Raw genomic sequence first — 57,671 nt, forward strand, 5'->3', positions numbered from 1 at the left:
ACTGGCGAGGACTACAAAGCCATCGCTTTCAAGCAGGAAAAGGATGTGCAGGCGTTAAAAAGAGCGGTTGCAGAAAGAGAAAAGTCCATAGAAAAAATGCTCTCTGCCCGCAGAACATTTGAATGGACTACCACTATATTTTTTATGAGTACCCTCGGGCTGGGATATTGGGTTTACATCAGTAAAAAGAGGCGTTAATCCACTCGAATGAAGGTCTGTGCAGGAAACTCTATACAGTCATTAGTTGAGCTGACTGCCCAGCAATCTTCCTGAAAAGTAAACTGGCGCAAATCACTCGAAAAGGTCAATTTGCCTTTTGGTATCCTGAAAAAGTCAACTATGCCTGGTTTTAAATCTTTTTTAGGAACGTATAATGGATCATCATCCCTACCTCCAAAATGAAATAACCCATCATCATAATAATATTGAAAAATATCTCCATCGAAATTATACCAAGCAGTAGATATCAATCTGTAGCCTAAATCCTCTCCGATTTCAGTTTCTCTTACAGTAGAGGCAACATCAAAAAGACTGTCATTTCTAAACTGGTAAGTATTTACAAACCATACCTCTAAGGAGTCTACATAATTTCGATTTTCCCAAGTACCAAATAAGGCAGATCTTGGTTCTTCAACGTCAGTGCAACTATAAAGTGATATAGCAAAACTAGTTAGAATAAGTAAGGTTAAGTATCTCATAGTAGAAAAATTGGAGTTATAAATCCTTAACGAACTAAAGTCTTTAATCGCTACAAATTTCAAACTAATTCAAAAGTATTTTTCTTAACAGCGAAATTGCTTATGCCAGCCTGGCAATTGGAGTCTTCCCTCCTTTAGTTTTCTCTTCTAATCCCACTAAGATCTCAGCATCCAGTGGAAGATAAATATCCACTCGTGAGCCAAATTTAATAAACCCAAATTCTCCGCCTGCAGCAAGTTCTGAACCTGGCTTTACATACCATTTTATTCTTCTAGCTAGAGCTCCAGCTACCTGTCTTACCATAAGCTTTGTGCCATTTTCATGGGTCACTACCATAGAAGTTCGCTCATTTTCAGTGCTTGATTTTGGATGCCAAGCTACGAGATATTTCCCCGGATGATACTGGAAAAACTCCACAATACCCTTAATCGGAGATCGGGTGATATGCACATTGATTGGAGACATGAAGATCGACACCTGCCTGCGATTCTCTTTCAAATATTCATCTTCAAATGCTTCTTCAATCACTACCACTTTCCCATCAACAGGAGCATAGACCAGGCTTTCATCGGTTGGCAATTGGATGATGGGACTACGGAAAAACTGGAGGATAATTAGATAAAGCACTATACTTCCTAAAACAGCAACATTAGAAAGCACTCTAGCATCTGGCATAAAGTAGATGATCAAATAATTCCCGGCAACTAAAATAATTAGTAGCCAAAATAACAAAACTCGTCCTTCGCGGTGTATGGTCATATGCTTATAAACTAAAAGGCGCGGGGAAATCCCCCACGCCTCAAAGATAAAATATTCTTTTGAGAGAAGGGTATTAGAATCCTCCTCTAAATGTATATGTCTTCGCTACTTTATCGATTGCAACGATATATGCAGCTATTCTCATTGGTACATCGTACTTCTGGGAAGCTTGATAGACCATTTCAAAGGAATCCTTCATGATACGGTCTGAGCGTCTGTTTACACGGTCAGCAGTCCATTTGTATCCCAATCTATTTTGAACCCATTCGAAATAAGAAACAGTCACACCACCGGCATTTGCCAAGATATCAGGTACTGCCATGATGCCCTTTTCATTAATGATTGCATCAGCTTTTGCCGACGTAGGACCATTTGCACCTTCTACGATGAGCTTGGCTTTAATGTCGTTTACATTGTGAATAGTGATCACATCTTCTACAGCAGCAGGAACTAACACGTCCACTTCCAATGTAAGCAAATCACCGGCATCCAGCATTTTCTCCCCGCCTTTGAAGCCTTCCAGGTTATTGTTATTAGAATCGCGATAAGCGATGGCCTCTACAATATTGATCCCATTTTCATTATAAAAAGCACCCGTATGGTCAGAGATTGCTACGATTTTCAACCCTCTTTCTTCCAACAATCTAGCTGCCCATGAACCCACATTTCCAAAGCCTTGAACAGCGCATGTCGCTTGGAATGGATTAATTTTCAATTTTTGCATAGCTGCCAAAGCAGTCACCATCACTCCACGGCCTGTCGCCTCAGTTCTTCCCAATGAACCTCCCAAAACTAGAGGCTTACCAGTTACAACCGAACTTACTGTCATCCCTTTTGCTTTGGAATACTCATCCATTAGCCAAGCCATTTCTCGGGGACCAGTTCCCATATCCGGCGCTGGAATATCCTTGTCCGGACCGAAAACATCAATCATAGCCATGGTATAAGCTCTGACAAGACGTTCGATTTCACCCTTAGACATTTCTCTAGGATTACATCTCACACCGCCTTTGCCTCCACCGTATGGAATGTCCACTACGGCACATTTCCAAGTCATCCAAGCTGCTAAAGCACGCACCTCGTCGATGTGTACATCGGGAGCGAAGCGGATACCGCCTTTTGCTGGGCCAAGAATATTTGAGTGAATTACTCGTATCCCTTCGAAGACCTGAATTTTCCCATTGTCCATGGTGATAGGTAAGGATACGATAACTTGTTTGGCTGGATTTTTCAGAACATTGTACACCTCGTCGGAGAGGCCTAGCTTTTCAGCGGCAATGTTGAATCTTTCCATCATTGACTCCAGAGGATTTTCTTTGTCCTTAATCGGAGCCGGTTCAATGTAAGCCATATTCGGGTTTGATTTAGTTATTCAAATGCGGTGCAATATTAAGCAGATTTTCAATCAAGAGGGCTTCAAATTAGAAGATTTTCAAAAAGGCAGTGATAAATGGGGCCGAAAGTAACAATCCGTCAAAACGATCCATAAATCCCCCATGACCAGGAAGCCCTTTTCCTGAGTCCTTGATCTCTATAGATCGCTTGAAAAGCGACTCAATCAGATCCCCATAGGTGCCTGCAATAATGATAATCCCAGCTATGACTAGCCACTTCCAATCATCAATAACGTGGAAATACCGCGTTAAGATGAAAGCAACTCCTATTGCTGAAAATGCGCCACCCAAAAATCCCTCCCAGGATTTCTTCGGTGAGACACGCTCGAATAACTTAGTCTTACCAAATTTTGTTCCCGCAAAGTATGCTCCCGTATCACTTGCCCAAAGAATCAATAGGCAGCCAATAATGATCTCATAATTATAGGTAGCATCCACTGAGAATACTGCAAGATTTAGCAGTGAAAACGGTACAGCGACATAGAAAAGACCCAAAAAAGTATAGGCTACACCAGTGAAAGGTTTTTTGTCAGTTTTACGATAAAGCTTTATAAAAAAGGTGAGTGAGACAATAGGGAAGATCAGAAAGAAATAGTTACTGGAAAGATGCTCTTGCTCAACCAAAAAGGTTAAACAAAAAATCATCAGGCCTAGAAATGTCCCAAAACTCTTCAACGGCAGCATTCCATCTAGCCCACTGAGTTTATAAAACTCCATTTGGGAAAAACCAAGAATTCCTGCAAACACCAAAAAATAAGTATATTCGGAATAGATGCATCCACCCACTATCACCAATGCTCCAAACAATCCTGTAATGGCTCTTTGACCTAGATTACTGTAATTATTGATACTAAAACGTGATCTCATTCTGGATTAGGTTATTCGCCGGTATCATATTTTCTCGCTGTACATGTACCTCGTAGTTTCCGAAAATCTGATAGACCGTTTCCTTTTTATTCAATACGACAGCTTGTATCTGGTGCTCTTCCAATACTCCTTTCACGATTTCAGCTCTCACTTGCTGAGCACTTTCAAATACCTTGATCCAGTTTTCCATTGGGTTTATTTATTTTCTTAAAGTAATAGATTCCAGCCACAAGAACCAATAATCCTATAATAGCAGCAGGATATGACACCGTGTCTGTTGACTCCATATCAAAATCTATCATTCCTTGATTAGCCGCATATACCATCAATACAGTCACCGTATTATTTAAAATATGGGCTAAGATAGGATACGTAAGACTTCCGGAATAATAATAAAGGTAACCAAACATACCTCCTAAAAATAAACGGGGAAGAAACCCGTAAAATTGAAGGTGAATTGCTGAAAAAATAAAAGCCGTCACCCATACACCGGCGTGACCATTCCCTGTATATAAATGCATCTTTGGCTGGATAAGACCTCTGAAAAACATTTCTTCACCTATTCCAGCTAGAATTCCAATGACTAAAATACCCATTAGTAGCTCTGGTATAGTCTGAAAATCGGTGAGGTATTTAGTCATCTCCATTAACTGGGTCTCCATTTCTTGCATCCAAATCTCGAGGCCAGAAAAAGCCTCCGGAAGAACCAATTGAGAGTTCCAATAGACTAACAGCCCATTGAAAAGCATACCTCCTACTGCGATCAGAAAGACCAACCCCGCACCTTTAGCATTAAATCTCGGTAATTGAATTTCCCAATGCAGGTCCGCATTATCTATAAAATGAGTAATCACATAGGCTGCCAGCCAAAAACCAATTCCAGAACCAATTCCTTGAACAAAAAACATGGCCATGCGCCCATTATTAGCGGCATAATCACCTGTCATAAGCCCCATTATCTCTTCTATTGTGATATTAAATAGAAAAGGCGCAACAGCTAAAGCAATTACTTGAAGCACTACTAATACTCCCAAACCCACTAAAACAATGACTACCAGGGACAAAAGCCAACTCTTCCTCTTGGCAATTTCTGATTCCGTTTCGTATATCTCCATAATTGAGGTAAATTTACGCGCAAATTTAAAATAAGAAGTGGTTAAGATAGGAAACTTGGAGTTAGGGGACTTCCCATTGTTGCTTGCACCAATGGAAGATGTGAGCGATCCACCGTTTAGAGCAGTATGCAAAGAGAACGGTGCAGACCTTATGTACACGGAATTTATCAGCTCGGAAGGATTGATTCGTGATGCTGCAAAGAGTGTGGCCAAGCTGGACATTTTCGATTATGAAAAGCCAATTGGCATTCAAATCTTTGGAAATGAGATCGAATCTATGCGTGAAGCAGCAGCAATCGTAGAAGAAGCAAAACCAGACATTCTAGATATCAATTATGGCTGTCCAGTAAACAAAGTTGCATGCAAAGGCGCTGGAGCGGGGATACTTCTTGATATCGATAAAATGGTCTCCATGACTGCGGAGATCGTAAAAGCTGTAAACATTCCAGTTACAGTGAAAACTAGACTCGGCTGGGATCAAAACACCATCCGTATCGTGGAAGTGGCTGAACGTCTCCAAGATGTAGGAATTCAAGCAATCAGCATTCACGCCCGTACCAGAGCTCAAATGTATAAAGGCGAAGCAGATTGGAGTTATTTGAATCTGGTTAAAGACAACCCGCGTCTTCACATTCCTGTTTTCGGAAATGGGGATATAGACACTCCTGAAAAAGCGCAGGAATACAAAAACAAATACAACGTGGACGGCATGATGATCGGTCGTGCATCTATTGGATACCCCTGGATCTTCAATGAAATCAAGCATTTCTTAGCTACTGGAGAAAAGTTAGCTGCTCCTGGATTGGAGGAAAGGATTGCTGTCGCAAAGAAGCATCTGGATTTCTCAGTAGAATGGAAAGGCCCAAAACTTGGGATTCTCGAAATGAGAAGACATTACACCAACTATTTCCGAGGAATGCCAAACTTCAAACAGTATCGTACTGAAATGGTAACAGCAGAAACTTACGAACATGTGTGCGAAATTCTAAATCAAGTTTCTGACGTCTATGCAGATCACGTTTTTTAGGAGAAAGTTGAAAAGTGGTAAGGTTGAAAGGTTCTCTTCAATCTTACCACTTTTCTATTTTTTGTCTCTTAAACTTTTTACCCTCTGACTCTATTTTTCGAAACAAATATTCTTTGGTTTTGCTTCCTTTGCAATGCAGACAATTCTCTGCCAACGCCAATGTCCACTACCACCAACGATAGCAATCTCAAAAACTGGGGTTTACTTATTCTGTTGTCTCTAATCTGGGGCAGCTCATTTATCTTGATCAAGCGAGGATTGGAAGTTTTCTCCCCAGGAGAGGTTGGAGCTTACAGAATTGTGGCTGCGGCAACTTTCCTCCTGCCACTTTCCATTCCTAGGATTAAAAATCTGGACAAAAGCCAAATCAAAAATCTCATAATTGTGGGATTGGTAGGTAGCTTCATTCCTGCGTTCCTTTTTGCCAAAGCTCAGACTCAACTCAGTAGCTCACTTACGGGCGTTCTGAATGCCCTTACGCCTCTCGCAGTAGTTGTCATAGGAGCTTTATTCTTCAATTCAAAAATTACAAGACGTAATGGAATTGGTCTTGCAATCGCTTTTATCGGTGTATTTATTTTAGTAACTGTGAAGGAAGGTTCTGGATTTGGAGCATTCACCGACATCAACTCCTACGCATTTTTCGTACTCTTGGCCTGTGTCTGCTATGGATTCAATCTGAACATCATCAAGTACAAATTTGTAAAGCTAAAACCGATTGAGATCACTGCAATATCCTTATTGATGGTCTTGCCAATGGCATTAGTTTACTTGATGGCTGGCACACAGTTTTCCTATAAAGTAGTGAATATGGATGGGGCAATCCTAGCGCTGGGATATGTAACTTTACTGGGAGTGATGGGTACTGCTATCGCATTGATTATTTTCAATGTGATGGTAAAAACAGCTACACCAGTCTTCGCTGCTTCTGTGACATATATTATCCCAATTGTGGCAATTTTCTGGGGAGTACTTGATGGAGAAGTATTGCTTCTAGGACACTACATCGGTATCGTAGCTGTAATTATTGGAGTTTGGTTTGGTAATAGAAAGAAAATAATTCAATCCTGACCCTTCGCATCAAAGGCTTTCTTCTCTTTTTTACTCATTTCGGTAGTGACTATCTCTTCAGGATAAGCCACCTCCACTTTTTGCGTTTCAGGAAAATCTGACTGCCCTTCCTTAAAAACGAATTTCATGGGCTCGAGTAAGTACTTCAACTTGCCCTCCTCATCTTTTATAGGTTTCATATTGACTAATCGCACATGCAAACCTGAATTATACTCCTCCCCAGCCGACTCAGCGAGCACGTCTCCAGGAAACACTTCTTGCCCAACTTTCACTTTTTGACTTCCCGGCCGCAAAACCATTATTTTAGTCAATGATCCATCGTCATGAAATAACTCAATGAAATTCTCAGACCTGTCATAGTCCAGATTTTGCTTCTCGTCGTATTGCTCCATGCTAATTGCTGAAACTACTCCTTTTCGTGGCGCAAGAATCTCCGTAGGCAAATCAAATCTAAAGGAAATACCCACGTAGTCTGTATTCTCTTCCTGTGGCTGAAGACGGTTTTCAATATGCGTCATACGAATAGCTGAAGCTAGCGTACCTTCGGGAAGTGGAATGAGATACAACGGCTCAGAACGCGATTTGGCAAAGTAATCTCCCTTGATGAAGGAATAGGTATAACTAATACTTGTACTCTGACCTTCCGTTCTCCGCTTCAACGTGGACACTTTGGATCTGCCAGGCCTAGCGACGACCAAACCAGATGATCCAATAGGAAGCACATTGTTGTGGGCTGTCACATCGACCAAAACAGTATAGGGTAATCTTTCGGTATTAGTCGCATACAACTCAATATCCCCATCGCTATTCCACTCAGTCTCTATGGTAATTTGAGAGAAAGTAGTATGACTGGAAAACAAAACAATGAGGAGGAATACAATTGACCGCATAGAAAGAAAGTTTAAAAACAGCTAGTTGAAACTATTAAAATAATACAGTTCCTAAAATAGTGTTTTTATAAGCATGTCTCAAACTAAAGATAGAAAAGATCGAAGCTTGTTTTGTACACCGCTACCTCACTTCATCCGCTCCCGCCATGCAAATGCCAACTTAGGTAATTGTTGGTAACTGTTGATTCCAGCTTTTACGCCTTGAGTTTTTAGAAACACATCATTCGTTTTTCTGCTTAACTCCAAAGAATAGGCTTTGATCGCTTCACTTGCTTTTCGAAGGGAAATCATATCATTTCGGATTCCAGGATCCAAGGTTTTCACCCAGATTTTATACTCTTCCGGAGCCATTCGGTAGAAATCCGAAATCTGATAATTCAATAATCGGAGCTGACCTGAATAGCCAAGCAGTGGATCATCAGAATTGGTACAAATCACCCAGGCAATAAAGTTGGCCTCACCTTCATCGGTAACACCATAGCTGTGTGCCATCTCGTGGGCTACTGTAAAAGGCTTCTCTAAGGCATGCAAGGTTGGATCGATGTAGCTTTCCCCGGTAAAAGGAAAATAGATGCCCAAGATCCCCATTTTACGCATAAAGCCAGGTGGTGGAAACAGCTTTGTCCGTGGACGACCTGTGAAATTCAAACCCATCATGTCTAGGTTGTCAGCAATGTTTGCCCGCACTAACTTTTCCAAATCTGGATAGGCAAGAATCTCCTCAATAGCCGTAGTATCACGAGTGATCGCATTCCGGTATTGCTGGGCTAGGCGCTGGGTAATGAGCACTTCGGTTTTCAACTCATCCAAATTCATGGCTCGCGGACTGAGGTTGAGTTGCTTTACGATAGGAGTACGTTGGTAATTGAAACCCCAGAGGAATAGGAAAAAGAAAATCAATGCGCCAATTCCATTTGCAAATGCACGCAAGGAATAGAGAACTCTGTTTTTCCAGCCGATTTTTTTGCGAAGCTTATAAAGATAAAAGCCAAGAATCAGCATCACGGACACTATAAACAAATAAACGCTGGGAAAAGGCAGTCTTCCCAGCGTCAAATCAATAACATTCCGGATCCCCGGAAAGAAAATTCTCGAATAAATATCGTCAGTTGCTTCAGGATTTTGAGCTGCCAAATAACGTATCCCCAAAGCAATAACTCCAAGAATCGCCCAAGACCAATCTCTCTTTCCCATAAAAAACCAACTTAAACTCCTTCTGCTACCACTTCCTTCACTTCAGGAAGCATTCTTGTCAGTAGATTTTGAATCCCGGCTTTCAGCGTCACTGTGCTCGAAGGACATCCTGAACATGAGCCTTGCAACTGTACCTTCACCACACCCTCATGGAAGGAATGGAAAACAATCGCACCACCATCTTGCTCTACTGCCGGACGGATGTACTCATCCAGAATTCCTTTGATTTTTTTCACCACTTCAGAATCATTCTCATCGAAAAGCGGATCTTTTTCAAAAGCAACTGGAACTGGCGCTTTGCCTGCTTCCAGGTATTGCTTGATATGATCACGGACGATTCCTTGGATTTCCGCCCATTCTACGGACTCTGACTTAGTCACTGTCACAAAATTGGAAGCGATAAAAACACGCTCTACAGCTGCGAAATTAAACAATTCCAGCGCGAGAGGACTGATCTTCGCACCTTCTGCATCTGGAAAATCAAAACTCACTCCCTCATCTACCAACATAAAGTTGGCTACAAACTTTAGGGAATTCGGATTAGGATTAGCCTCCATGTAGAGGTGAACAGGTCTTGCTTGTGCTTGTAGCATGGTATTCTTGATTTTTGTTTAGAAAACCGATTTGCTGACATTAAGTTCCAGCAAATCGGTTTTTCATTTCAAATGTACTTATTTGAATGGATGTCCAATCATGCACCTCCTCCATGGTCTGTGTCACATAGACCTGTTAAAGTTGGCGCGAAAGTCTGTAGCAATAGACTTGTCGAACTACGAATGGTGAGTTATCAAATTACTTGAAAGGATGACCAGTCGCTGCGTACCAGATACCGCCGTAGAGATGCTTCAGGAAAACATCATCCTCCCAAGCAGAATCCACATGGCCCAATGCTGTGTAGAATACTCTTCCACCTTCGAACTCATGATACCAAGCCATCGGGTGATTATCACCATTTCCTTTAGACACTTTATAAGTGCTTTCGTCAGCTTTGATCAGGACCTTCAAATCAGGATTGATGTCTTTGTATTCATATAATTCGTCAGTCCACATCCAGTTTTTAGGTAGATGCCAAGTGGAAGGATGATTCTGATCCACTACTTCAAGACGTAAGGTTTGCTGAGCTGGGTGGGACAAAAAGTAAGCACCCATCATCTTATTATACCAAGGCCATTGATATTCTGAATCAGCCGCCGCATGCACACCTACTACTCCTTTACCAGCTTGAACGAATTTCTGGAGAGAAGCCTGAGCCTTTTCATCAAATATAGTCCCGGTTGTACTGATCAAAATTAACACATCGTACTTCATCAAACTTTCTTCTTCCAAGACTTTAGGGTCTTCAGAAGTATACACGCTGAATACCTGCTTTTCTCCCATTTTCTTCATTGCAACTACTGCATTGGGAATAGATTGATGGCGAAAACCAGCTGTTTTGGTGTAAACCAATGCTTTGAATTGCTGAGCAGATGCTAGGACAGCAATACTGAAAACCAGCGATAGTGTGAGAAATGTACGTTTTAGGGTCATAGGATTTGAGTTGTTGGGTTATTTAATTTTGTTAATTGAACATTGAATTTATTACTTGAGCTTTGATTATTGCTAATAATATTCTTGCCTTTTTTTTAAAAAAAGCTACTTCGAAGATGTCTAACACTTAAAACAATGCTACATCGGTCATCCGTCTTCCAGCCAAAATTTTACTTGATCATTTCGAATTTCTCTCCAGCCTCTTTTCTGGAAAAGGCATTAAAGTGCCACCATTCAGAGCCGATACCAGTGAAGCCATTTTCTGTCATCACCTTACGAAGAATATTTCGGTTTGCGATCTGAGCAGCTGATAGTTTTCCTTCCGCTAGCATTTGATCTTCACGATCAGGATAAGCTGGATAGCCAAAGTAATCATAGCCAGTGCCCATATCCAAGGTTGAGTCAGCTTTCGTGTCGAAAATCGTTAAATCCACCGCAACGCCAAAGTTATGAAGACTCCCTTTTTTGGGATCAGCTACATACAAGGGCTTCAAACTGTCAGGTTTGTCTAAATTGTCCCACAGGATCTGTTGCACTGAAGATGGACGCACACCATCATATACAAGCAAGGTATAGTCAGGATATTCAGCTTTAAGCATTTCCTGCGCTTTTCTCAATTGCTCAGCGACTTCTGGCTGAAGAAAGGCTTTCGTCAAATCTCCGTAGACATCCTGCTCAAAGAAATTATCGGCGCTGGAGTATTTCAACTCAACTTTTACCTCAGGAATAACCTCCTGTACATCCACCAAACCTTGCTCCAGTAACTGCTTTTCTAATTCTGGAATCTGGACGTCCACTTTTTGATCATCCTCCTTTAGCACTCGTGCCAATTCATCAACAAACTCCACCTCTTCATCGATCACATTCACTTCACTGGGAGAGCAACTCCAGGAGATCAAAGCAATTAACATAAGTTGGATAAAGAATCTCATTGGTTCTATTTATTTCTAGTGACAATAGTGGCTGAAGCCTGAGCTGTCGGAAGCACCACCACATCGGCAATTGTCACATGCGGAGGTCTAGATACAGCAAATTCAATAATATCTGCAATATCCTGAGCGACCAGAGGTTCTATTCCCTGATAAACAGTGTCTGCTTTATTCTCATCCCCTTTGAATCTCACCAAGGAAAACTCTGTTTCAACTAAACCTGGGTGAATTGCGACCACTCGGATTCCTAATTGATTCAGATCAATCCTCATCCCTTTGGTGATGGCATCCACGGCATGCTTGCTTCCGCAATAAACGCTTCCATTGGGATAAACTTCCTTTCCAGCGATAGACCCTATATTGATGATCATTCCCGATTTTCTTTCTGTCATGCTAGGGATAATTGCTCTGGAGACATACAGCAATCCTTTCACATTGATATCCATCATCGCATCCCAATCGTCCAAACTTGCGGACTGTACAGGATCTATTCCATGTGCATTTCCTGCATTGTTGATCAGCACATCGATAGCTCTCCACTTTTCAGGAAGGTTGTCAAGAATTTCCTTTACTTTTTCCCTATCCCGTACATCGAAAACCAAAGGCAAAAAATCAACTCCGGAAGGCAATTCTGATTTCAATTCTTCCAGGCGATTCCCTCGTCTTCCTGTCGCAATGATGTTAAAGCCAATTTTCGCGAGGGTGATAGCAGCGGCTTTGCCGATCCCGGAAGTCGCTCCTGTGACTAAGGCAATTTTGTTTTTCATGAAGGCAAGATAAAAAATAATCAATGGACAACTCTCAATGATCAATGTCCAATTTTAAATGGTTCACCTCAAATAGGCATTGCCAAATCTTACAATTTTTCAATATTCAAATGTCACAATCCCTCTTATTGAAAATTCAAATAAAGTGTAATTGACTTTCTTTTGATAGATTCAATTGCATTTCGAAGTTCAGGACGCGTGTTTTCAGCCTGATAGGCATTCATCAGCCCATGCGAAAAACGAATCTCCGGCGCGAATTTGAAGTATTTGAAATAGATCTCAAACCCCATCCCTGCCTCTATAGAAAAGTCTTGGCCAGTCATCACGATATCGTCCACATTGGCTTCGTCCTGACCTTTGGTGCGAAACTGGTAGCTCGCACCACCTAGCCAATACATCCTCGTGTTATTCCATCTGACCGATCTATATTTAAACAAAAGTGGCAGTTCGACCATTGTCGCTTCTGAGCTATATTCTATGACTTTCCCAAGATTTTCTTCACTAAGTACCACATCTCCTCCGATTAATTCAGTATCGATCTGGTCATTGAAATAGGTCACTGCAGTTTTGTATTCATAGAAGCCAACTTTCGGGGTAAACATCAATGAAACCTGATCATGAAATCTTAAAATCCCTATAAATCCAAGGGAGAACCCTGGGGAAAATTTAGTTTGAATACTTCTAACTCCTGACATAGGATCGGTAGAAGAGGCATTCATAAATTCATCTGTATACTTGATTTGAAGCGTGCTATTATGAGCTGCCAAAAAGAATCCGTAAGAAAGTGGCCTGTTGTCTGAGCTCGAAGCCGAAGTCAAGCCAAACATACCCTGCCCAAACGTTGGAATCGCCGCGAAGAAAAAAACAAAACCCAGTAGGACTACTTTGTGCCTACGTAGATTGAGCTTATTCCAAATGTGAGTGGTTTGCATAGGTTACTTGTGAATCCAACGTTATTCATAATTCTCAGGAAATCCATTCCGTCCGGAAAGGCCTGTACTGACTCAGGAAGATAAGTATAAGCAGAATTGTCTTTGGATACAATCTTGCCAATCTGTGGAAGGATAGCTTTGGAATAAAATGCGTAAGCCTGCTTCATCGGTGCTTTGGTGGGCTTGCTGAATTCCAGAATCACCACTTTGCCTCCCGGCTTCAGCACACGATACATATCTGCAAGACCTTTCTCCAGGTTCTCAAAGTTCCTAACACCAAATGAAACGATGACTGCATCAAACTTATTATCCTCAAAAAGTAGTCCTTCGGAATCACCAAGCTGTAGCTCAATTTTATCCTCTAGCCCTTTTTTCTTCATTTTCTTGCGTCCTTCCTGGAGCATACCTTCGGAAATATCCACTCCGATGATCTTATCAGGATTCAAAGAAAGCGCTTCAATTGCAAAATCTCCAGTCCCAGTAGCAATATCCAAGATCAACTTGGGCTGATCATCTTTCAGATATTTAATTGCTTTTTTTCTCCAAGTAATATCAATTCCCATGCTGAGCACGTGATTGAGCAAATCATATTTGCCAGAAATGTTATTGAACATTTCTGCTACCTGATCTTTCTTGGAATCTTGCTTGTCTTTATAAGGTACTACGGCCATTGGAATTCTATCTTTGAAAGGACAATAATAGGCAAGAAACACGAGGAATGGAAAATTGTTAGACTTCCCTTTCATCCTGCCCTTTTCGGATATTGTCGTACTTTTGCACTCAAATACTTGCAGATGATCCAGAAAGCCACCTTTGTAATCAGTAATTCGAACCCCGGAAATTGTCCAAAGCCTGACCGCGCTGAGATTGCTTTTATCGGAAGATCCAATGTGGGCAAAAGCTCACTGATCAATATGCTCGTCAACCAAAAAGGACTAGCAAAAACCTCACAAAAACCAGGTAAAACCCAGCTCATCAACCACTTCATGATCAATGACAAGTGGTACCTTGTCGATCTTCCAGGCTATGGCTTCGCCAAAGTAAACTTGAAAGTAAAGCAAGGCTGGGAAAGCATGATTACGACGTATTTGACTAAGCGTGAAAATCTTTGTGGCGTTTTTGTCCTAATAGATAGCCGCCTTGAACCTCAGCAAATAGATTTGGAATTTTTGCTTTGGTGCGGGACTCAGGAAGTGCCAACTGCTTTGGTTTTCACTAAAGCAGATAAGCAATCCAAGTCAAAAACTGATCAAAACATCCAGAAGTTTTTGAAGAAAACCAGAGAGATGTTTGGAGAGAATCCAGACTACTTCGTCACCAGTGCAGAAGCTAGCACGGGAAAAGAAGAATTGACGAAGTTTATGGAAGAACTAGTAACAGAATATGAAGCTAGGTGAATCATTTAATTGATAATCCTATATTTGCAGCCTCGAAAAAATAAACCAAATGAATTTTAAAGATCTTGCCACCGTAGCCGGTAAACCCGGTTTGTTCAAAGTTTTGAAGCCTTCACGCACAGGAGTGATCCTGGAAAGTATGGATGCGAAGAAAACTAAACTCGTTGCCGGCATGTCCCAGCGTGTATCTATTCTAAGCGATATTTCTATTTATACCTTGACAGAAGAGGGCGCTGAGCCGCTAGAATCTGTGATGCAGAAGATAGAAGCTGAATTCCAAGGCGATCTTGGTTTGGATGCAAATCCTGATGATGCTGAGCTAAGAGCATTTATGAAGCATATTCTTCCGGAAGTAGATGAAGCGAGAGTATATACTTCTGATATCAAGAAATTGATCACTTGGTACAAATTACTCCGAACACAAGCACCGGAAGTTTTGGTAAAAGCAGAGGAAACGGTTGAAAAAGCTCCTGAAGTGGAGGAAAAAGCTAAAGAGGAAAAACCTAAGGCTAAGGCTAACCAAAAATCTAAAGAATAATATTACAGCCCCGATTCACCTCGGGGCTTTTTTGGCACTATCATGAGCGAATCCTTATCCCAAGAAACCTTTTTATTACTTCGCAAAGATTTTGACCTTCCAGAGAAAGCTGAGGCATTAGATGAGGAAAAAGCCATTAGCTTACTATCTAAGGTGATTTCATACATGCTCGACCGGGAATTTGAGCGATTACTCCAGATATGCTATCGGATAGATCTGGGAGAAGAAAAGCTCAAAAGAATTCTTCATGAATCCGAACCTGACCAAGTTGCTCTTGATTTAGCACAGGCTCTTTGGCTCCGGCAAAAACAAAAAGTACAGATCAGAAAAAGGTATTCAGCAAATGAATAACCACCACAAAACAAATTAAACAGAGATTTCAGTCTATTTTCCCTATTTTAGATTTTCAAAACCATACTATTTTTCCCATGAAAACTCTTCACAAACTCTCTTTTCTACTTTCCCTTGTCTGCATCGTTTTCTTTAGCGCTTGTCACGAAGATGAGGACAAAGATCCGGTTAAGTCAGATGCCGAAATCATCGGATCTGGTATCGCATGGAAATTCAGCGCAGCTACAGCAAATGGTATAAGCGTAGCCTCTTTGATAGATGCCTGCCACCTTGACAATCTTATCACTTTTAATTATGAAACCCCCATTAGTATAGGAGTAGTGGATTCAGGACCTACAAAATGTGAGGATTCGCAGCCTCAAACAGTAGATTTCACTTGGGAGTATAATGAAACTACCAAAGTGTTAACAGTGGATACAGACCTCATAGAAGTTCCTGGAGCAGAAGGAAACTTAACTGTGGAAAGTGTAATACCTACTCAACTCGTTCTTTCTCAGAATGTAGCCTTACCTAGCTTTGGCACTCAGAAAGTTCTGGTCACACTAGTTCATTGATAAAATCCGCTTTCAAATCTCACTTAGGAACTAGCTCGGGCACTTTAAACGATCCACCAGCTAGTTCCTATTTTTATATCCTCTCAAAACACTCCCAAAATGGCAAATCCTATCTGGATCATGACTTCTGCTTTTGATCAACTCAACTTAGATCAGACGATAGAAAAAGCAACAGAAATCGGCGTACAAGGCCTTGACTTATGCGTTTTCAGAAAAGATGGAACACGTGATGATTTCGTCGCTACTCACTTAGACTATGAGAATTTTGGACCTGAAGAAGCCAATAAACTGATTGAAAGATTCAATGGAGCGAAACTTCGCCTTTCTATTGGAGCTTTTGATAATCTGATCGGTGGAGATCCCGCAGAGCGAATTAAGAACCAAAACCATCTCTTGAGACTAATCCGAATGGCTTATCTGCTTGGCGGGGATGAGAACGACGTGAAAGTTGGAACCTTCGTCGGTTATAATCACGAACTCGGAAATCAAGATGGTGGGTTTGAGAAAAATCTAATGGAATATCAGCGAATCTTTGGCCCGATAATCCGCTATGCAAATAGCCTTGGAGTTACAGTTCTATATGAAAACTGCCCCATGGAAGGATGGAGAAGTTCAGGACATTTCGGCACATTCAATAACTTGACGGGGGTTTTGGCTGCACGGAAAATCATGTATGATTTAATCCCCGAGTCCAATCACGGTGAAATCTACGATCCCTCTCACGACGTTTGGCAGCATACCGATCCTGTAGAAGTGATCAAAAAAACCGACATGAATCGCCTGAAGAGAATTCACGTGAAATCCACCCGAAATAACCCGGATCCATTCTGGGGGAATATGTATCCCATGCAGGAAGTTCGAGCAGAATGGGCAGAAAAAGCTGGCATTCCTTCCAGCACGAATCCTTGGGATAGACACCACTACGAAGCTACCCTACCAGGGTTTGGATTAGGCGATTCTATGGATTGGAGAGCTTTTGTAAATATTCTAAAGGAACGTCAGTTCTCTGGCCCTTTTGAAATTGAAAATGAAGCAGTTCTCTCCAAACAAACTGGGAATATGGGAGCAATCGTCCAAGGCTGTAAAGCTGCTGTTCAAAACCTCGCTCCTTTGCTTTATGAATTGGGAGAAAATGGCTGGCAATATCCTGAGTCAGCATACAAACCTCTTTCAGAGGTGAATAGAGCCGACGTTCCCTTGATGACAATGGAGAAATTATAAAGATTAAAGTCTGAATTTTGAAATTAAAAATTTGAAAAACTTCTAGTAATCAATAGTTTACACTGTTAACGTAAACTAATATCTTTTACAAAAAGAGACTGTCCAATGGGTAAAATTCACGATGGAACCGTTCCATAGGAACGAATGGTTGGTAGCAAAAAAATGCATTGCGGTTGTTCGTTCCATAGGAACGATTGGTGACAATCTATTTACCAGACATTCCTACGGCACGAGACAAACATTTTGGATTCAATACAGCTACGTACCAATTCTCGAGATGGGAGAAATAATATCTGTATCTGCTCATCTATCAATCTATCCCAAAAGCAAATTTATTTGGCTTCCAATTTTCTTTTGGATTGCCCCGCTAGGGGCTTACTATGGGTAGAAAAAAAATTAATAATAGGATTTTGCTGTGCCTCTAGGTACTGCGCTATGAAATTCAAATGCTGTCAACACCTTTCTAGAGCCGTACCTAAAGGCACGTCAGGTTGACCTTCAAATTCTAGTTCTACCCACAGTTTGGTCCCTAACGGGACAGCGTTAATTTAATTAAGAAAAAATCTAACGATGTAATCTTCGTGCCTTCTTTGTGATCTTCGTGGTTGAAAAAATTTACTTACTCGCTTCATAACCCGTATCTGCTTTCAGATCAAATCCCTCTGCGGCCTGTACCGCTAGCACATCACAGCGCTCATTCTCGATGTTTCCAGCGTGACCTTTTACCCAGATGAATTTAGGTTTGTATTTCAGGTGAAGTGGAATATAGCGTAACCAGAGATCCGGGTTTTTCTTGTCCTTGAAGCCTTTTTTCTGCCATCCCCAAAGCCAACCTTTTTCTATAGCATCCACCACATATTTGCTGTCTGAATAAATCTGAACAGGAAATTCAGTGGTGTTGATAGCCTGTAAGGCACGGATAACAGCCAGCAACTCCATGCGGTTATTAGTCGTCAATCGAAAGCCTTCAGATAGCTCTTTGCGGTGTTTTCCGAATTTCAGGACGGCGCCATAGCCTCCCGGACCAGGATTTCCTTTGGCAGCGCCATCAGTGTAAATGGTAATCATGTCGCAAAGAAAGGCAAAATGAAGGAGAGAAAAAGATTAAATCCCAGAATCCACGCCGATTGGGAAGGCATTCGTCTTGAAAATCTTCACAGCGATAGAAAGCAAAATAATTCCAAAAATCCTTCTCAGGACATCCAGACCGGTCTTACCGATTTTGCGCTCCAGCCAACCTGTACTTTTCAAAACGATATAAACCAAGATCAGATTAAGAAGAATTCCTATCCCAATATTTATCTGTGCAAATTCAGCTTTGAGAGTCAAAATAGTAGTCAAGGTACCTGCTCCAGCAATTAGAGGAAAAGCAATAGGCACGATGGAAGCACTGTCTTTGGCATCAGGATCAGACTTGAACAACTCAATCCCCAAGATCATCTCAGCACCAATCGCAAAAATGATCAGTGCGCCAGCTATCGCAAAATCCTCCACCCCAATTCCAAAAAGCCCCAAAATTGACTTTCCTGCAAGCAAGAACAAAATCATCAAAACCCCTGCAGCAAGCGTTGCTTTTTCGGATTGAATATGGCCAACTTTCTGGCGGAGATTGACGATGATCGGGATAGAACCGAGGATATCAATCACCGAGAAAAGGATCAAAGACACCGATAAAATTTCCTTCAAATCAAACATGCCGCGAAAGTAGGGAATTTATGTTTGTGGATGTAGAAATTTGGATTTAAGAAATAATGAAACTTCTTGGTCATTTCGACGACTGAAAGGAGGAGAAATCTTATTCGGTGTTAATCTAGAGATTTCTCCTCGTCGTCCCTCCTCGTTCGAAATGACCTAATAATATACATAAAAAAGGTCCAAGCATAAGGACTTAAACCAGTTTGGCATTAAAACACCGCGTACTCTGCGCAAAACTCGGTGTTCTCCGCGGTTAATACCTCCCCAAAAACCCAATCAATTTATCCATTTCTGCATTGGTGATCGCAGGGAAATTGGCGATTCGGAAACTGGTTGGCTTATGCGGACCATAACCAGAACCCAGCTGCATTCCTTCTTTTTCCGCATCCTTTTTCACTGCTGAAATCAATTCCTCAGGACCAGTTACCGCTAATACCGTAATACTTCTTGTCTCTGCATTATCCACTAGCATTCGAAGGGACTTAGATTGAGCCACGGCATTTTCCAATTTTTTCATACGCTCGCGAAGATTCGCATCGATGTGCTGGATTTCTTCCAGGTCTTTCAAAACTCGGTTAAGCAAGTAGATCCCCAATACATTTGGTGTGTAGTGCGTCTGATAGCCCGCTGCATTTTCAAGTATGAAGCTTAGGGAATTATATCGTCCATTCTCACCCTTGCTTTCGCACTTTTCTATGGCTTTTGGAGAAAGAATCAAAATCCCCAAACCTGCTGGAAGTCCAAAACATTTTTGCACTGAACCATACCAAATATCCGCCAAAGTGAAGTCAAACTCGATTCCTGCTATAGAAGATGTAGTATCAACAGCGATCATTTTCTCAGGATATTTCTCCTTGATCTCTTCGATTACAGACATCGGAACCTGCGTCGCATTGGCAGTCTCATTTTGCGTCAGCGCGATCAGATCAAAATCTTCAGAAATCTCCAAGTTTGCTACATCGAGCGCTTGATTTGCTTCGATTTTTAGTCCGTCAGTTGCCGGATTGATATGCTTCGCAAAGCCAATCCACTTTTTCCCGAAAGAGCCAGAATAAATATGAAAACTCGCTTGCTGCACGATAGACTGGGTAATAATCTCCCAGTTTTCGGTAGCGCTAGAGGTAAATAGCAATTTGTAATCATCCGGCATGTGCAGCTTTTCGCGCATCAATTGTTCAGTTGCCTGATACAAGTTCATGAAAGCGCTACTACGGTGATTGGCACTCAGAATTCCTTCATTGTAGGCATCTTGCAGATAAGTAGGAAGGGCATCATAAACTTTAGATGGCCCGGGAGCAAATGTAAGCATAGGTAAATAGGTTATTGAAAATAGAGAATTCCTAGGGCGTATCCTTTCAGGCCAAGACCTGAAATCATACCGACACAGGATTTGGAAATAATGCTTTTGTGGCGGAATTCCTCTCGCTTATAAATATTCGAAATGTGTATTTCCAGCGTTGGCGTGGTTACTCCAGCAATGGCATCTGAAATAGCTACCGAAGTATGCGTATAGCCTCCTGCATTCAGCAAGATTGCATCAAAGGAAAACCCGACTTCGTGGATCTTATTGATCAATTCACCTTCCACATTACTTTGATAATAATGCAGTTCAACATCCTGAAAAGCTTTTTTCAAACCCTCAAAATATTCTTCGAAAGAAGTGCTTCCATAGACTTCCGGCTCTCTTTTACCCAGGAGGTTAAGATTTGGGCCGTTAATAATCATTATTTTCAAAACAAAATTCGGTTTGATAGTTGATGAGCCAAAGTTAAAAGGATTTTCAGGTTATAAAGTGGTAAAGTAGTAAAGTTGTAAGGTTTGAAAGTACGAAACCTTCTAACTTTATCACCTTACTACCTTCCAACCTGCATGCACAAAATCTGGCAAAATCACATCAAGCAATTCCGTCACTACCTCAAGCTGGAGCGGTCTTTAAGTGAAAATTCTATTGAAGCTTATACCCGGGATGTAGAGAAATTGGCGGCATATTCTGAGGTGACTTTTCCTGAAAAAAGCCCACTCTCATTGGAATTGGAGCACTTAAGGAGGTTTGTAAATGATCTAGCCAAACTGGAAATATCAGATTATACACACGCTAGAATTATTTCGGGGATCAAAGCTTTCTACAAATACCTGATGTATGAGGATAGAATCACCGAAGACCCTGCGCAACTTCTAGAAGCTCCGAAGCTTGGCCGAAAGCTACCAGACACGTTGAGTTATCAGGAGATTGTCCAGCTTTTAGAAGCAATTCCTCTTGGTGAACCGGAGGGGCATCGCAATCGCGCAATGTTGGAAATGTTGTATAGCTCAGGACTTCGGGTTTCTGAATTGACAGAACTGAAAAAAGGACAGGTTTTCGAAGATGTTGGATTTCTGAGAGTGACAGGAAAAGGTAACAAAGAGCGCTTGGTTCCCATCGGGAAAGATGCTTTGAAATATCTGAATATTTATAAAAATGAAGTTCGGGTGCATCAAGTTATAGCCAAAGGTCATGAGGAATTTGTATTCCTAAATCGCCGAGGAAAAAAGCTATCCCGGGTGATGATTTTTTTAATTATCAAAAAGACCGCTGAGCAAGCCGGAATTGAAAAGAACATTTCTCCCCATACGTTCCGCCATTCCTTCGCAACGCATCTGATAGAAGGCGGTGCTGACCTACGTGCCGTACAGGAGATGCTCGGCCATGAAAGTATCACGACGACGGAAATTTACACGCATTTGGACCGTGATTACTTAAGGCAAGTGCTGACAGATTTCCATCCGAGAAAATAGTTTTGTGTACTAAGTACAAGGTACCAAGTAACTTGGCAGGAATGAAAATTACATTATTTCATGCGGCTCCTCATTTAATTAAAGTATTCAACTAAATTACCTACATGATTAACCTTCTTTACAACTTATTTCCAGTTCTAAATAATCTCACTAAGCGTCAGAAATTAATGTTTCGCCTTTTGCTGCTAAGTGTGAGCATGATATTTTTCGGAGCTTATTTTAAAATTAACGATAAACCGAATACTGATTTAATTCTAGGCTCAGCAATGCTTATTCATGTCATTTCAATCGTTGGATTGGTAAGCAAATGGGCGAAGTATCGTACCCTAAGTGAGTCTTAAAGTAGTGTCTAACTTCATTACGAAAAATGGTTGCCTGCTGCTATTTACCCTTATTGTTTTTTCTGCCTGCACATCCACTAAAATCTATCCTAGAATCAAGTGCCATGTTCATCTAGACAAAAACGACGGAATATTACTCCTTCCACTCAATTGGCAAGAGAGCTTCAGAAAGCTATCTGTCGGAGAACAAAATAAGTTGGAAGAAATGATCGTGGAAATCTTTCAAGAGGAAGGATTTACCAAGGTGGCCATCTATGATCAGATGGATTATGAGCTTCTCAATGCAGGAATCAAGGATGTGGATGATCCCGTACAGCGCGCTAATATTGACTTGGAATTGGGCATTCCCTATCTGTTGGGGCTTAGTTTGGGAGAATTGGCTTGGACTGGCCAGTGGTCGAAGACTGATCCAACTCTCTTAGATTCTCCTAGCTATTGGGAGAGTAATACCGATATCAAAAGCATGCTCAGAGTCGCGCTGATGGAAACAGCAACTGGGAATGTTATTTCTGATTACGCAGTGGAAACCACCATAAGTGAATTCCCAATTCCCATTGGTGAAGGGCAAACGCTGGATTTGAATTTCGGGACTTTATATAAAGCTGTGTCAGTCTCGACCCGAAAAGGGATCAAAAATCTGATGAAGGACTGTGGAAGTTAATTTGTTGAGTATTGACACGAGAGACGTAAGTAGCTAGATTAAGTAAATCGGAATTGAGAAGCCTTTTACAAGATTCATCTAACCTCTTTTGACTTAATTTCCTTTCTCCAAATCTCCTTCCTTTGACCTACTGATCAAACCACCAATGAGGTGTTTCGCCGCTACTACTTGGGAATTCGCTGCACCTAAGACAAGTTTTCGGGTAATCATCGTACGGTCGTGTAGGAGAATAAGTACACACTTCCGGCTCAAAGAAAGGCACATCAGCACGTGTAGTATAAATTCTTGTTTGAGCTACACGTGCCACTTCAAAATATCCTAAAACCACCTCTTCCTCATCATCCAAATTTGAGATATTACCATAGATCGGCGCTGGAGGTGAATCGAAAACTGAACCCGAATTATTGACCAGTTCTCGCACTTTTCTCCAATACTCATAGGCTGATTTGCTGATACTCACCTGCCGAACGTTGAAGTAATGCCTGCTGAGAAAAGACTCATCAATCACCCGTTCTGCAACCACCTGCAAAGAGCTGGAAACGGAATCCCCAATTAGATCTCCGTTTAGTAAGGTGATACGTTCAGGATCTGGAAAACCAAAAACGTAGCAATCGGGCGGTGGCTGATTAAAGGGATTGGGAAAGAATGTCAAGTCCCAATAGTACGCTTCATCTACATCCCATCTTAGGTAATATCCTTTATTTTGCTCAGGCAAGGTCACCTTGGTATTAATGGAAATAAAGGAAGTTTCGGGGTTATTTTTAAAAACTCCACGATCAAAAGTATAGCCTAGTTCATCCTCCCCCACCACCTCTGGCATCTTTTCAGGTTCAGAAGTGTATTTTGCCCCACTCACTGTAATTTCCAAATGATAATAAATCCCTTCTTCGATTACCACCGTTGAATCAAGTCTGTATTTACCTGGTTCTTCCATCTGGTAATCCCATTTATCCCCAAATTCATTTACCAATATTACCCAGCCAGAAACTGGTCGTGGAAGATCGTTCATGACATAATACTGACCGGAAAGTAACGGTTTACGATCTGCAGAAGTAGTCTCAGAAAGAAAGACGTATTTGTCCTCGTTGAGATTCGAGATTTGGCCAGACACAATCAGCTTGGACTCACCCTTATTTAGCGGAAAATCAATTTTCTCCACACATGCGGACAATATGATCACTAGAAGCAGCAACCCTTTGCTCAGCCACATGGCCGTCGAAAACGACCAATTACTTCTGAAACCTGTATATTGTTGCCTGATCACTGCGAACTGCTTACTCATTTTCACCTCCTCCAAAATCTATCGTATATGAAATTGAAGGGAAGATTGCCCCCAATATTGCCAGTCGATATGGTCTTAATTGCTGAGAATCCCCATCTTTTTTCCAGAACACCGAATAAGCATTTCTTCGCCCTAGCAGGTTGTAAATACTGAAATTCAAGCTGTCTCCTTTCTTAGAAAACACTTTATCAACCGTATAAGAAATATCCACCCGGAAATAATCCGGAATTCTATATTCGTTTCTTCCACTGTATTCTGGGACAATCAAACCGCCCAATACATAGCTCGCATTGACCGCATTCACTGGACGGCCGGTGCTATAATTCACACTTAAGTTGAACAGTCCTCGTGGATACATCTTGCGGCTCAAGATGAAATTTACCTCATGTGGCTTGTCATAATTGGAGGGAAACCAATCTCCCTGATTGATTTGCTCATCTGAAAAAGCACTGGTAGTCCTGAAAAATGACCTAGAGTAGGTATAAGCTAGCCAACCTGTAAAAAGTCCTAGATTTTTCTTTGCCAATAGCTCTACTCCATAGGCTTTCCCCTCCCCGAAAACCAATTCTGTCTCCAAATGTGGATTTCCGAAAATCTCTGCAAAATCCCGGTATTCCACCTGATTTTCGGTCATCCGATAAAAGCCATCAATGGAAAACTCCCATTTGTTATCCTTGGAATTTTTGAAATACCCCAAAGAAAAGCTGTCAGACCTCTGAGGTGGAATATAGGTTGTGCTCAGCTGCCATAGATCAATTGGAGTCGGACCAAACGTATTAGAAACGGACTGAATGTACTGGTAAAGCCTAGAATAACTCAGCTTCACCGATGAATGTTGGGTGATGTTTTGGCGAAAAGAAAACCTAGGTTCAATCCCCGAGTAGCGCTGAATACTGCCTTTTCCAACTGGTGTACGTTCGATGATGTTTTCCTCAGTAATCGGTGCCTGAGACTGGTATTGATAGAGGGTATCGGGGCCAAATTGATTATACCCGGAATAGCGAATTCCTGCTACCAAACCTGTTTTCTCAGTGATTTCCCATTCCAGCGAAGCAAAAGCTGCTAGTTCCAAACCTTTCTCTTTTCCTATTTGTGATTCCTCTGCAGATGATTCCTCATTATATGGTGAAAGTCGCTCCGCTTTTCCTTTATAATAAATCCCCTCAAGTCCAGCCGTCACAGAAAAATCAGAATTTGCCCAAACTCCAGAAACTTTTCCCTGCTGATAATTCATCCCATTATCCACTCGAGCGGCATCTATTCCTTCCGGGTCAAAAAATGCATTATTAAAATTCCCATCGGTGAATAAGGCAGAAATTGATAAATTTTCGGTAAGTATTCCTTTGTACTTAACTGAACTCACCCGATTTGCCCAGTCATAACCAAATTCATTGGAAAATTTGAAGTAATCACTGGTGATCAAGGTATTTGCTTCGATTTTATGACCAGTCTTGATTTCCCAACTCAACCCTGTGTAGAGATCATAAAAGTTAAGTTTGCTGTTTTTGATATCGAAATCCCGAGCTTGTCTCAGCAGCCAATTTGTATTGGATACCCGAGCTCCGAGTATCAACGAAACTTTGTCTTTGACAAGTGGACCTTCAAGTAAGAGCTTCGCATTAGAGGTGCCCACTCCTAGCTTTCCTCCCCAATTTTCCCTGTCTCCTTCGCGCATCTGTATATCCAGCGCTGAGCCTGCTCGACCACCGAAATTGGCGGGAAGATTCCCTTTGTACAAGGTGAAATTCTCTGTGACATCTGTATTAAAAGCAGAAAGAAAACCCAAGGCATGATTGGAACTTAACACTAAGGCCTCATTCATCACTAATAAATTCTGGTCTGTTTTGGCACCACGGACATTGATTCCGGAAGTTCCCTCCCCAACTGAGCTCACTCCTGGGAGCAGCTGAAGTCCTTTGAAGATATCCGCTTCTCCCAAGAAAGCTGGAATTGCCTGAAGCTCCTGTGCTGTCAATTTTGTCACGCCAGTAATAGGGTTTCGGACATTGCGATCCGGCTCGTCAGACATCACCACCACACCTTCGAGTTCGTAGCTTTTGTCCTGCATTTCCAGATTCACCACACCATTTGCATAGCTAGTCACTTGAATGAAAATAGGAATTTTAGACAAATGCCTAAACGTAACTTTATGATTTCCGGGAGCTACTTTGACAAGGTAAGTACCAAAACGGTCTGAGGTGATTCCAGTGAATATTCCGTCCAGCGAAACTCCCACTCCTTCTACGGGATCTCCAGAAAGTTTATCGATCAATCTTCCTGTCAGGACATAGGTCTTTGGTTGATTCCCTTCATTTTTTCCAAAAAAATAAGCCACTGAATCTGTCTGAGCCAAAGAAGCACTTGCAGTCAAGTAAACTATGAAAAGGAAAAATCCCGAAAATCTCCACATACTCACCTAATATAAGAATGCTGCTATAAATAGTCTGATTTCAATGATAAACGGCTCAATTTGAATTTGGTAACGTTTGATATTTGGGAAAAGATTTAGGTTAGATATAATCAACAGTCTCTTCGACTATAGTTTTTTAACCTGAGGTGGCCATCTGCTGCTGGAAAATGAGCCTAATGATTTTTTCGGGAGCCGCCCCCTCCGGCTCTCCCTCTCTTTAAAGGCAATTGTCAACATTTCGTGTAATCACAAATTATAAATTCTCTTATCTTCAGACCTATGAAGCAAGTGTTCAGTTTACTATTCTTGCTATTGGCGGGTTTATTCCCAAGTGAATCTCAGAAAAAGCATAGATCTTTTATTGAAGGCTTTTCTTCCTCAAAGTCCAAGTATTTCGACTACGGTTCTACAGGAATAGCAGTGGACTTCAAATATGAAATGGGAATCTCATCTCCCTCAGAACCAGAAACCACGATCCTTTCTTTTAAGCTACACCCAGACGAACAAGCTGGCCCCGGCAAAGGTCTTGAGATCATTTCTAAGAATTTCACCCATTTTGGAAGCTACTCTGCAAGGTTAAAAGTACCAGATGTCAGTGATAAGCAACCGAATGTGGGAGCTGTTGTCGGGTATTTCACTTATCACGAAGACAAAGATTTAGGTCTGAGTGAGATTGACTTTGAATGGCTGATTGCTGATCCAAGAATCATCTACGTTGGGACTTGGACCGGTGAGCATGGCAAGCTTCAGCGCATCGGAAGAATCATCAATCTGGCTGAGGGAAAAATCATCGAGACGATCTCAAAGGTGAATTATGACGGGACTCCAACTCCACTAACCGGTTTGCAAAATATGCCAGAAAGTATCCAAGCCATTGAAGATTACGATGCTTCGGCTAAGTTCTATACCTATGGATTTGATTGGGAAAGTGATAAAGTGCGCTGGTGGATGCTCCATCCTGAGACTGCCGATACCGTCGTGCTATGGGACTATCAAGGTTCCCAACTTGGAATTCCCCAGCATGCTTCCAAGTATCGAATGAACTTCTGGCACACACAAGATTGGGCTGTCGAAGGTAAAGCAAACTCACTGGAGAAGCCTGAATTCCCCTTTGAGCTAGAAGTGGACTGGATGGGGTATAAAAAATAATGAAGTGCGTACCTCTGGAAGGGATTGAAAAACTTCATTCTGAAAAATTATCAGTTAATTTTTATAAAGTTCTGTCAGTCAGCACTCCCCAATTCATATTTTTTAATTACTTTTTAGTTCTAACTAATCTACCATCTTATGACTAAGGCGCTTTTACTCGGAATTCTATCAGCTTTTTTACTCTCTCCCCAGCTTTTTGGCCAATCAAAAACAGAACTAATTACCGTAAATGGAGACCAAATACGGACTAAAACTTCTGGTTTGGAGCAGCGAAAAGCACATCAACCCATCGTAATTCTCGAAGCAGGAAGTGGCGAAAGTCTGGAAATATGGAATGCCGTTTTTGAACAAATCGCTGATTTTTCACCTGTTCTTTCCTACGATCGACTTGGACTTGGAAAGTCTTCAGCATCTGAAGAAAATCCTACCGTAGATACTCGAGTCAAAGATCTCGAAGCACTTTTGGCAGAAATGAAAATCCAGCCTCCTTATATTCTCGCTGGCAACAACTGGGGAAATCTTCTGATCCGGGAATTTGCGGAAGATCATCCAAGAGAAGTCGAAGGAATGATCTATGTGGATCCTGTGTTGGATACAGAAAACTCAGAGCAGCTAAGCGCATACTTGAGTGAGAATGGCTTGGATGGTGAGAAGTTAGTATCAGACTACAGGAATTTTCAAAACCTGAGCATGGCAAACCGATCTAAAGGAAATACGCAAGAAGCTGAACTGTTTTTGGCGATGCTGGAGGAAAATAAGCTAATCTGGTCTTCGCAGGCTGTTCCAAAGGTCAGCTCATTAGTGATTCTAGGCAGTAGGTTTAATGCATTTCCAATGATGGGCTCGCTTTCAGAGAATTCTGGTGAATTTTTCAATTTATTGATTGAGTCCAAAAAGGAATTTCTAGACGAATACACACCTCTTCACCCTGAATATTCTGTACTTCTCTCTTCAGGATCAATGAATTCACTGCTTCTCCAAGAGCCTACACAAATCGCCCAATCAGTTCGCCAAGTGCTCTATGCTGATCCAAATGGGAAAATCGTGAATGCAGCACACAGGCTTAGCCCAGAAGATTTTGATACGTTTATTACAGATCTTTTCACCTATATGCCTGGCTCGTTACTTACTGAAGAGGATATCAACATGATGGGATATAGCCTCATGCGATTTGATAAGTACAAGCAAGCTTTATCACTTTTCCAGAAAAATCTTGAAAACCATCCGAATTCAGCTAATGTATATGACTCGCTTGGCGATGGTCTGATGGCGCTGGGAAGAGTAGAAGATGCTGTTCCACTTTTCCAAAAAGCAGTCGAAATGGGTGCAGAACCACGGCATCGTGATTTTGAGCTTTTCAAAAAGAATTTGATAAAAGGAGAAGCAATGTTAGCTGAGGGTAACTAACATCTAATAACTACCAACTAACTTAAAAAGCTTCCCCTATTCTAAAATAAATCCCCCAGTCATCTTTGCCTACAGCCGCATCCAATCCTATGTTGAATTTGACGGTTTTGAAGGCTCTGTAGCGGTAGCCAACTCCAAGTCCAGGGTACATTTTCCAGTTGAAAGACTCCGTATCGGAACCGTAAATCGTAGCAAGTCCAGCGAATCCAACTACGCCCATTTTCTCTCCAAAATTATAGCGGTATTCTCCTTGAATTGCCATTTGACCATCACCTCTATATTTCCCCTCAGAATAACCTCGGATATCCTTCCCCCCTAGTGTCACCTGCTGCTCGAAAGCGATATCACCTAAGCCAAAAGTGCCTGAAAATCTCGCTGCAAGCACATCTTTGCCATTTTTCATCGGGAAATAGCGATTGTACTCCGTCAGGATTTTATTTGCAGACACATCATTACCAAACCATTCCGGATAAGCGATATACCTCAATTTGCTGTTTACTCCCGTCATAGGATAGTAGACAGCATCTCGGGTATCCAGCATAAGATTGAGCTCTAGCCCATTCGTCTGAGTAGTTGATTCGGGCTGCACATCATCCTCATACGTAGTATGGTAGTTGGCATAGGTGTATGACACACCTGCGAAAAGTTTTTTGGCAATCTTTCGCTGAGCTCCAACGCTCACTAGCGTAGTATTTGTCCCGTAATCATAAAATCCAGGAGCGTCCAAATCATCCATGTAAAACTGGGAATTATGATCTCCAGTGACTGCAAACATTTTTATTCTCCATGTATCCTCAGCCAAATACCAGCGGTTAAAAATCGAGATAAAATAGGAGCCATTGGTGGTATAAACTGCTGCTAATCCAGAAAGTGATTTGGGAGAAATAGTATCAGCCTGATTCAATCGATACATCGCCATGGGAATTGCCCCAATCATAAACTTTAGATTTCGATTATAACTGATGTAAGGCATCACGTTAAAATCCACCTTTTTCTGTACAGTAGAGTCTTGCTTTTCTATTTTGTTATTTTCTTGATCTTGTGCAAACACAAGGGTGGAGCATAACAGTAGTATTATAAAAAGTAATTGTTTTTTCATCTAAAAGTCGGCTTGATGTCACTCTGGCCAAGTTAATATGTTTTTAATCAAAACCCCATTTCAAGAGAGGTGACTTACCTAGACACTATCTTCACTTGATAATCCCGCATATCCTTGAGTTTTCCTTCGGCAACCAGTATTTTTTGACTAACCAACTCTTTCAATCGCCAGTTGAGAAAGGAATCATTTACGGCAAAATCTATTTCAACTAAAACCCTACCAATAATCTGTGCAGGCTTCTGGAATTCTTCTTTGCACAGGGTCAAAATATGCTTATCAAAATAGGACTCTTCAGCATAACTGATCTTTTGCTCTTCATCTGTAATCCTTAAACCACCTTCCTCCCCACTTACGCTTTCCCACAGATTTACCCACTTTTTTAGTTCTGCTTCTTTTAAGAGATAAAAGGTTTTTTCTACATTTTCAACATTCTCAGGATTTACTTCAACTAGGGTTTTTGCCTTGAAAAAATGACCTTTCATGGCCTTTAGCTCAAGATTAGAAAAATCAGTCAAGTAAATTTTCAGCGTTGTATTTGATAAACTATGCAAGAGCCTAGCAGTGCCTAAAACGTCAATGGTAGTGATCCCACACCAAATATGTAATTCCTTTAGTTCCCCGGCATTATTGATTATCTCCTCAATTTTATTGTAATCTTCATTTACGTAGGAAGAATAGTTATCCAACTCATAAGTAGTTTCACGATATATGGAAGCTAGCCATTCTACTCTTTGTTTTCTGCCAATTTCTGATTCCAAAGCGTCGATTGGACCAATAACCAAGTCGTCATTGAGGCTAATAATATTCTCATCAATTAAGGAGGAATCTGGAGTAAGAGTCAAACTCCTTCTACAAAAATCGCTAAAAACAATATGCATGATAGAGGTTGGTTTTTCGTAAAAGCTTAGTTGACAATATTAGGAAATCATCTTTAGAATGCATTCAAATTTGATTATTTACTAATTCACATATTTCACCCTGATGATTTTTTATTAGCCATTCTAATTTTTTATCCAACGCACATCCCTTTTTTGGTCGTTGCTGCAAGTATGATATCGAAAATGAATCCTTATTGAAATTCTGTTCTTCAATCTCAAAACTCAACTCTATAACTCAAAATGGGAATTAGCGGAGCTTGATACGAGATTTCGATCTCGTTGCTCATCGGCTCGAAATAGCTACCATAGACATTCTGGCGATTAGTAGCATTTTGAATATCCAGTGCCCAAGTCCGGGTGGACTTAGCTTTGTTTTTCTTAAGGCTCAGTCTCAAGTCTGTTCGGAAATAGGACGGGTTTTGAGAGGAATAGGCCAAATTATCATCATAAACCCCCTCGCCTTTTTCAATGGATTCTTCCAAATTGAGTGGCGTGGTGCGCAGTCCACCGGAATAAATCGCGCGGACATTCAGTCCAAGCACCCGCTCCTTTTTAAGTTTAAATTCCTTACCCGCAGTGAACGTCACATTGAAATTGCCATTGTAGGCGGTGTTTCTCCAGACATCCTCATTCGTTTTATACGTTGAGCTGTAGACAGAAGTAGACAGAAGAAAATACAAATCGTTATGGGTAAACTGCTCGAGGGTCAACTCCACGCCATAGTTTCTTCCAAAACCCTCGTTTACCAGCGGATCTGTGGCAAAAGTCCATTGCTGATTGATTATGGAATAGGTCTCATCAGTTCCGCTTTTGATAGGAATATTGAAAAGATGCTGATAATAAGTTTCTACTTTCATTCGCAAGTAAGGTGTCAAGGAGCGATCATAGCCCAGCACAAAATGATGTGATTTGCTCAGTCCTAGATCTTTGTTTGGAAGGATAATTTGGCCATTAACCTCTTGCTCCACAAAGTATGTCCCAAGTGGCTGTACCTGCGAATGCAATCCATACCCAAAGGTCAATCGCTGCTTTTCGTCCAAAGCATAAGAAGCACTCAATCTAGGCTCAACTGAACTGGAGTTGTTCAATAAAAGCTGCAAATAATGAAGACCTAAATTAACGGTCAATCGCTCATTGGCACGATAATTCAATTGGGAAAAAGCCTGAACACTCTGGGTATTTCCTTTTGAATTGATGTTGGTTTCCAAACTTTGGGTTTCTTCCTCATAATTATCTTCCCGTAGATTGTAATAAAGCTGATTCACATAAAACCCGCTTCGCAAACTCGCTTTTGCAGAAAACTTAGTATTCAAAACAGAGCTCAATGTGATTTTTGAATTGCTGTAGTTTTCATAAAAACGATCCTGAAACTGCAGATTATCATCCAGCCTATGCTCTGTAGTACCCAAAGCTTTCCTGAAGCGAGAACCGTGGTTTGCAAGAAGTTTGCCTCATTCAAGATGTAGGAATGCTTGATTCCTACTGCTCCTGTGTTCGAAAAGAAAGTACTGCCATAGCGATCACCTTCAGATTGCCATTCCAGTGAATCAGTCAAGGCATCACCATCCTGATCACTTAGCCCTCCGAAACCAAACAATGTTATGGTACTTTTTGGTCCAGTTGGCAAATAAACATTGAAAGATAAATCCTGGAAATTGGTAACAAAGTCGCCCAGCGGAAGCCCTATCTTTGAAAGCAGAGAAAGCGTAGAATATCTATAATTAATCAGATAAGAACCTTTGTAGTTTTTGGCAATTGGACCTTCTGCTGCCACATCTAATCCCAGAAACCCTGCCTGTAGTGTGAATTCCTGATTTTCATTATTCCCTTTGCGCAAGCTCAGATCAAACACACCTGAAAGCGCATTCCCATATTCTGCTGGAAAAGCACCAGTCAGGAAATCTGAATTAGCTAAAAGCTGAGAACTCAAAATAGACACCCCACCACCTGAAGTGCCTGGGTTGACAAAGTGATTGGGATTTGGAATTTCTATGCCTTCCATTCTCCAAAGCAAACCGTTGGGACTATTTCCACGGATAGAAATATTATTATTGCCATCATCTGTGCTAGTAACTCCTGAGAAGGATGCCGCCATTCGACCAGGATCATTCACTGCAGCGGCAAACTTCCTCGCCTCTTCCACGGAAAATGTCCGTCCACTCACCTGAATCATATCATTTATTGTTCGGTCTTTATCAGTTGCGGTAACAACAAATTCATCGATCTGGGTGATATCTTCTTCCAAAGGAATTGTCAGGACGACTTCCTTCCCGGAATTGAGTTGGACTTTAGGAAAGATAATTTCTTTAAATCCCATAAAACTCACCTTGAGCGAATAGCTCCCTAGCGGTAGAGCAGTAATTTTGAAATCCCCAGCCACATCCGTGGTAATTCCGATCACTGGATCCGAACCCATAATCATCACCGTTGCGCCGGGCATTGGAGCTTTTGTGATTTGATCGATCACCGTGCCACGAATAGTTTGAGTGAGCTGCTGAGCTTGAAGGGGATTTATTCCCACGAAAAATAATACCCAAAGAATCTTTGTAAACGAATTCATACTAATTGGTTTAGTTTGATTCTATGACAAGGGCTCAGAGATTTACCCTTAGTGAGGTCAGGAGTTTTCTTGAAATAGCTGTTTTCTCTCGCAAGGGAGCGGCAAAGGATTAACCTATGTTACCCTTTGGTTAGTACATGGGCTTTTTTAGCAATCTTCAATGAAACTCACTTGCGGAGGCAACAGAGGCGCGATCTTCTAGATTCAGGGTCCGACTTCAATACCAAATCAAAAATGAAAGTGGGACATCTCCATTTCATTAAATACCCCACTCCCTTTTCCACACCAATTTCCATTTTTAAAATCTTTACTTTTGCGCCCTTGTAAGTAAACTATCATGAAAGAGGAATCAGAATCTGTAACCCCGGTGAAAATCACCCCAGAACAAATCGCTCAAGCCATTGCAGTGCTCGAAGGGTTGAATGCGGATACTGACCAGATTTTTAATATTCCAGCGGAAACTAGACTTGCGCTCTTAATGGCTGCAGGACGATTTTCCAGACCAAGCAAAGAGGAACTTGCTGAGCGAAAAAAAGGAGCAAAAAAGATTCAAAGAAAGAAAACTGCAGACAAAGACAAATCTGCCAGAAAGACCACTGGCATCCGTTCTGCCCGGGAAGCTTCGATATTCATAGCACCAACAATGTTGGATTTAACTGGTAAGGAAGCAGAAGAAGCTATTATTCTTGAATCACCTCGTGAATGCTATGTCTGCAAAGAATCCTTTGACAGATTGCATCATTTCTATGATACCATGTGCCCAAGTTGCGGGGATTTAAATTATGCCAAGCGTTTTCAAACGGCAGATCTGAAAGGACAAGTTGCTCTAGTTACAGGATCTCGATTGAAAATCGGCTACCACATTACACTGATGATGCTGAGAGCGGGAGCAACTGTCATTGCCACAACTCGATTTCCAGTAGACTCAGCTTTGCGTTTTGCCAAAGAACCTGATTTTAATGAATGGGGAGACAGGCTTCACATTCATGGCTTGGATTTGAGACATATTCCTAGTGTGGAGATTTTTTGTAATTACATCGAGCAAAAATATGATCGCTTGGATGTGCTGATCAACAATGCCGCTCAGACCGTGCGCCGACCATCAGGCTTTTACCAGCATTTGATGGAGAACGAGTCTTTGGCTTGGACAGATCTCTCTACAGCTTCGCAAAAGTTACTTTCCGATCATCATGCCTGCTTGCAGGAGATTCGTATTCTCAGTCAGGAATTTGCTGATGGAGAAAACAAAAACCTTCCAGTTTCCTGGCATGGAAAACAACTAGGAATTGGCTTAACTTCCTCTGCTCAGCTGACGCAAATCCCGTATTGCATCGATGATTCCTTGAGTTCCGAGGAGATTTTCCCAATTGGAAAACTCGATGCTGATCTTCAGCAGGTAGACTTGCGAAAGACAAACAGCTGGCGTCTAAAACTAGGAGAAATCCACACCAACGAAATGCTAGAAGTGCAACTCGTGAATTCAGTGGCGCCATTTGTCCTTTGCAACCGCCTGGTAAACATCATGAAGAAGGATAATACAGGAAACAAACACATCATCAATGTCTCGGCTATGGAAGGAAAATTCCACCAATTCCACAAGGAAGCTAGACATCCACACACCAATATGGCAAAGGCGGCCTTGAATATGATGACACTAACTTCTGCCGCTGAGCTACCGAAATTTGGGATCTACACCAACGCCGTAGACACTGGTTGGGTAACAGATGAGGATCCGGCAGAATTGGCGAAGCGAAAGCAGGATTTACATGACTTCCAGCCTCCGTTGGACATCGTCGATGGTGCGGCAAGAGTGATGGATCCTTTATTTGACGGGATCAATACAGGAAAGCATTGGAACGGGAAGTTTTTGAAAGATTATAAGCCGACAAGTTGGTAGTTAACTCTCGAGGCGGCACGGCCTTAGAGTGGTAAACCTTTGAGGTTTTTTGAACCTCGAAGTTTTATTGCTGTGAGTCCTCCCGACAAGACCCAGAGGCACATTTTTTTTAAATGAAAAATTAACCTTGGTCCACCTAGAAGAGCACAGTGGACATATTATTTAGCTAAGGAAAAAAGGGCTGAAAGCCCTAAACAACCTAGCCCAGCCTATAGGGCTGGGTAATGTTAAAAATTAGCTATTTCCACAAGCTCTGAAAGAGCGAAATAGCACTTAACTAAAACCATACGGTCCAGCTTCTGGAGAAGCAGGACAACGGATACCTCAATCCATCTGCCTCACCACTTCTTTGATGATCTCCGCCATCACGGGCTCTGCAATCGAAGCAGCAGCAAGTACTTCGGCGAGTGTGATTTTCTTGATTTTTCCCTCTACTCCTAGATCTGTAATCGCAGAAATTCCAAAAACTTCAATTCCAGCCTGTCGAGCTACGATCACCTCGGGCACCGTACTCATTCCCACCGCATCTGCGCCCAATCCTCTGAGGTATTTGTATTCAGCGGGCGTTTCCAAGTTTGGACCTTGCACTCCGACATACACACCCGTGTGAACCCGAAATTTATTTGCTTTGGCAAAACCCAATGCAATAGCAGTCAAATTCTGTGAATAGGCATCACTCATATCCGGAAATCTTGGGCCAAATTCATCATAATGCTTTCCACGAAGTGGGCTCTCCGGAAACAAATCAATGTGATCTCGAATCAGCATTACATCCCCTACTTCCTGCTCTGGATTAAGGCCTCCACTGGCATTTGAGACTAAAAGTGTTTTTATCCCTAGCTTTTTCATCACCCTCACTGGAAAAGTAACCTCCTGCATGGAATAGCCTTCATAGTAATGAAAACGCCCTTTCATTGCCATTACTTTTTTCCCAGAAAGCTCTCCAAAAATCAATTTCCCTGAATGGCTTTCTACAGTAGATAGTGGGAAATTAGGGATATCAGCATAGTCGATTTCTTTTTCCACGTTAATTTGATCACCCAAATGTCCAAGTCCTGTTCCTAGAATTATTGCAATAGATACTTCCTGAGAATACTGTGATTGGATAAAAGATGCTGCTTCGGATATTTGATTTAGGTAGTTCATATGGTATATTTTGCCAGCCCTAAATATAGAAATTACGGCTCAGCTTCGAACTTTTGCAGGGGCAAGAGTGTATTGCTTTCATAAAAAACATGCAATGATCAAGATAATCGTAGGAACCAACCGCAAGAATTCTGTTTCAAAAACCATCGCTGAGCTATATCAAGCTATTTTAAAAGAAAGAGGAGAGCATTCGGAAATTCTTGAACTGGAAAACTTACCTGGAGATTTTATTGAGAATGCATTGTACGAAAACAACGGGAAGCATGACTTGTATAATGAATTCCACGATCAGCTAGTGGGTGGGAAAAAGTTTGTGTTCATCGTCCCTGAGTACAACGGTTCTTTCCCGGGAATCCTAAAAACCTTCATCGACGGGATGACCTATCCTAATACATTTAGGAATAAAAAGTGTGCTTTGGTGGGTATTTCATCTGGAATAGGCGGCGGTGGCATCGCAATGAGCCACCTTACCGACATCTTCCATTATCTGGGAATGCATGTCCTTGCTCTCAAGCCGAAACTGGCTAAAATAGAGCAAAATATGTCAGATAACCTGCTCACCAACAGGTTGTACATGGACTTGCTGCAAACCCAGGCAGACATGCTGCTTGAATTTTAGGACTTAGTCCACATTATCGTGCAGGAATCTATTATTTCCTAGAATCTCATTGTCATCGCTCAAGTTGTACTTACTGATGCTTGGCTCTGAGCTATGCTGAGGCTCATTCAATACTACATTTTTACGCTGATAAGCAGGCACTTCCATTTTCTCCTTCAATTCTTCCGGAGTTGGGTTGAATGCACGGTTACCTTTTAGCTTTTCAAAACGCTCGTGAGCTCTCTGAATCGCCTTCTGCTTCATCTGCTCATAGTAATCATTTGCAAAAGCTGGAGTAGCAGGCTCCTCTTTCTTAGGCTCTTCTACAGTATTTTTCTCGTCTTCTTCTTCGAAAAGATCATGGACGATTTTCTCCTGCGCAGGCTTTGGAGCTTCAGCTTTCACTTCCTCCTTTTTCATAAAAGAAAATAAGCTTTCTTTCTTTGGAGCTAGCTTAGGCGCTTCAACTGGCTCTTCTCTCTTTGGAGTTTCAGCAACTGGCTTCACTTCCGGCGCTGGAGTTGGTGTAGGAGCAGGAGTTTTTGGCATAGAGAATACAAAAGTAGATCCGTTAGCAACTGGCTCTTCCTTAACTTTCTCAGATTTTCCTGAATCTAAATTGATTACTGTTTTCTCTTCTTCGATTTCTTCTACCTGAGTTTTTGCAACTGGAGCAGGAGCAGGAGATGGTGCAGCAATAGCCTTAGCAGTTTCTTCTCTTTTCGTACCAGCCAATCTGTCCATTTGGAAACCTGTAGCAATTACAGTCACACGGATAGCTTTGCCCAATTCCGGATCAATACCTTGACCGAAGATCACCTCAGCATTGTCGCCAGCTTTCTCCTGGATGTATTCAGTGATTTCGCTCAATTCGTCCATTGACAATTCCTCGTCCTCACCGGACATGATAGAAAGCAAGATTTTCTCAGCTCCTTTGATGTCCACGTTGTTCAACAATGGAGAAGAAATGGCAGCACCGGCAGCTCGGATGGCACGTCCTTCACCTTCCTCAGTAGAAGATCCCATTACGGCAGCACCAGCGTCTTTCATTACTGTCTTCACATCTTCAAAATCCACGTTGACATCCTGATGAACAGTGATGATCTCAGCGATTGATCTTGCAGCGGTAGAAAGTATATCATCTGCTTTGCTGAAAGCAGTTCTGATGGCAAGATTACCATAGATCTCTCTCAGTTTATCATTCAAAATAACCAATACAGTATCGCAATTCTCGCGAAGCGCTTCGATACCTGACTGAGCTACATTCATTTTCTTCTTTCCTTCGAACATGAATGGAGCGGTAACAATACCCACGGTCAGGATATTCAATTCTTTTGCAATTCTAGCTACTACAGGAGCTGCACCAGTTCCGGTACCTCCACCCATTCCAGCTGTGATAAATACCATTTTGGTATTGTCAGCCAATAGTTCTCTGATCTCATCCTCTGATTCTATTGCTGCATTTTTTCCTTGCTCAGGATTTGCGCCAGCACCTAGACCTTCGGTCAAATTGGCACCTAATTGCAATCTAAGCGGAACCGGGCTAGACTTAAGCGCCTGAGCATCGGTATTGACTACCACAAACTCTACGTCCTTAATCCCAAGACCAAACATGTGGTTTACGGCATTAGAACCGCCTCCTCCTACACCGATTACTTTTATAATCGATTTCGGGTTTTTGTGTAAATCAAATCTGTAATCTTTCATGTTATCTGACATATTTATGATTATTGGTGAAATTTTCTATGGTTGTGTTTTAGTGGTTAGATAAAGTGGGGAAATTGGCAGCAGCACCGACAACCTCCCCCAGTCATAAGCCCTAGTAGTTATTATCGTCGCCGATATCATCACTCAAAATCCCTTTCAGTCTTCCGGCGATTTTATCGAATATATCTTTTGGATTGATGTCCATGTTCTTCGCTTTCTTCATTGGTTTCCCATTGGCAGTGCGGTTGGTGTACCCCTGATCTCTATCATCGAGTGCTTTGAAGCCTGCCAGTACAAGACCTACTGAAGTCGCATACATCGGACTCTTTACTTCCTCGATCACTGACTTACCCAAATGCTCGTTTGGATAGCCGATCCTCGTATCTAGCCCCGTCATGTATTCAAATAGCTGAGAAATGAATTGCATCTGCGATCCACCACCTGTCAGGACAATTCCTCCAGCCAGTTTTTTGTAATGACCACTTTGCATGATTTCGTTCTGAACGATCTCGATGATCTCTTCCATTCTTGCCTGAATGATAGAAGCTAGGTTTCTAATAGAGATTTCCTTTGGAGCTCTATTTCTCAAGCCGGGAATCGACACGATCTCATTTGGATTTGCCTCTTCTGTGATGGCTTTGCCAAATTTGGTCTTCAGTAGTTCAGCCTGATTTTGCATCACCATGCAGCCTTCTTTAATGTCCTTCGTAATGATATTTCCTCCTAAAGGAATCACAGCTGTATGACGGATAATATTTTCGTAGAAAATGGCGATGTCTGTGGTTCCGCCTCCTATATCTACCAGGCAAACGCCTGCTTCTTTCTCATCATCACTCAATACAGAAAGTGAACTCGCCAATGGCTCCAGAATCAGTTGCTTGGAAACTAAATCTGCGCGGCGGACACATCTGTTAATATTATTGATAGCGGTGGTCTGAGCTGTGATAATATGGAAATCAGCTTCTAGACGGGTACCAGACATCCCAACAGGATCTTTGATACCTCCTTCGTAATCCACTGTGTAATCCTGTGGCATCACGTGAATAATTGTATTTCCCGGAGGAATAAGGATGTTTTCCATCTCACTGGAAAGTCTTCTAACGTCTTCTATAGTGATCTCATCATCCGTCGGTTGACGCATTATGCTACCACTCTGAATCTTGCTTTGAATATGTTGACCTGCAATCCCAACAATGACATCTGCGATGTCCACATTTGCCATTTCTGACGCTTCTTCTACCGCTTTTTCTATAGCATGGACAGTCTTGTCAATATTGGTCACTACACCACGATCAACTCCGTCAGAAACGGCTTTGCCCATGCCTAAAACCTCGAGTTTGCCATACTCATTCTTGCGACCTACGATGACACAGATCTTGGTTGTCCCAATGTCCAGTCCTACTATTAATTCTTTGTTTTCCATATCCAAGCTATTATTCACAGACGATTTGATCCTTAAACTTCACGCTTACACGGTTGTAAGCATTCCACCCCTTGCGAGGCAATATTTCCTTATAAAAGACCGAAATCCGGTCAAACTTATTCTCTATATCATGTGCATCACCGAACTCGATGATTTGCCTTCCCACTTGCTGGAAAAGACGAATGTTATCCTTAGAATTCACTTCTAATTCTGTGATCTGTGCATTCCAAAATTCATCTTCAGTGATGAAAGTGATCAAGTCCATCAACTCAGGCATATCCGCATTGATTTCGCCTTTATCCATCAATCTCTCTGCATAGTCACCTTCCAAAATCAAGACACGACTAGTATATGAAGTCGAAGTAGGAATGACTTTCCCTTCAGTGGTGATGTAGCCATCTGCTCCCATCGGCTGTGCAATTCTGGCAATCGGCTGATGCTGGCTGATCTTCAAATTCAAAATCCCTTTTTGACCCAACATCGCTTCCACAGACTTGACAAATGGATGTCCCAGCAGTCTAGTTTCGATGGCTTTCATCGGTACTTCTTCTAGCATCAATCCTGCTTTCAAGTCTGGAAATGCTTCTTTGAGAATCTTTGCGATCTCAGCATCTTCCACGAAATAGACTCCGCTCACGCCTTCGATATCAATCTCTGTCCCTTGGAACGTCTTATATAGTGTCTGCTTTTCCACAAACCCTATAAAGCCCACCAGCACCAAACTGAGCACCACAAAAGCCACTATTTTCTTTAGGTTAGCCTTTTTCATAATGCATATCGATTAAGCCCTTCTTTCATCCATGATGCAATAACTGGCACCAAACGATCTATGTCGCCAGCACCCAGTGTCACCAGAACTTCTGGAGAAGTCTGATCCAAATGACTCATCAAATCCTCTTTGGACACCAATTCCTTATGCTCCGTATTGATCCCATCCAGCAACATCGCTGAAGTCACTCCTTCGATTGGTAATTCTCTCGCAGGATAGATATCCAATAAAATCACTGAGTCTGCAAGTGATAAACTCTCAGAGAAGCCTGCGGCAAAATCTCTCGTGCGGGAGAATAAATGTGGCTGGAAAATCACCGTCAATTTTTTCGCAGGGAACATTGCCCGCACAGAACTTAAACATGCTCTGATCTCCTCAGGATGATGTGCATAGTCATCAATGAAAACCTGATTCCCTTCATTCACATGAATTTCAAATCTTCTTTTCACTCCTTTGAAAGAGCTTAGTCCTTTTCGGATTTGCTCCTCTGAAATCTGATGATCCAATGCAATCGCTATTGCTGCCAAGGCATTTTCTACATTGTGAAAACCAGGAATAAATAACTCCAAGCCTTTGATCTCCTGCTTGCCATCCACATAGTCAAACACAAAGGATCCTGGTCTCGCTTGAATATTTTCTGCGCTTATCCCTGAAGATCTTAACCCATATTCTCGGGTAGCAACTTTTGGAAGTTTGCCTTCTCCAAGTCTTTGCCCAGCCTGCTGCTGTATGTAAAGTCTCCCTTTTTTATCCACCAGATTGACAAACTCAAGGAATCCATCCAAGATATGCTGCTCGTCTCCGTAGATATCCAAATGATCTGGATCGGCGCTAGTAAGCACAATCTCGTTTGGATGAAGTCGCAGAAATGAGCGGTCAAACTCATCAGCCTCCACTACTACCAAAGTTGGGCCCTTAGATTTCTTCCCTCCCAAAATCAGATTGCTTTGATAGTTCTGAGTTATTCCGCCAAGAAATGCCACTACAGGTTTCTTTGCCGATTTCAGCATGTGAGCAATCATGGAAGAAGTGGTCGTCTTACCATGCGTTCCCGCTACTGCAATCGAATAATAAGCCCTAGTCACCATACCAAGTACTTCCGATCTCTTCTTCAATTGGAAGCCCCTATCCCTGAAAAAATGCAACTGAGCACTTTCCTTAGGTATTGCCGGAGTCCAAATGATCAGAGATTTCTCAGGATTGTCTGTGATAACAGCTGGAATAGTCTCTAATTTATCATCGAAAGAAATCTGCATTCCTTCAGCGATCAATTCATCCGTAAGTGGCGAAGGCGTACGGTCATAGCCGGACACAGCATGTCCTTCATGGCGGAACCAGCGAGCCAAAGCACTCATGCCTATGCCGCCTATACCGAGCAAATGGACGCTATTTATTCCTTCGAAACTCATGCAATCAATTGTTCTACTTCTTCCACAATGGCAATCGCCGCATTCGGCTTAGCCAGATTCTTAATATTTTTTCCTAATACCTCAGACAGCGCGCTGTCCTTCATTAGTTTGGTTACTTCTTGTTCCAAAGCGCCTACGGCTTCTGAGTCATTCAGCAGCAAAGCAGCATTGTGGCTTACATAAGCCATGGCATTTTTAGTCTGATGATCCTCAGCCACATTTGGAGACGGGATGAAAATCACCGGCTTGCCTACGAGCGAAAGCTCAGAAACAGACAATGCGCCAGCTCTAGACACAATCACATCCGCAGCAGCATAAGCCAAATCCATCTCGCGGATAAATTCCTTCAGGTGAATAGTTGCCAGTCCAGAATCGGCCAGCTTCGTTTTCATTTCCTGGAAATAGAATTTGCCACATTGCCAAAGCACCTGATAGCCTTCTTCTTCCAGTTTTTGCATATCTGCTAACACTGCATTATTTAGCGTTCTTGCTCCAAGTGACCCTCCCAATACGAGAAGTGTTTTCTTGGCAGGGTCTAACCCGAAATGAGCAAGCGCTTTTTCTCTTTTTCCTGATAGATCAAGAATGTCCTTGCGAACAGGGTTTCCTGTGTAGGCAATTCTGTCAGCTGGGAAAAAGCGATCCATTTCAGGATAAGCGACACAGATCTTTTTGGCTCGTTTAGCCAAAATTTTATTAGTCAAACCAGCATAGGAGTTTTGCTCCTGTACCAGCGTTGGAATACCCTTTCTTTGCGCAGCGTATAGCACAGGCCCGCTTGCATAGCCACCTACTCCCACCACCGCATCAGGATTAAAATCGGTAATGATTTTGGAAGCCTGGGTCAGGCTTTTCAACAGTTTGAAAGGAAACTTCAGGTTTTCCAGAGACAAACTTCTTTGTAACCCAGCCACTGGAAGGCCTTTGATTTTGTACCCAGCTTCAGGGACTTTCTGCATTTCCATTTTACCCAAAGCACCCACAAATAAGATCTCGCTGGCAGGATATTTTTCCTTCCAGGCATGTGCAATAGCGATAGCCGGATAGATATGCCCTCCGGTACCTCCACCACTGATCAAAATGCGATATGTGCGTTGTGCGTTAATAATTATGCGGTTTTAAGTCTTGTTCTATTTCCAATCGTGGAGCTACTTGCCTGTGATTCATCCTGATGATCCCCACGACTTACTGAGAGAATAATTCCCAGAGAAATCCCCGTAAACACGAGAGATGTTCCTCCCATACTCAACAGCGGCAGTGGAAGTCCGGTGATAGGCCCTAAGCCAACGGCTACGGCCATATTCACTAATGCCTGAATAACCAATGCGAAACTCAATCCCGCAGATAGTAATCCACCAAATGCTTTATTTGAATTTGCCACGATCCGCATGCCTCTATAAAGAAGCGCGAGGTACAGGAAGAGCACGGAGAATCCTCCGATCAATCCATACTCCTCGATGATAATAGCGTAGATAAAATCTGAATACGGATGCGGAAGCGAATTTCTTTGCTCAGAATTCCCTGGGCCTTTTCCGCCGATTCCTCCAGTAGCGATTGCGATATAAGATTGCTCAGCTTGGAATGGAACTTCCTCTTCGTTGAAGAATGCGGTAACTCTGGAAACTAAAGTAGATCCACGCTGACCGGTAAATCCTGCAACTGTCAATCCCAGAAGCCCTACAAACAAAACAATCGTCAGATACTTAAGAGGAACACGACCGATGAACATAATCAGCAGACATGTAATCAACAACAAAATCGCTGTAGAGAAATTGGCCATGGCGATAAGTCCGCAAATCAGACCTACTGCGATAATAATCGGAACGAAAGTGCTTTTAAAGTCTTTAATGTTCTTTTGTCTTTTGGCAAGCATCAACGCTATAGCAGCTATCAGTGAAAGCTTTGCCAAATCGGATGGCTGGAAAGCTTGGTTGATCACAGGAATTGTAATCCAGCGATTAGCTTCATTGATGTTGGAGCCGAACATATAGGTCACCAAAAGCAATGGAATGGAAATAACCACACCCAGCTTCGCATACATCGCATACCTCTTATAAGGTATTTTATGCGCAAACCACATCACTACCAACGACACAAAAATCAACATGGAATGTCTGATCAAGTAGATCTCAGTATTTCCACCAGCATATTTGTACGCCAAAGAACCCGTAGCGGAATACACTACCAGAATACTGAAAAGCGACAATAGAATGACAATGCCCCAAATGATTGGGTCGCCTTTGAAATTTCTATCTATCCATGCTTTAAACTCACTCATGCGATGGCTTTCGGTTTAAGGTTCTCTACTGCGGCACGGAATTGCATTCCGCGATCTTCATAATTTTTGAACAAGTCGAAGCTTGCACAGGCTGGCGATAGCAAAACTATATCTCCAGATTCCCCAAGTTCTTTTCCCCAAGAAACCGCCTCCTTTATATTTTGTGTCTCTCGAATGTCCGTTATAGACGATCCAAAAGCTGATTTCAATTTCTCATTGTCTTTGCCCAAGCAAATCAGGCTTTTCACCTTTTCAGTCAATGGAGAAAGAACCGTGTAGTCATTTCCCTTGTCCACGCCTCCGGCGATCCAGATCAATGGGTTGTCGTAGCTCGCCAGCGCATAAGCCGTAGCTTCCACATTGGTGCCTTTACTATCATTGATGAATTTCACTCCGTCTACTTCTTTGATCAACTCCATTCGGTGAGGCGCATTTTTGAACGTCTGGAATCCCAGCATCAAATCCACATCCTTTACACCCGCGATCAAAGCTGCAGAACCAGCGCAAAGGGCATTCAAAAGATTGTGCTTCCCTTTGAGAGAAAGTGAATCCACCGGTACAACTACCGATTGCTCTGCTACCGCAAAAGTCAAATTCTCTGCATCTGTCCAGGCTCCCTCTTTTTGAAGTTCAAAAGCAGAAACCCAAAGGGTAGAAGCTTTTACTTCATTGCTTTTCAAACCTTCTAAAGTCAAAGCATCTTCTGCAAAAAGAATAGCCTGATTGGTAGAAGTCATATTTTTAAAGATTCCAAACTTGGAATCTATGTAATTCTCAATCTTGTACTCGTAGCGATCCAAATGATCTGGCGTGATGTTGCAAAGAATCGCAACTGAAGGTTTGAAGTTGACAAATCCATCTATCTGGAAACTGCTGCACTCGATCACCCACCATTCATGTTCTTCTTCGAGTAACTGCGCAGCCCAGCTTTTCCCTACATTTCCAGCCAAGCCCACATCCAATCCAGCTTCCTTCATCAAGTGATAAGTCAGCAAAGTCGTGGTAGTCTTCCCATTGGTTCCAGTGATCGCAATCACTTTTCCGGTACTGTAGCCAAAAGCAAATTCTAACTCATCGATAATCGGAATGCCTGCCAAAGATGCCTTTGCAGCCATTTCTGTCTTTGGAGAAATGCCTGGACTTTTGATGATAAGATCTGCACTGAGGATTTCCTCCTCCGAATGCTTTCCTTCTTCAAAAGCAATTCCCAACCGCTCCATTTCAGCCTTTCGCGCCAGAGAAATCTGTCCTGCATCGGAAACGAAAACGGCATAGCCTTTCTGTCTGGCAAGCATAGCTGCTCCCAATCCGCTTTCTCCCGCGCCCAGAACGACTAGTTTTTGCATTTCTATTATCTAAGTTTCAATGTTGCCAAAGTGATTACCGCCAAAAGAATCCCCACAATCCAGAATCGGGTTACGATTTTGGCCTCTGGGATATTTTTCTTTTGGTAATGATGGTGTAGCGGAGACATCAAGAAGATTCTTCTGCCTTCACCGTATTTTTTTCGAGTGTATTTGAAGTAACCCACTTGGAGCATCACACTTGCATTTTCAATTACGAAGACTCCGCACATCACTGGAATCAGCAATTCCTTGCGAAGGGTCAACGCCAAAACAGCAATTACTCCACCTAACATCAAGCTGCCAGTGTCGCCCATAAAAACCTGAGCCGGATAGGCATTGTACCACAAGAATCCCACGCAGGCTCCGATAAAGGCCGAAGCAAAAATCACCAGCTCACCTGAATTGGGGATGTACATGATATTGAGGTAGGATGAGAAAATCGCATTACCACTTAGGTAGGCGAAAATCGCAATTGTCAATCCGATAATTGCAGAGGTTCCTGCTGCCAATCCATCGATACCATCTGTGATATTAGCACCGTTGGAAACCGCGGTAATGATGAAAGTCACGACGAAAATGTACAGAATCGGAGTCATTGCCTCACCCATAAAGCCAAGCAAAGTCTCGTAATTCAGCTCATTGTTTTTGGTAAAAGGAATAGTGGTTTTAGCCACTTTCACATCTCTGTACGTTGGCGTTTCTACCACACCTTCTTCTATGGAAACCGGATTGGTAAACTCACGGATTACTACGCTTTCATTGAAATAAAGTGTGGAACCCACGATAATCCCGATGCCAATCTGACCGATGATCTTAAATCTACCGGCGAGACCTTCTTTGTTTTTCTTGAAAACCTTGATGTAATCATCTACAAAGCCAATTGCTCCCAACCAGACCGTAGTGATCAGCAAAAGAATGATGTAGATGTTATTCAGATCTGCGAAAAGCAAAGTCGGAATCAATATCGCAGCCATGATCATCAAGCCCCCCATCGTCGGCGTGCCTTTTTTCTGCTTTTCGCCTTCTAAACCTAGATCTCTTACTGTCTCCCCGATCTGCTTATTTCTGATCCAAGCAATGATTTTGTGACCAAAAGAGATGGTGATGATCAATGAAAATAGCGCAGCCATTCCAGCTCGGAATGAGATAAATCTAAACACCCCTGTTCCAGGGATATCAAGCACTTTGTCCAAATAATCAAAAAGTGGATATAACATCTCAGCTCTGTGTCAATTGTTGTAAAAACTCGGTTACTACTTCGGTATCATCGAAGTGATGCTTCACTCCTTTGATTTCCTGATAATCCTCATGGCCTTTGCCGGCGATAAGAATGATATCTCCTTTTTGTGAAAGCATACAAGCCGTCTTAATTGCCTCTCTGCGATCCACAATGGTTAATGTTTTTCTGATTTCAGACGGACCTACCCCAGCCTGCATATCTTTTAGTATTTCTTCCGGCACTTCAAATCGAGGGTTGTCAGAAGTAAGAATTGCTTTATCACTTTCCTGAACAGCAATTTTTGCCATGATGGGACGCTTAGTTTTGTCACGATTGCCTCCACAGCCCACTACTGTGATCAGTTGTTCTCCACCCGTTCTAGCACCGTTGATTGTTTTAAGGACATTATCCAAAGCATCTGGCGTATGCGCATAATCTACGATGGCAGTGATTCCAGCAATGGAAATTCTATCGAAACGCCCTTTAGCTCCGCGGATCCCTGAAAGCTCACGAAGAACTTCGTCCTCCTCTTCGCCCAGAAGGACAGTGACTCCCAAAACCGCCAGAAGATTGTAGGCATTGAATGCCCCGATCATCCTGAACCAGATCAACTTACCGTTGATGTCTAGCTCCAGTCCTTCGAGTGTATTGGAAATGATTTTGGCCTTAAAATCAGCAGGAGATTTAAGTGCGAAATACTGATGAGAAGCTTTGCAATTTTGAAGCATCACAGATCCTCGTTTATCATCACCATTTACCAGTGCAAAAGCACCTTTTGGAAGCTCATCAAACAACTTCTTTTTTGCCTTGATGTACTCGTCAAACGTGCCATGATAATCCAAATGGTCATGGCTGATATTTGTGAAAACTGCTCCGGCTAATTTCAAACCAGCTATTCGCTCTTGCACAATGGCATGCGAACTCGCTTCCATAAAGCAATGCGTACAGCCTTCCTCCACCATTTTGCGAAGCAAAGCTTGCACACTCACCGCGTCTGGCGTAGTATGAGTCGCGTGGATTACAGTTTCATTAATCTTATTTTCTACTGTGGAAAGCAAGCCGGTGCTGTAGCCCATCCGCATGAAAAGCTGATGCAAAAGAGTGGCTGTGGTGGTCTTTCCATTTGTACCTGTGATCGCCACTACCTTGATACTCTCAGAAGGATTGTCAAAATAGTTACTTGCCATGACACCAAGCGCGCGGGCAGAATTCACCACTTCCACGTAGCTTATTCCTTCTACTAGTTTCTCTGGCAATTGCTCACAAACGATGCTCTGAGCTCCAAGCCCTATAGCTTTCTCTATGAATTCATGGCCGTCTACCTGAGTACCTTTGATCGCTACGAAAGCACTTCCCTCAGTCACCTGACGGCTGTCAAAGACAATATCCTTCACTCCCAACTCCATGTCTCCGGTAGTAGAGGTAAGTGATACTTTATATAATATGTCTTTTAGTACTTTCATTTATCCTAATACCAGATTTATTGTTGCGTTCTTTCTTAATTCGGTCCCAGCGGAAATAGACTGCGTTTTTACTCTGCCTTTCCCAGTGTAGTTGACTTTCATTCCTTTATTCTCAAGGATGAAAAGCGCATCTCGAAGCGGAAGTCCTGACACATCAGGTACAGTCGACTTGTCCGTATCATTGACACTCATCTGTACACTTGCATCCTGAGCGACTGTCTTCACCCATTCCTCAGGATTAGCAGCAGATGCCTTCAATCCGAGTTCTTGGAAAATGCCTTGAAGCTCTTCCGCTTTACCTGCTTTCACATATGGCAATTGCGCTCCATCAATTTCAGCTCTTAAAATCTGTTGTTGATTTTCAGGATTCAGCTCTATATCAAGTGCGTAAATTTTGTCTGCTATTTCTTTGAAAACCGGAGCTGAGACATCCCCTCCGTATGCAGCAAAGCCTTTTGGACTGTCGATCACGACAACCATTGAATACTTTGGGTTGTCAGCAGGGAAATAGCCTGCGAAACTTGTGTAGTAAATTCTAGAATACTGCCCGTTAATCAGCTTCTGAGCGGTACCTGTTTTACCTGCGATCTTGTAATCAGCATTGGCAATATTTCTCGCTGTTCCTTTCTCCACAACTCCTTCCAAAAGACCTTGAAGAAGTTTGATGTTTTTCTCAGAAGCGATCTGTTTCCTGATGACTTCTGGCTGATATTGCTCTTCGATGATATTGCCTTTAGAAACCGACTGAACGATATATGGCTTCATCATTTTGCCTCCATTAGCCACGGCATTATATAATGCAAGCGTATGAAGTGGATTCAGTTTTACTTCATAGCCAATAGAAATCCATGGAAGTGAGGTCCCATACCAGTCCTTTGCTCCAGGCGTTTTGAAAAAAGGTTTCCCCTCTCCGATCAATTGAAACCCTAAAGGCTCCTTTAATCCTACCTTATCTAAATAAGCCATGAATTTGGAAGGACTGGATCCGAAATGTTCATCTACCAATTTCGAAATCCCAACATTGGAAGATTTCTCAAAAGCTTCACGAATTGTCAAGGTTCCATAGCCACCATTTTTTGCATCACGCATTGTTTGGTTATAGAATTTGTGGGCGCCGTTTCCAGTTTCCACAGTTTCATCCAGCGTGATTTTATTTTCTTCCAAAAGCGCCAACATGGAAAGCAACTTGAACGTAGAACCTGGCTCTGTATTTCCCTGATCTCCTATGGCGTAATTGTAGTTTTCACCATAACCATTTCCACTTGTATTACGCTGCAAATTGGTTATTGCCTTGATCTTTCCAGTCTTTACTTCCATCACGATCACTGATCCAAATTCCGCATCTCGATCTGTCAACTGACGTCTCAAGGCAGTTTCTGCCACATCCTGAATATTCACATCAAGCGTAGTAGTGACATCGTAGCCATTCTCAGGCTTCACATCTTCGGCATCAAAAACCGGCTTCCAACTTCCTCCGGCTAAGCGCTGGAAAAGCGCTTTTCCATCCTGACCTTGCAGGTAATTATTGAAGCTGTATTCGATTCCAGCACCATATTCGTCTTCATTCAAAAAGCCAACTGTTCGGCTGGCAAGGGAATTAAACGGTCTATATCTTTTTTCTACTTTCTCGAAAATAACTCCACCTCCCAGTCTTCCTTCTCTGAAAATTGGCCAGTTAGACATTTCCTGCATGCCTTGATACCCGATCTGCTTTCTGTTCAAAACCAAATAGCGCTTGTTGTCCAACCTGGCATCATTGATCATTCTTTTGTAAGAAGACGCTGATTTATCCTTGTAAAAGCCGGAAAGCATCTTGGCCAAGGAATCAATCCCAGCTTTATACCGATCAGACTTTGCGATAGTCGGATCTAATGCCACTCTATAAAAAGGAAGGCTAGTTGCAAGCAGACTTCCATCAGCAGCATAGATATTACCGCGAGTTGCGGGCACTTCCCGGTATTGGAAATTGATCGTTTCAGCTTTTTCACGCCATACGTCTCCCTCCGCCATCTGAAGTTTGGCGACTTTGTACGGAATGGCAGCTGAGCACAACGCTATCAGGATAAACACCACCCGCACTCGGATCAATATGGATCGCTTAAAATTCACTTTTCTACCTCGATTTTTATCGGTGGTTGATTCAATTCAAATATTCCTTGCTCAGCTACTCGCTTCGCTACTTCGGACTGCATGCTGCTCAGCATGTATTCTGCTTCCAGCGTAGTCACATCAGCACGAAGATCTTCTACTTCCTGCTGCGCTTTTTCTATTTTCCGCACCATGTTTTCCGCGCGGTGATTGCTCCAGATGTAGATCAAAGCCAATAAAGCCACAAATCCAACCGGCGGAACCAATTGGACAGGCACTCCTTCTCCCAACACACCAGTGACATCCAGCTTCTCCTCTATCCATGTGAAAATGGATTTGCGAGGACCACCTTTTGGTTTGTTGCCTGACTTCAATTTCTTTCTGAATGTATTATTGCTCATACCTCCGTCTTCTTCGCTATTCTGAGTTTTGCACTTCTTGCTCTTGGGTTTGACGCTATTTCTTCAGCATCCGCCACTACTGCTCCTCTGCTTACTGGCTCCAGAGGCCGAATTAGATTTCCATAGAAATCCTTCTCCACCTCACCTTGAAATTTGCCTTTGATCATCAGATTTTTCACCAGACGATCTTCCAGACTGTGATAGCTCATCACTACCAATCGCCCTTCCGGCTTAAGCACTTCTACCGCCTCGAGCAGCATATCTTCCAAAGCACCCATTTCGTCATTAACTTCTATTCTCAGGGCCTGAAAGACCTGAGCATAGTATTTAAAGTCTTTGCCCTTTGGGGCATATCGTTTCAAAAAGGCCGTAAACCCCTCTGTAGTTTCGAATGGCTGAGAAGCTCTTTCGGAGACAATTGCTTGCGCCAAGGTCTTTGCGTTTTTCACCTCTCCATACATTCCAAGAATCTTATGAAGCTTTCCCTCGTCGTAGGTGTTGAGAACCTCTTTGGCAGAAACATCAGCTGACTGATTCATTCGCATATCCAGACTACCACTGAATCTGGTAGAAAAACCTCTGCTAGGCTCATCGATCTGATGGGATGAAATGCCAAGGTCCGCCAATACTCCATCCACCTTCTTCACGCCATGAAGTCTCAGGTATTTTTTCAAATCCCGGAAATTCGCAGCGATAAAGGTGAAGTTGTCAGACGCAGGAATATTTGCCTCAGCATCCACATCCTGATCGAAGGCATAGAGATGGCCCTTGTCCAGATGCTTCAAAATCTCACGGGAATGCCCACCTCCACCAAAAGTCACGTCTACATAAATCCCATTGGGATCAATAGACAAGCCTTCAGTGCATTGGGCTAGCATCACTGGTATATGGTAAATAGACTCCGTCATGAGATTAAGAGAGATGCTTTTCCATCAGGCTGGACAAGTCCGCCGGATCTTTGATAATATTATTTAGGTAGTTTTCAGAATTCCAGATCTCTATTCGAGTACCGTTCCCCGCCACCATTATTTCTTTCTCAAGTCCAGCATAGAGCTGGAAATGCTTTGGAATCAACAACCTGCCCGCGCTATCCAATTCTACGTCAGTAACAGAATTGAAAAAAGACCTCTGCAGCAAGCGCTGTTCAGGATTATTGATATTCAGAGACTTTATTTGATTCTCCAGTTTTTTATATTCCACCATGGTATAGAGTGCCAAACACCTATCTTCAGCCATTCGAAGCATAAGCGCACTCCCATTTGCCTCCGGAATTGCCGCCTTGATCTTGGCCGGCAAAACCAGACGCCCTTTGGGATCTAGCTTGCAATCGTATTGACTGTTGAACATAAATTCTTGAACTCTTTAGAATGATGAGTATGTAGTAAAGACAAAAGTAACAAAATGCTCACCACTTTCTACCACTTTACTCCACAAATTCCCACTTTGACTTAAAAGTAGGGATTTCTTTATTCCATCCCAATTATTAATTGAAAAATTCAAGGATTTTTTTGGAGGTATTGTATTGATTAGAAAGCCGTTAGAGATTCCCCAAAATGGGGCAAAAACAAGCATATTGAAGGTTTTTCTACAGCCAGAAAGAATATGATTGCAAGGGGAAGGAGAAGAGTAAAAGAAAAGTGGGGCAATTTCCCATCAAGTAGACCATTGATATTGTGGAGGTGGGGAAAAATCCCACAAACACCAACCTTGAGTACAAAAAAAGTCAAAAGCAAAAAAGACCTGTCCATCGGGCAGGTCTTTTTCAAAGCATCAACACACAATTATCTTTTCAGATAAAATCGTCAGGATAGGAAGCTTATTTATTATCCTCTTTTTTCTTTAATTCTTGCTCCACTTTTTTCTGGTATTCTTCAATTTTGGCTGCATTCTCTTTTTGCCAAACTTCCATTTTGCGCTGGTATTCTTCCATTTTCGGTTGCATCTCCTTTTCCCACGCTTTCATCTTCGCCTCATACTCCTTCATTTTTGGCTCGTTAGCTTTTTGCCAGGCATCCATCTTTGCCTCAAACTCTTTCATCTTCGGCTCATTCGCTTTTTGCCATTCAGCCATCTTCTTTTCAAACTCTTTTAATTTAGGCTCATAAGCTTTCTGCCATTCCGCCATTTTTTGCTCATACACCTCCATTTTTGGCTCAAAATTCTTCTGCCATTCAGCCATTTTAGCCTCGTATTCTTCCATCTTAGGCTTCATCGCAACCTCCCAATTCTCCATTTTTTTGGAATATTCCTCTGCTCTCATCTCCATCTCTTTTTGCCATTTCTGCTTCTCCGCCTTAGTCATATTTATCGTGTCTTTTGGAGAAAAGGAGCTCCATTCCACATCAAATGCTGGGGGAGAAATCATAAAGTCCATAGCTGGCATAGTTCCCATATCAAAGTTCATCGCTGGCATCTCCCCCATATCGAAGTCCATCATGGGAGCCATGGCAAATTCCATTACCGGCGTAGGAGCCATCACAAAATCCATCACCGGAGCCATAGCCTGAGCAGGGAATTCGGGCATCGGGGAAAGATCCATACCAGCTACATCTTCCAGAATCAAGGTCTTGCCTTTATTTGTATAGGTGTAAGTAGTTTTATTACCACTTTTCAAAATGATGGTATCGCCTTTGGCTATAATTGTATCACCTTTTATGTGGATACGTTGCGGATTGGCAGAATTCAATTCAATCACTTCATTTTTAGCATTGATCCACTCAGCTTTTCCATCAATGACCACAACTTTAGTGGCTTCATTATCAACAATTGCATTCACTGCGACAGTGACATCTGAATTGACATCCAACTTCACATCAGAATCCTTAGAAACTTCAATAACTGGATTCACATTAACCGATATCGGTTTTGTTTTCTCAACAGAGACAGAAACGTCCTGCTGTGCTGTCGCCATAAGGCCCGCGCTTAATAAGAGTGTAAGTAACATAGGGATAGAAATAATAGGGTTTTGAGGATAAGTCTGAGCCGGATGACCCAGGATTCTTTTGATTCTTTGAAGGGTAGGATTCCTTCTTTTTCCCGCTGCCAAGGCAAGCTCAGGAGGATTTTGCTTCGCAAAATTCAATACTTCTGCCAGACTGTAGGCCAGCTCTTTGGGAGTGACACCAACCTGTACAGCCAAATCATCGGCAGCATTTTCACGCAACTCTTTCACCGTCTGATTCATCCACCAATAGCATGGGTGATAGAAGAAAAGCACTTCGAGAGCCGATTGAATTAGATTGATGAAGTAATCGTTCCGCTTCACATGGGCCAATTCATGGGCTATAATTGCCTCTAGCTGAACTGGGGTGAGCTGGAAAATTAATCCTGAAGGAATCAGTATAATAGGTTTGAGGAAGCCAAAAGTAATAGGCGATACTCCATAGGAAGTCAAGCGTATCTCTACGTTTTTAGAGACATTCATTTCACCCATTAGCCGGTAAAGCATTTTCTCTAACTGGAAATCCTGAGGTTCTGAAGAGGATCTTCTCAGCGTGCGAACTTCTGACAAACTATTGAATAGTCGGAAAAGAAAGAGCAATGCACCAACAAACCAGAAATTTACCAATAGCGGAAGCTGAAGTTCTATCCAATTGACTGACATCGCAATGACAGATTCAATACCAAGCGAAGAAGAGGCTTGCATTGCCTGAGGAGCGGCGGCGATAAACGCTATTCGATCAAATAAAGGGGTGGGCGTAAAGCTGGAAACCTCATAAATAAACGTTCCTAAAGCAACTAGAACAGTCAACCCCATTGCTGCCAAACCCAAATTGTATTTGAAAGCAGGACTATTCTTTCTAAACAGTTTTAAAAGTAACCAAAGGCCTGCACCTATAAGGACAAGTTGCCAAAGCGAATGCACGAGAGTCCAGCCCATGGCATACAGCAAACTTTCGGGAATCCAGTCGTTCAAAAGATCCATTATTTTTTATTTTCTAGTTGGTCTAAAAATGCTCGAATTTCATCTAATTCCTCCTTTGACGGGTTCTCTTCACCCAGTGCCTGGAGCACCAATTTCTGAGCAGAACCACCAAATGCTGTGGTCACCAAGTTTTTCAGCAAAGACTTCTGTGTGTCTTTTTGATTAGTCGCAGGACTGTATACATGTGTTCGCTGCGACTCGTTCCTACTCACCATCTGCTTGGCATGCATATTTTGCATAGTCTTCAGCGTGGTGGTGTATCCAGTATCCTTTGTCTCAGCTAATCGCTCGTGGACTTGACGCACACTGGCCTGCTTCATTTCCCATAACAGGGAAAGTATTTCTAATTCTGATTCTGTTGGCTTACTCATGGCTCATTATACGATAAATTTCGTACCAAAGATATACGATGAAAATCGTAAGAACAAAACATCTACGAATATAATCGTATTAAAAAATGTTAACAATCTATTTTTCAGGATTTTAAAGCAATTCATAAGCAATAAAATAAGACTTACACATCGAACGAGTATCACTCATTTTCCCATCCTACATATAAAACCACTGTCCATTTCTGAAGTTTGGTAAGGTTTTATTGTCCGTTATAGCACAAAATGGCATCCACAGAAACCATTACCCAAAAGCCTGAACTTTATTGCCTTGACATTAGTTGTATAGACACCGAATTTTTGAAAACAAACCAACAATTACCATGAACAACGATCAACCTCTACTCAAACCTATCACGCTTGCAGGCGGACTAGCATTAAAAAACCGAGTTTGGATGGCTCCGATGACCAGAAGTCGTGCAGACAATCCTTCAAATAAACCATTTGAAATTCACGAGAAATATTACACCCAACGAGCTTCTGCAGGATTGATCATCACTGAAGGTTCACAAGTTTCCAAGCAAGCTGTTGGCTACATTAATACTCCAGGAATATATTCTGATGTGCAAGTAGAAGGCTGGAAAGGAGTAACTAAAGCTGTACACGACGAGGGTGGAAAAATATTCATCCAAATCTGGCACGTAGGCAGAATATCACATCCTGATTTCCACAATGGGGAATTGCCATTGGCGCCCTCAGCCATCAATCCACACGAAAAGTCATTTACCCCAGAAGGTTTTAAAGAAACAGTGACTCCCAAGGAAATGACACGGGCAGAAATCAAGCAGACTATCCAAGATTTCAAAAATGCAGGTAAAAATGCAATGGAAGCTGGATTTGATGGAATAGAAATCCATAGTTCCAACGGTTATTTACTTCACCAATTCTTCAATGCAACCAGCAATACAAGAAGAGATGAATATGGAGGATCTATAGAAAACAGGGCCAAGATACTTTTCGAGATCATCGACGCACTGAAAGAAGTAATGCCTGAGCAAAAAATCGGCTTACGATTAAATCCTTCTTTAGACGGTGTATTTGGCATGACAGCAGATGAGGAGACTATCCCTACATTTGAATTCATAGTCAAGAAGTTGAATGACTATGACTTGGCTTATCTCCACCTCTCTGAGCCGTTTTCTGATGTTTCTGACAAACCTTATTTAGTAAAGCATATAGCTAAGCACTTCCGCCCGTTATATAGAGGTACTCTTGTAATCAATGCTGGCTTTGATCAGGAAAAAGGAAATAAAGTGATCGAAAGTGGAGACGCTGATGCAGTTGCTTACGGCACATTATACATTTCAAATCCGGATTTAGTGAACCGCTTTGAGACAGGTACCGATCTAGCTCAGCCAGACAAAGATACGTTTTATACACCTGGTGAAAAAGGTTATACCGATTACCCTACGATGAAGGAATCCTAAGTTGTGTAATCACCCTAAAGGCCGGAATATCCGGCCTTTTCTTTATTTTTAAGCCATGTGTCTAGTAGCTTTTTCCTGGAAAACCCATCCAAAATATCCATTAATCATCAGCGCAAACCGAGATGAGTTCTTTGAGCGACCCTCAGATGCCTTGCATGTCTGGGAAGCTGGCTTTTACGCAGGAAAAGATTTAAGAAGTGGTGGCACCTGGATGGGATTTCATCCTAATGGGCGCTGGTCATTGCTTACGAATTATCGGGATTTTAATAACCCACGAAATGCCAAGATCAGCCGGGGAAAGCTAGTTCAAGCTTGGCTGGAAAGTACGATCGCACCAGAAGAATATTTGGAAGGAATTCAAAAATACCAGGACCAATATGATGGATTTAACCTGCTTGTGAGCGATGGGAAAAAGCTACTCTACTTCAGTAATTATTCTCCCCAGGTTCAAGAAGTAAAACCTGGTATCTATGGTTTGAGCAATGCGCTGCTCGATGATCCATGGCCAAAAGTAGAACTGGCAAAAGCGCAACTAATTCGCTTAACAAAATCTGCTTTTTTAACAAATGATGTCCTCAATATTCTAAAATCGAGAGAGACATTTCCACCAGAAAAACTACCAAACACTGGCGTGCCAATCGAGATGGAAACTTCTCTGTCCGCACAATTAATCCGAATGCCGGGGAATTATGGAACG

The 57,671-nt window shown here is 42.1% G+C and carries 57 protein-coding genes (2 of these 57 running past the window's edge); 17 read left to right on the forward strand and 40 right to left on the reverse strand.

All coding sequences use genetic code 11. From position 1 onward, the window contains the following. Positions 1 to 198 carry the 3' portion of a Clp protease ClpB gene (locus AACZ87_RS13375; RefSeq protein ID WP_339867882.1) on the forward strand. 276 nt of this gene lie to the left of the window's left edge, so the window shows 198 of its 474 coding nt (coding positions 277-474); the start codon falls outside the window, past its left edge; the stop codon is at positions 196 to 198. Here AACZ87_RS13375 and AACZ87_RS13380 read toward each other — a convergent pair. From AACZ87_RS13380 to AACZ87_RS13405, 6 genes are all read right to left on the reverse strand, one after another. After that, positions 195 to 698: a hypothetical protein gene (locus tag AACZ87_RS13380; protein ID WP_339867884.1), complete on the reverse strand. Its 504-nt coding sequence runs from the start codon at positions 696 to 698 to the stop codon at positions 195 to 197. The genes AACZ87_RS13375 and AACZ87_RS13380 overlap by 4 nt on opposite strands. Positions 699 to 798: 100 nt before the next feature. Continuing rightward, positions 799 to 1,458, reverse strand: coding sequence for a phosphatidylserine decarboxylase family protein (locus AACZ87_RS13385; protein WP_339867885.1), 660 nt, complete (start codon positions 1,456 to 1,458; stop codon positions 799 to 801). 73 nt (positions 1,459 to 1,531) lie between these two features. Next, positions 1,532 to 2,809 carry a Glu/Leu/Phe/Val dehydrogenase gene (locus AACZ87_RS13390; RefSeq protein WP_283414714.1) on the reverse strand — a complete coding sequence of 426 codons (1,278 nt, stop codon included), beginning with the start codon at positions 2,807 to 2,809 and terminating at the stop codon, positions 1,532 to 1,534. Positions 2,810 to 2,879: 70 nt separating this feature from the next. Further along, on the reverse strand, positions 2,880 to 3,719 hold the full coding sequence (locus tag AACZ87_RS13395) for a phosphatidate cytidylyltransferase (protein WP_339867886.1): 840 nt from the start codon (positions 3,717 to 3,719) through the stop codon (positions 2,880 to 2,882). Then, complete coding sequence (locus tag AACZ87_RS13400; RefSeq protein ID WP_339867887.1) at positions 3,703 to 3,909, reverse strand: DUF2007 domain-containing protein; 207 nt, start codon at positions 3,907 to 3,909, stop codon at positions 3,703 to 3,705. The genes AACZ87_RS13395 and AACZ87_RS13400 overlap by 17 nt, the downstream gene beginning before the upstream one ends. After that, entirely contained in the window at positions 3,884 to 4,834 is a 951-nt protein-coding gene (locus AACZ87_RS13405) for a CPBP family intramembrane glutamic endopeptidase (protein ID WP_339867888.1), read from the reverse strand. Before AACZ87_RS13405 ends, AACZ87_RS13400 begins: the two co-directional genes overlap by 26 nt. A gap of 37 nt (positions 4,835 to 4,871) precedes the next feature. On the opposite strand from AACZ87_RS13405, the gene dusB reads away from it, so the two are divergent. Both dusB and AACZ87_RS13415 read left to right on the forward strand, forming a co-directional pair. Beyond that, entirely contained in the window at positions 4,872 to 5,861 is a 990-nt protein-coding gene (gene dusB / locus AACZ87_RS13410; RefSeq protein ID WP_339867890.1) for a tRNA dihydrouridine synthase DusB, read from the forward strand. 159 nt (positions 5,862 to 6,020) lie between these two features. Next, positions 6,021 to 6,932, forward strand: coding sequence for a DMT family transporter (locus tag AACZ87_RS13415; protein WP_339867891.1), 912 nt, complete (start codon positions 6,021 to 6,023; stop codon positions 6,930 to 6,932). Here AACZ87_RS13415 and AACZ87_RS13420 read toward each other — a convergent pair. From AACZ87_RS13420 to ubiE, 8 genes are all read right to left on the reverse strand, one after another. Next, positions 6,923 to 7,822 carry a M23 family metallopeptidase gene (locus AACZ87_RS13420; protein ID WP_339867892.1) on the reverse strand — a complete coding sequence of 300 codons (900 nt, stop codon included), beginning with the start codon at positions 7,820 to 7,822 and terminating at the stop codon, positions 6,923 to 6,925. The genes AACZ87_RS13415 and AACZ87_RS13420 overlap by 10 nt on opposite strands. A gap of 126 nt (positions 7,823 to 7,948) precedes the next feature. After that, complete coding sequence (locus AACZ87_RS13425) at positions 7,949 to 9,016, reverse strand: DUF3810 domain-containing protein (RefSeq protein WP_339867893.1); 1,068 nt, start codon at positions 9,014 to 9,016, stop codon at positions 7,949 to 7,951. 11 nt (positions 9,017 to 9,027) lie between these two features. Next, positions 9,028 to 9,609: a NifU family protein gene (locus tag AACZ87_RS13430; protein ID WP_339867894.1), complete on the reverse strand. Its 582-nt coding sequence runs from the start codon at positions 9,607 to 9,609 to the stop codon at positions 9,028 to 9,030. A gap of 199 nt (positions 9,610 to 9,808) precedes the next feature. Beyond that, complete coding sequence (locus AACZ87_RS13435) at positions 9,809 to 10,543, reverse strand: ThuA domain-containing protein (RefSeq protein ID WP_339867895.1); 735 nt, start codon at positions 10,541 to 10,543, stop codon at positions 9,809 to 9,811. Positions 10,544 to 10,713: 170 nt separating this feature from the next. After that, positions 10,714 to 11,475 carry a M15 family metallopeptidase gene (locus AACZ87_RS13440; RefSeq protein WP_339867896.1) on the reverse strand — a complete coding sequence of 254 codons (762 nt, stop codon included), beginning with the start codon at positions 11,473 to 11,475 and terminating at the stop codon, positions 10,714 to 10,716. Between the two features lie 5 nt (positions 11,476 to 11,480). After that, positions 11,481 to 12,239: an SDR family NAD(P)-dependent oxidoreductase gene (locus AACZ87_RS13445; RefSeq protein ID WP_339867897.1), complete on the reverse strand. Its 759-nt coding sequence runs from the start codon at positions 12,237 to 12,239 to the stop codon at positions 11,481 to 11,483. Between the two features lie 125 nt (positions 12,240 to 12,364). Continuing rightward, complete coding sequence (locus AACZ87_RS13450; protein ID WP_339867898.1) at positions 12,365 to 13,171, reverse strand: porin family protein; 807 nt, start codon at positions 13,169 to 13,171, stop codon at positions 12,365 to 12,367. Beyond that, on the reverse strand, positions 13,120 to 13,842 hold the full coding sequence (gene ubiE, locus AACZ87_RS13455) for a bifunctional demethylmenaquinone methyltransferase/2-methoxy-6-polyprenyl-1,4-benzoquinol methylase UbiE (protein ID WP_339867900.1): 723 nt from the start codon (positions 13,840 to 13,842) through the stop codon (positions 13,120 to 13,122). Before ubiE ends, AACZ87_RS13450 begins: the two co-directional genes overlap by 52 nt. 123 nt (positions 13,843 to 13,965) lie before the next feature. Between ubiE and yihA the strand changes: the two genes are divergently transcribed. The 5 genes from yihA to AACZ87_RS13480 all read left to right on the forward strand — a co-directional run bounded on the left by yihA (position 13,966) and on the right by AACZ87_RS13480 (position 17,232). After that, the gene (gene yihA, locus AACZ87_RS13460; RefSeq protein ID WP_339867901.1) at positions 13,966 to 14,568 is read left to right on the forward strand and encodes a ribosome biogenesis GTP-binding protein YihA/YsxC; all 603 of its coding nucleotides are present in this window, start codon (positions 13,966 to 13,968) and stop codon (positions 14,566 to 14,568) included. A gap of 49 nt (positions 14,569 to 14,617) precedes the next feature. Beyond that, entirely contained in the window at positions 14,618 to 15,106 is a 489-nt protein-coding gene (locus AACZ87_RS13465; protein ID WP_339867903.1) for a DUF5606 domain-containing protein, read from the forward strand. A gap of 42 nt (positions 15,107 to 15,148) precedes the next feature. Next, positions 15,149 to 15,457 carry a hypothetical protein gene (locus AACZ87_RS13470; RefSeq protein ID WP_339867905.1) on the forward strand — a complete coding sequence of 103 codons (309 nt, stop codon included), beginning with the start codon at positions 15,149 to 15,151 and terminating at the stop codon, positions 15,455 to 15,457. Between the two features lie 77 nt (positions 15,458 to 15,534). Continuing rightward, positions 15,535 to 16,011, forward strand: coding sequence for a hypothetical protein (locus tag AACZ87_RS13475; protein ID WP_339867906.1), 477 nt, complete (start codon positions 15,535 to 15,537; stop codon positions 16,009 to 16,011). A gap of 99 nt (positions 16,012 to 16,110) precedes the next feature. Then, complete coding sequence (locus AACZ87_RS13480) at positions 16,111 to 17,232, forward strand: sugar phosphate isomerase/epimerase (RefSeq protein ID WP_339867907.1); 1,122 nt, start codon at positions 16,111 to 16,113, stop codon at positions 17,230 to 17,232. A 615-nt stretch (positions 17,233 to 17,847) separates the two neighbouring features. Here the strand turns inward: AACZ87_RS13480 and rnhA are convergent. The 4 genes from rnhA to aroQ form a co-directional block, all read right to left on the reverse strand. Then, positions 17,848 to 18,300, reverse strand: a complete 453-nt coding sequence (gene rnhA / locus AACZ87_RS13485) for a ribonuclease HI (RefSeq protein ID WP_339867908.1) — start codon at positions 18,298 to 18,300, stop codon at positions 17,848 to 17,850. A gap of 36 nt (positions 18,301 to 18,336) precedes the next feature. Continuing rightward, complete coding sequence (locus tag AACZ87_RS13490) at positions 18,337 to 18,927, reverse strand: MarC family protein (protein ID WP_283414732.1); 591 nt, start codon at positions 18,925 to 18,927, stop codon at positions 18,337 to 18,339. A gap of 253 nt (positions 18,928 to 19,180) precedes the next feature. Next, positions 19,181 to 20,236, reverse strand: a complete 1,056-nt coding sequence (locus AACZ87_RS13495; RefSeq protein WP_339867909.1) for an aminotransferase class V-fold PLP-dependent enzyme — start codon at positions 20,234 to 20,236, stop codon at positions 19,181 to 19,183. An 11-nt stretch (positions 20,237 to 20,247) separates the two neighbouring features. Next, positions 20,248 to 20,661 carry a type II 3-dehydroquinate dehydratase gene (gene aroQ / locus AACZ87_RS13500; protein WP_283414734.1) on the reverse strand — a complete coding sequence of 138 codons (414 nt, stop codon included), beginning with the start codon at positions 20,659 to 20,661 and terminating at the stop codon, positions 20,248 to 20,250. A 135-nt stretch (positions 20,662 to 20,796) separates the two neighbouring features. Here aroQ and xerD point away from each other — a divergent pair, with 135 nt between their 5' ends. The 3 genes from xerD to AACZ87_RS13515 all read left to right on the forward strand — a co-directional run bounded on the left by xerD (position 20,797) and on the right by AACZ87_RS13515 (position 22,704). Further along, positions 20,797 to 21,702, forward strand: coding sequence for a site-specific tyrosine recombinase XerD (gene xerD, locus AACZ87_RS13505; protein WP_339867911.1), 906 nt, complete (start codon positions 20,797 to 20,799; stop codon positions 21,700 to 21,702). A 104-nt stretch (positions 21,703 to 21,806) separates the two neighbouring features. Continuing rightward, a complete protein-coding gene (locus AACZ87_RS13510; protein ID WP_339867913.1) occupies positions 21,807 to 22,043 on the forward strand; it encodes a hypothetical protein in 237 nt (78 codons plus the stop codon). Between the two features lie 4 nt (positions 22,044 to 22,047). Further along, positions 22,048 to 22,704: a hypothetical protein gene (locus tag AACZ87_RS13515; protein WP_339867915.1), complete on the forward strand. Its 657-nt coding sequence runs from the start codon at positions 22,048 to 22,050 to the stop codon at positions 22,702 to 22,704. 127 nt (positions 22,705 to 22,831) lie between these two features. On the opposite strand, the gene AACZ87_RS13520 is transcribed toward AACZ87_RS13515, so the two are convergent. Both AACZ87_RS13520 and AACZ87_RS13525 read right to left on the reverse strand, forming a co-directional pair. Next, the gene (locus AACZ87_RS13520; RefSeq protein WP_339867917.1) at positions 22,832 to 23,986 is read right to left on the reverse strand and encodes a DUF4249 domain-containing protein; all 1,155 of its coding nucleotides are present in this window, start codon (positions 23,984 to 23,986) and stop codon (positions 22,832 to 22,834) included. After that, entirely contained in the window at positions 23,979 to 26,396 is a 2,418-nt protein-coding gene (locus tag AACZ87_RS13525) for a TonB-dependent receptor (RefSeq protein ID WP_339867918.1), read from the reverse strand. The genes AACZ87_RS13520 and AACZ87_RS13525 overlap by 8 nt, the downstream gene beginning before the upstream one ends. A gap of 279 nt (positions 26,397 to 26,675) precedes the next feature. On the opposite strand from AACZ87_RS13525, the gene AACZ87_RS13530 reads away from it, so the two are divergent. Continuing rightward, the gene (locus tag AACZ87_RS13530) at positions 26,676 to 27,545 is read left to right on the forward strand and encodes a glycoside hydrolase family 16 protein (protein ID WP_339867920.1); all 870 of its coding nucleotides are present in this window, start codon (positions 26,676 to 26,678) and stop codon (positions 27,543 to 27,545) included. Positions 27,546 to 27,683: 138 nt separating this feature from the next. Further along, positions 27,684 to 28,952, forward strand: a complete 1,269-nt coding sequence (locus tag AACZ87_RS13535; RefSeq protein WP_339867921.1) for an alpha/beta fold hydrolase — start codon at positions 27,684 to 27,686, stop codon at positions 28,950 to 28,952. Between the two features lie 22 nt (positions 28,953 to 28,974). Here the strand turns inward: AACZ87_RS13535 and AACZ87_RS13540 are convergent, their stop codons facing one another. The 4 genes from AACZ87_RS13540 to AACZ87_RS13555 form a co-directional block, all read right to left on the reverse strand. Continuing rightward, complete coding sequence (locus AACZ87_RS13540) at positions 28,975 to 30,051, reverse strand: BamA/TamA family outer membrane protein (protein WP_339867922.1); 1,077 nt, start codon at positions 30,049 to 30,051, stop codon at positions 28,975 to 28,977. A 74-nt stretch (positions 30,052 to 30,125) separates the two neighbouring features. Then, positions 30,126 to 30,929: a DUF3658 domain-containing protein gene (locus AACZ87_RS13545; protein ID WP_339867924.1), complete on the reverse strand. Its 804-nt coding sequence runs from the start codon at positions 30,927 to 30,929 to the stop codon at positions 30,126 to 30,128. A 215-nt stretch (positions 30,930 to 31,144) separates the two neighbouring features. Beyond that, positions 31,145 to 32,338, reverse strand: a complete 1,194-nt coding sequence (locus AACZ87_RS13550; protein ID WP_339868103.1) for a TonB-dependent receptor — start codon at positions 32,336 to 32,338, stop codon at positions 31,145 to 31,147. Further along, the gene (locus tag AACZ87_RS13555; RefSeq protein WP_339867926.1) at positions 32,251 to 33,489 is read right to left on the reverse strand and encodes a TonB-dependent receptor; all 1,239 of its coding nucleotides are present in this window, start codon (positions 33,487 to 33,489) and stop codon (positions 32,251 to 32,253) included. Before AACZ87_RS13555 ends, AACZ87_RS13550 begins: the two co-directional genes overlap by 88 nt. A gap of 337 nt (positions 33,490 to 33,826) precedes the next feature. On the opposite strand from AACZ87_RS13555, the gene AACZ87_RS13560 reads away from it, so the two are divergent. Beyond that, a complete protein-coding gene (locus AACZ87_RS13560; RefSeq protein ID WP_339867928.1) occupies positions 33,827 to 35,386 on the forward strand; it encodes an SDR family oxidoreductase in 1,560 nt (519 codons plus the stop codon). Between the two features lie 324 nt (positions 35,387 to 35,710). Here AACZ87_RS13560 and AACZ87_RS13565 read toward each other — a convergent pair whose 3' ends face one another. After that, positions 35,711 to 36,532 (reverse strand): purine-nucleoside phosphorylase, encoded by an 822-nt coding sequence (locus AACZ87_RS13565; RefSeq protein WP_339867929.1) that lies wholly within the window; start codon positions 36,530 to 36,532, stop codon positions 35,711 to 35,713. 94 nt (positions 36,533 to 36,626) lie between these two features. Here AACZ87_RS13565 and AACZ87_RS13570 point away from each other — a divergent pair, with 94 nt between their 5' ends. Then, positions 36,627 to 37,151, forward strand: a complete 525-nt coding sequence (locus AACZ87_RS13570; protein WP_339867931.1) for an NAD(P)H-dependent oxidoreductase — start codon at positions 36,627 to 36,629, stop codon at positions 37,149 to 37,151. A 3-nt stretch (positions 37,152 to 37,154) separates the two neighbouring features. Here AACZ87_RS13570 and ftsZ read toward each other — a convergent pair whose 3' ends face one another. From ftsZ to AACZ87_RS13645, 15 genes are all read right to left on the reverse strand, one after another. Beyond that, positions 37,155 to 38,849, reverse strand: a complete 1,695-nt coding sequence (gene ftsZ / locus AACZ87_RS13575) for a cell division protein FtsZ (RefSeq protein WP_339867933.1) — start codon at positions 38,847 to 38,849, stop codon at positions 37,155 to 37,157. Positions 38,850 to 38,949: 100 nt separating this feature from the next. Beyond that, positions 38,950 to 40,260 (reverse strand): cell division protein FtsA, encoded by a 1,311-nt coding sequence (gene ftsA / locus AACZ87_RS13580; protein WP_339867935.1) that lies wholly within the window; start codon positions 40,258 to 40,260, stop codon positions 38,950 to 38,952. Between the two features lie 10 nt (positions 40,261 to 40,270). Further along, positions 40,271 to 41,029 (reverse strand): cell division protein, encoded by a 759-nt coding sequence (locus tag AACZ87_RS13585; RefSeq protein ID WP_339867937.1) that lies wholly within the window; start codon positions 41,027 to 41,029, stop codon positions 40,271 to 40,273. Next, a complete protein-coding gene (gene murC / locus AACZ87_RS13590) occupies positions 41,026 to 42,438 on the reverse strand; it encodes a UDP-N-acetylmuramate--L-alanine ligase (RefSeq protein WP_339867939.1) in 1,413 nt (470 codons plus the stop codon). Before murC ends, AACZ87_RS13585 begins: the two co-directional genes overlap by 4 nt. After that, complete coding sequence (gene murG, locus AACZ87_RS13595) at positions 42,435 to 43,517, reverse strand: undecaprenyldiphospho-muramoylpentapeptide beta-N-acetylglucosaminyltransferase (protein WP_339867941.1); 1,083 nt, start codon at positions 43,515 to 43,517, stop codon at positions 42,435 to 42,437. The genes murC and murG overlap by 4 nt, the downstream gene beginning before the upstream one ends. A gap of 29 nt (positions 43,518 to 43,546) precedes the next feature. Further along, a complete protein-coding gene (locus AACZ87_RS13600) occupies positions 43,547 to 44,716 on the reverse strand; it encodes an FtsW/RodA/SpoVE family cell cycle protein (RefSeq protein ID WP_091695886.1) in 1,170 nt (389 codons plus the stop codon). Continuing rightward, entirely contained in the window at positions 44,713 to 46,062 is a 1,350-nt protein-coding gene (gene murD, locus AACZ87_RS13605; protein ID WP_339867943.1) for a UDP-N-acetylmuramoyl-L-alanine--D-glutamate ligase, read from the reverse strand. The genes AACZ87_RS13600 and murD overlap by 4 nt, the downstream gene beginning before the upstream one ends. 5 nt (positions 46,063 to 46,067) lie before the next feature. Beyond that, positions 46,068 to 47,279 carry a phospho-N-acetylmuramoyl-pentapeptide-transferase gene (gene mraY / locus AACZ87_RS13610; RefSeq protein ID WP_339867945.1) on the reverse strand — a complete coding sequence of 404 codons (1,212 nt, stop codon included), beginning with the start codon at positions 47,277 to 47,279 and terminating at the stop codon, positions 46,068 to 46,070. A 1-nt stretch (position 47,280) separates the two neighbouring features. Then, the gene (locus AACZ87_RS13615) at positions 47,281 to 48,744 is read right to left on the reverse strand and encodes a UDP-N-acetylmuramoyl-L-alanyl-D-glutamate--2,6-diaminopimelate ligase (RefSeq protein ID WP_339867946.1); all 1,464 of its coding nucleotides are present in this window, start codon (positions 48,742 to 48,744) and stop codon (positions 47,281 to 47,283) included. Next, a complete protein-coding gene (locus tag AACZ87_RS13620; protein ID WP_339867948.1) occupies positions 48,745 to 50,853 on the reverse strand; it encodes a penicillin-binding protein in 2,109 nt (702 codons plus the stop codon). Continuing rightward, on the reverse strand, positions 50,850 to 51,233 hold the full coding sequence (locus AACZ87_RS13625; RefSeq protein ID WP_283414756.1) for an FtsL-like putative cell division protein: 384 nt from the start codon (positions 51,231 to 51,233) through the stop codon (positions 50,850 to 50,852). The genes AACZ87_RS13620 and AACZ87_RS13625 overlap by 4 nt, the downstream gene beginning before the upstream one ends. Then, the gene (gene rsmH, locus AACZ87_RS13630; RefSeq protein WP_339867950.1) at positions 51,230 to 52,141 is read right to left on the reverse strand and encodes a 16S rRNA (cytosine(1402)-N(4))-methyltransferase RsmH; all 912 of its coding nucleotides are present in this window, start codon (positions 52,139 to 52,141) and stop codon (positions 51,230 to 51,232) included. Before rsmH ends, AACZ87_RS13625 begins: the two co-directional genes overlap by 4 nt. 4 nt (positions 52,142 to 52,145) lie before the next feature. After that, on the reverse strand, positions 52,146 to 52,580 hold the full coding sequence (gene mraZ, locus AACZ87_RS13635) for a division/cell wall cluster transcriptional repressor MraZ (RefSeq protein WP_339867951.1): 435 nt from the start codon (positions 52,578 to 52,580) through the stop codon (positions 52,146 to 52,148). Between the two features lie 469 nt (positions 52,581 to 53,049). Next, positions 53,050 to 55,158, reverse strand: coding sequence for a M56 family metallopeptidase (locus tag AACZ87_RS13640; RefSeq protein WP_339867953.1), 2,109 nt, complete (start codon positions 55,156 to 55,158; stop codon positions 53,050 to 53,052). After that, on the reverse strand, positions 55,158 to 55,529 hold the full coding sequence (locus tag AACZ87_RS13645; protein ID WP_339867955.1) for a BlaI/MecI/CopY family transcriptional regulator: 372 nt from the start codon (positions 55,527 to 55,529) through the stop codon (positions 55,158 to 55,160). The genes AACZ87_RS13640 and AACZ87_RS13645 overlap by 1 nt, the downstream gene beginning before the upstream one ends. 341 nt (positions 55,530 to 55,870) lie before the next feature. On the opposite strand from AACZ87_RS13645, the gene AACZ87_RS13650 reads away from it, so the two are divergent. Continuing rightward, positions 55,871 to 56,974, forward strand: a complete 1,104-nt coding sequence (locus AACZ87_RS13650; RefSeq protein WP_339867957.1) for an alkene reductase — start codon at positions 55,871 to 55,873, stop codon at positions 56,972 to 56,974. 55 nt (positions 56,975 to 57,029) lie between these two features. Then, positions 57,030 to 57,671 carry the 5' portion of an NRDE family protein gene (locus AACZ87_RS13655; RefSeq protein ID WP_339867959.1) on the forward strand. It continues 123 nt past the right edge of the window, so the window shows 642 of its 765 coding nt (coding positions 1-642); its start codon is at positions 57,030 to 57,032; its stop codon lies beyond the right edge, outside the window.

This window comes from uncultured Algoriphagus sp. (assembly GCF_963974365.1).
GTDB lineage: Bacteria > Bacteroidota > Bacteroidia > Cytophagales > Cyclobacteriaceae > Algoriphagus.

Excerpts from the sequence above, each read along its gene's own strand:
- AACZ87_RS13555 (WP_339867926.1), bottom strand. The coding sequence starts at position 33,489 with ATGAATTCGTTTACAAAGATTCTTTGGGTATTATTTTTCGTGGGAATA.
- murC (WP_339867939.1), bottom strand. The coding sequence starts at position 42,438 with ATGAGTTTCGAAGGAATAAATAGCGTCCATTTGCTCGGTATAGGCGGC.
- rsmH (WP_339867950.1), bottom strand. The coding sequence starts at position 52,141 with ATGACGGAGTCTATTTACCATATACCAGTGATGCTAGCCCAATGCACT.
- yihA (WP_339867901.1), top strand. The coding sequence starts at position 13,966 with ATGATCCAGAAAGCCACCTTTGTAATCAGTAATTCGAACCCCGGAAAT.
- AACZ87_RS13400 (WP_339867887.1), bottom strand. The coding sequence starts at position 3,909 with ATGGAAAACTGGATCAAGGTATTTGAAAGTGCTCAGCAAGTGAGAGCT.
- ftsZ (WP_339867933.1), bottom strand. The coding sequence starts at position 38,849 with ATGTCAGATAACATGAAAGATTACAGATTTGATTTACACAAAAACCCG.
- AACZ87_RS13415 (WP_339867891.1), top strand. The coding sequence starts at position 6,021 with ATGTCCACTACCACCAACGATAGCAATCTCAAAAACTGGGGTTTACTT.
- AACZ87_RS13570 (WP_339867931.1), top strand. The coding sequence starts at position 36,627 with ATGATCAAGATAATCGTAGGAACCAACCGCAAGAATTCTGTTTCAAAA.
- AACZ87_RS13600 (WP_091695886.1), bottom strand. The coding sequence starts at position 44,716 with ATGAGTGAGTTTAAAGCATGGATAGATAGAAATTTCAAAGGCGACCCA.
- rnhA (WP_339867908.1), bottom strand. The coding sequence starts at position 18,300 with ATGATTACCATTTACACTGATGGCGCTGCCAAAGGAAATCCTGGTCCG.
- AACZ87_RS13530 (WP_339867920.1), top strand. The coding sequence starts at position 26,676 with ATGAAGCAAGTGTTCAGTTTACTATTCTTGCTATTGGCGGGTTTATTC.
- AACZ87_RS13425 (WP_339867893.1), bottom strand. The coding sequence starts at position 9,016 with ATGGGAAAGAGAGATTGGTCTTGGGCGATTCTTGGAGTTATTGCTTTG.
- AACZ87_RS13480 (WP_339867907.1), top strand. The coding sequence starts at position 16,111 with ATGGCAAATCCTATCTGGATCATGACTTCTGCTTTTGATCAACTCAAC.
- AACZ87_RS13640 (WP_339867953.1), bottom strand. The coding sequence starts at position 55,158 with ATGGATCTTTTGAACGACTGGATTCCCGAAAGTTTGCTGTATGCCATG.
- AACZ87_RS13495 (WP_339867909.1), bottom strand. The coding sequence starts at position 20,236 with ATGCTTACATTTGCTCCCGGGCCATCTAAAGTTTATGATGCCCTTCCT.
- AACZ87_RS13380 (WP_339867884.1), bottom strand. The coding sequence starts at position 698 with ATGAGATACTTAACCTTACTTATTCTAACTAGTTTTGCTATATCACTT.
- murD (WP_339867943.1), bottom strand. The coding sequence starts at position 46,062 with ATGCAAAAACTAGTCGTTCTGGGCGCGGGAGAAAGCGGATTGGGAGCA.
- AACZ87_RS13645 (WP_339867955.1), bottom strand. The coding sequence starts at position 55,529 with ATGAGTAAGCCAACAGAATCAGAATTAGAAATACTTTCCCTGTTATGG.
- AACZ87_RS13490 (WP_283414732.1), bottom strand. The coding sequence starts at position 18,927 with ATGTTTGATTTGAAGGAAATTTTATCGGTGTCTTTGATCCTTTTCTCG.
- AACZ87_RS13625 (WP_283414756.1), bottom strand. The coding sequence starts at position 51,233 with ATGAGCAATAATACATTCAGAAAGAAATTGAAGTCAGGCAACAAACCA.
- AACZ87_RS13560 (WP_339867928.1), top strand. The coding sequence starts at position 33,827 with ATGAAAGAGGAATCAGAATCTGTAACCCCGGTGAAAATCACCCCAGAA.
- ubiE (WP_339867900.1), bottom strand. The coding sequence starts at position 13,842 with ATGGCCGTAGTACCTTATAAAGACAAGCAAGATTCCAAGAAAGATCAG.
- AACZ87_RS13435 (WP_339867895.1), bottom strand. The coding sequence starts at position 10,543 with ATGACCCTAAAACGTACATTTCTCACACTATCGCTGGTTTTCAGTATT.
- AACZ87_RS13520 (WP_339867917.1), bottom strand. The coding sequence starts at position 23,986 with ATGAGTAAGCAGTTCGCAGTGATCAGGCAACAATATACAGGTTTCAGA.
- AACZ87_RS13615 (WP_339867946.1), bottom strand. The coding sequence starts at position 48,744 with ATGAAAGTACTAAAAGACATATTATATAAAGTATCACTTACCTCTACT.
- AACZ87_RS13650 (WP_339867957.1), top strand. The coding sequence starts at position 55,871 with ATGAACAACGATCAACCTCTACTCAAACCTATCACGCTTGCAGGCGGA.
- AACZ87_RS13525 (WP_339867918.1), bottom strand. The coding sequence starts at position 26,396 with ATGTGGAGATTTTCGGGATTTTTCCTTTTCATAGTTTACTTGACTGCA.
- AACZ87_RS13535 (WP_339867921.1), top strand. The coding sequence starts at position 27,684 with ATGACTAAGGCGCTTTTACTCGGAATTCTATCAGCTTTTTTACTCTCT.
- AACZ87_RS13450 (WP_339867898.1), bottom strand. The coding sequence starts at position 13,171 with ATGCAAACCACTCACATTTGGAATAAGCTCAATCTACGTAGGCACAAA.
- AACZ87_RS13470 (WP_339867905.1), top strand. The coding sequence starts at position 15,149 with ATGAGCGAATCCTTATCCCAAGAAACCTTTTTATTACTTCGCAAAGAT.
- AACZ87_RS13475 (WP_339867906.1), top strand. The coding sequence starts at position 15,535 with ATGAAAACTCTTCACAAACTCTCTTTTCTACTTTCCCTTGTCTGCATC.
- AACZ87_RS13405 (WP_339867888.1), bottom strand. The coding sequence starts at position 4,834 with ATGGAGATATACGAAACGGAATCAGAAATTGCCAAGAGGAAGAGTTGG.
- ftsA (WP_339867935.1), bottom strand. The coding sequence starts at position 40,260 with ATGGAAAACAAAGAATTAATAGTAGGACTGGACATTGGGACAACCAAG.
- AACZ87_RS13395 (WP_339867886.1), bottom strand. The coding sequence starts at position 3,719 with ATGAGATCACGTTTTAGTATCAATAATTACAGTAATCTAGGTCAAAGA.
- AACZ87_RS13390 (WP_283414714.1), bottom strand. The coding sequence starts at position 2,809 with ATGGCTTACATTGAACCGGCTCCGATTAAGGACAAAGAAAATCCTCTG.
- AACZ87_RS13440 (WP_339867896.1), bottom strand. The coding sequence starts at position 11,475 with ATGAGATTCTTTATCCAACTTATGTTAATTGCTTTGATCTCCTGGAGT.
- AACZ87_RS13565 (WP_339867929.1), bottom strand. The coding sequence starts at position 36,532 with ATGAACTACCTAAATCAAATATCCGAAGCAGCATCTTTTATCCAATCA.
- AACZ87_RS13540 (WP_339867922.1), bottom strand. The coding sequence starts at position 30,051 with ATGAAAAAACAATTACTTTTTATAATACTACTGTTATGCTCCACCCTT.
- xerD (WP_339867911.1), top strand. The coding sequence starts at position 20,797 with ATGCACAAAATCTGGCAAAATCACATCAAGCAATTCCGTCACTACCTC.
- AACZ87_RS13465 (WP_339867903.1), top strand. The coding sequence starts at position 14,618 with ATGAATTTTAAAGATCTTGCCACCGTAGCCGGTAAACCCGGTTTGTTC.
- AACZ87_RS13445 (WP_339867897.1), bottom strand. The coding sequence starts at position 12,239 with ATGAAAAACAAAATTGCCTTAGTCACAGGAGCGACTTCCGGGATCGGC.
- AACZ87_RS13545 (WP_339867924.1), bottom strand. The coding sequence starts at position 30,929 with ATGCATATTGTTTTTAGCGATTTTTGTAGAAGGAGTTTGACTCTTACT.
- AACZ87_RS13430 (WP_339867894.1), bottom strand. The coding sequence starts at position 9,609 with ATGCTACAAGCACAAGCAAGACCTGTTCACCTCTACATGGAGGCTAAT.
- AACZ87_RS13385 (WP_339867885.1), bottom strand. The coding sequence starts at position 1,458 with ATGACCATACACCGCGAAGGACGAGTTTTGTTATTTTGGCTACTAATT.
- AACZ87_RS13510 (WP_339867913.1), top strand. The coding sequence starts at position 21,807 with ATGATTAACCTTCTTTACAACTTATTTCCAGTTCTAAATAATCTCACT.
- mraY (WP_339867945.1), bottom strand. The coding sequence starts at position 47,279 with ATGTTATATCCACTTTTTGATTATTTGGACAAAGTGCTTGATATCCCT.
- AACZ87_RS13420 (WP_339867892.1), bottom strand. The coding sequence starts at position 7,822 with ATGCGGTCAATTGTATTCCTCCTCATTGTTTTGTTTTCCAGTCATACT.
- AACZ87_RS13585 (WP_339867937.1), bottom strand. The coding sequence starts at position 41,029 with ATGAAAAAGGCTAACCTAAAGAAAATAGTGGCTTTTGTGGTGCTCAGT.
- mraZ (WP_339867951.1), bottom strand. The coding sequence starts at position 52,580 with ATGTTCAACAGTCAATACGATTGCAAGCTAGATCCCAAAGGGCGTCTG.